General features: G+C 41.7%; 44 protein-coding genes and 1 pseudogene (1 of these 45 running past the window's edge). 39 read left to right on the top strand and 6 right to left on the bottom strand.

The annotated features are described in order from the left end of the window. The 18 genes from rpoC to G631_RS0106630 all read left to right on the top strand — a co-directional run. A protein-coding gene (gene rpoC, locus G631_RS0106720) for a DNA-directed RNA polymerase subunit beta' (protein ID WP_051196996.1) crosses the window boundary here: on the top strand, positions 1-3,105 show its 3' portion. The gene continues 618 nt to the left of window position 1, outside the view; only the last 3,105 of its 3,723 coding nucleotides appear in the window; its start codon lies beyond the left edge, outside the window; its stop codon occupies positions 3,103-3,105. A gap of 127 nt (positions 3,106-3,232) precedes the next feature. Then, the gene (gene rpsL, locus G631_RS0106715; protein WP_013281753.1) at positions 3,233-3,652 is read left to right on the top strand and encodes a 30S ribosomal protein S12; all 420 of its coding nucleotides are present in this window, start codon (positions 3,233-3,235) and stop codon (positions 3,650-3,652) included. Positions 3,653-3,847: 195 nt separating this feature from the next. Then, positions 3,848-4,318, top strand: coding sequence for a 30S ribosomal protein S7 (gene rpsG, locus G631_RS0106710; RefSeq protein WP_013281752.1), 471 nt, complete (start codon positions 3,848-3,850; stop codon positions 4,316-4,318). A 48-nt stretch (positions 4,319-4,366) separates the two neighbouring features. Further along, a complete protein-coding gene (fusA, locus tag G631_RS0106705; RefSeq protein WP_026488798.1) occupies positions 4,367-6,481 on the top strand; it encodes an elongation factor G in 2,115 nt (704 codons plus the stop codon). 141 nt (positions 6,482-6,622) lie between these two features. Beyond that, positions 6,623-7,813, top strand: a complete 1,191-nt coding sequence (tuf, locus tag G631_RS0106700) for an elongation factor Tu (RefSeq protein WP_026488797.1) — start codon at positions 6,623-6,625, stop codon at positions 7,811-7,813. Positions 7,814-7,927: 114 nt separating this feature from the next. Beyond that, positions 7,928-8,137 (top strand): AAA family ATPase, encoded by a 210-nt coding sequence (locus tag G631_RS0106695; protein WP_026488796.1) that lies wholly within the window; start codon positions 7,928-7,930, stop codon positions 8,135-8,137. A 25-nt stretch (positions 8,138-8,162) separates the two neighbouring features. Further along, positions 8,163-9,170, top strand: coding sequence for a non-canonical purine NTP pyrophosphatase (locus G631_RS20100; protein ID WP_081671269.1), 1,008 nt, complete (start codon positions 8,163-8,165; stop codon positions 9,168-9,170). Between the two features lie 76 nt (positions 9,171-9,246). Next, on the top strand, positions 9,247-9,744 hold the full coding sequence (locus G631_RS20095) for an HAD domain-containing protein (RefSeq protein ID WP_026488795.1): 498 nt from the start codon (positions 9,247-9,249) through the stop codon (positions 9,742-9,744). Positions 9,745-9,762: 18 nt separating this feature from the next. Further along, entirely contained in the window at positions 9,763-10,245 is a 483-nt protein-coding gene (locus tag G631_RS0106675; RefSeq protein ID WP_026488794.1) for a GNAT family N-acetyltransferase, read from the top strand. A gap of 81 nt (positions 10,246-10,326) precedes the next feature. Next, positions 10,327-10,749, top strand: a complete 423-nt coding sequence (locus G631_RS0106670) for a GNAT family N-acetyltransferase (RefSeq protein WP_051196954.1) — start codon at positions 10,327-10,329, stop codon at positions 10,747-10,749. Positions 10,750-10,817: 68 nt separating this feature from the next. Then, the gene (locus G631_RS0106665) at positions 10,818-11,360 is read left to right on the top strand and encodes a phosphoglycerate mutase family protein (RefSeq protein ID WP_026488792.1); all 543 of its coding nucleotides are present in this window, start codon (positions 10,818-10,820) and stop codon (positions 11,358-11,360) included. An 11-nt stretch (positions 11,361-11,371) separates the two neighbouring features. After that, entirely contained in the window at positions 11,372-11,698 is a 327-nt protein-coding gene (locus G631_RS0106660) for a MazG nucleotide pyrophosphohydrolase domain-containing protein (RefSeq protein WP_026488791.1), read from the top strand. 92 nt (positions 11,699-11,790) lie between these two features. After that, complete coding sequence (locus G631_RS0106655) at positions 11,791-12,195, top strand: FtsW/RodA/SpoVE family cell cycle protein (RefSeq protein ID WP_081671268.1); 405 nt, start codon at positions 11,791-11,793, stop codon at positions 12,193-12,195. A gap of 130 nt (positions 12,196-12,325) precedes the next feature. Beyond that, the gene (locus G631_RS0106650; protein WP_026488789.1) at positions 12,326-13,672 is read left to right on the top strand and encodes an MATE family efflux transporter; all 1,347 of its coding nucleotides are present in this window, start codon (positions 12,326-12,328) and stop codon (positions 13,670-13,672) included. A 61-nt stretch (positions 13,673-13,733) separates the two neighbouring features. Continuing rightward, positions 13,734-14,237: an RNA polymerase sigma factor gene (locus G631_RS0106645; protein ID WP_026488788.1), complete on the top strand. Its 504-nt coding sequence runs from the start codon at positions 13,734-13,736 to the stop codon at positions 14,235-14,237. Continuing rightward, entirely contained in the window at positions 14,234-15,010 is a 777-nt protein-coding gene (locus tag G631_RS0106640; protein ID WP_026488787.1) for a DUF4179 domain-containing protein, read from the top strand. The genes G631_RS0106645 and G631_RS0106640 overlap by 4 nt, the downstream gene beginning before the upstream one ends. 132 nt (positions 15,011-15,142) lie before the next feature. Next, the gene (locus tag G631_RS20090; RefSeq protein ID WP_026488786.1) at positions 15,143-16,240 is read left to right on the top strand and encodes a hypothetical protein; all 1,098 of its coding nucleotides are present in this window, start codon (positions 15,143-15,145) and stop codon (positions 16,238-16,240) included. A gap of 98 nt (positions 16,241-16,338) precedes the next feature. Beyond that, positions 16,339-17,283 (top strand): phosphatase PAP2 family protein, encoded by a 945-nt coding sequence (locus G631_RS0106630; protein ID WP_035789457.1) that lies wholly within the window; start codon positions 16,339-16,341, stop codon positions 17,281-17,283. A gap of 144 nt (positions 17,284-17,427) precedes the next feature. On the opposite strand, the gene G631_RS0106625 is transcribed toward G631_RS0106630, so the two are convergent. After that, on the bottom strand, positions 17,428-18,138 hold the full coding sequence (locus tag G631_RS0106625) for a Bax inhibitor-1 family protein (RefSeq protein ID WP_026488784.1): 711 nt from the start codon (positions 18,136-18,138) through the stop codon (positions 17,428-17,430). Between the two features lie 351 nt (positions 18,139-18,489). Here G631_RS0106625 and G631_RS20645 point away from each other — a divergent pair, with 351 nt between their 5' ends. The 7 genes from G631_RS20645 to G631_RS0106590 all read left to right on the top strand — a co-directional run bounded on the left by G631_RS20645 (position 18,490) and on the right by G631_RS0106590 (position 29,112). Beyond that, positions 18,490-20,637, top strand: coding sequence for an endo-1,4-beta-xylanase (locus tag G631_RS20645; RefSeq protein WP_196803831.1), 2,148 nt, complete (start codon positions 18,490-18,492; stop codon positions 20,635-20,637). A 208-nt stretch (positions 20,638-20,845) separates the two neighbouring features. Then, positions 20,846-22,264 carry an ABC transporter substrate-binding protein gene (locus G631_RS0106615; RefSeq protein WP_026488782.1) on the top strand — a complete coding sequence of 473 codons (1,419 nt, stop codon included), beginning with the start codon at positions 20,846-20,848 and terminating at the stop codon, positions 22,262-22,264. 129 nt (positions 22,265-22,393) lie between these two features. After that, positions 22,394-23,302 carry a carbohydrate ABC transporter permease gene (locus G631_RS0106610; protein WP_026488781.1) on the top strand — a complete coding sequence of 303 codons (909 nt, stop codon included), beginning with the start codon at positions 22,394-22,396 and terminating at the stop codon, positions 23,300-23,302. Positions 23,303-23,307: 5 nt separating this feature from the next. After that, on the top strand, positions 23,308-24,135 hold the full coding sequence (locus tag G631_RS0106605) for a carbohydrate ABC transporter permease (protein WP_026488780.1): 828 nt from the start codon (positions 23,308-23,310) through the stop codon (positions 24,133-24,135). Positions 24,136-24,271: 136 nt separating this feature from the next. Further along, a complete protein-coding gene (locus tag G631_RS0106600; protein WP_026488779.1) occupies positions 24,272-25,882 on the top strand; it encodes an extracellular solute-binding protein in 1,611 nt (536 codons plus the stop codon). After that, complete coding sequence (locus G631_RS0106595; protein WP_026488778.1) at positions 25,845-27,680, top strand: sensor histidine kinase; 1,836 nt, start codon at positions 25,845-25,847, stop codon at positions 27,678-27,680. The genes G631_RS0106600 and G631_RS0106595 overlap by 38 nt, the downstream gene beginning before the upstream one ends. Beyond that, positions 27,658-29,112 (top strand): response regulator transcription factor, encoded by a 1,455-nt coding sequence (locus tag G631_RS0106590; protein WP_026488777.1) that lies wholly within the window; start codon positions 27,658-27,660, stop codon positions 29,110-29,112. Before G631_RS0106595 ends, G631_RS0106590 begins: the two co-directional genes overlap by 23 nt. Here G631_RS0106590 and G631_RS0106585 read toward each other — a convergent pair. After that, positions 29,109-29,657 (bottom strand): ANTAR domain-containing response regulator, encoded by a 549-nt coding sequence (locus tag G631_RS0106585; RefSeq protein WP_035789455.1) that lies wholly within the window; start codon positions 29,655-29,657, stop codon positions 29,109-29,111. The genes G631_RS0106590 and G631_RS0106585 overlap by 4 nt on opposite strands. Positions 29,658-29,704: 47 nt before the next feature. Further along, the gene (gene glnA, locus G631_RS0106580) at positions 29,705-31,039 is read right to left on the bottom strand and encodes a type I glutamate--ammonia ligase (protein WP_026488775.1); all 1,335 of its coding nucleotides are present in this window, start codon (positions 31,037-31,039) and stop codon (positions 29,705-29,707) included. Between the two features lie 297 nt (positions 31,040-31,336). Here glnA and G631_RS0106570 point away from each other — a divergent pair, with 297 nt between their 5' ends. The 4 genes from G631_RS0106570 to G631_RS0106555 all read left to right on the top strand — a co-directional run bounded on the left by G631_RS0106570 (position 31,337) and on the right by G631_RS0106555 (position 36,400). Further along, positions 31,337-32,431 (top strand): ribose-phosphate pyrophosphokinase, encoded by a 1,095-nt coding sequence (locus tag G631_RS0106570; protein ID WP_026488774.1) that lies wholly within the window; start codon positions 31,337-31,339, stop codon positions 32,429-32,431. Positions 32,432-32,961: 530 nt separating this feature from the next. Next, entirely contained in the window at positions 32,962-34,428 is a 1,467-nt protein-coding gene (gene trpE / locus G631_RS0106565; RefSeq protein ID WP_026488773.1) for an anthranilate synthase component I, read from the top strand. Between the two features lie 23 nt (positions 34,429-34,451). Continuing rightward, a complete protein-coding gene (locus G631_RS0106560; protein WP_026488772.1) occupies positions 34,452-35,033 on the top strand; it encodes an anthranilate synthase component II in 582 nt (193 codons plus the stop codon). Between the two features lie 143 nt (positions 35,034-35,176). Then, entirely contained in the window at positions 35,177-36,400 is a 1,224-nt protein-coding gene (locus tag G631_RS0106555) for an LL-diaminopimelate aminotransferase (RefSeq protein ID WP_026488771.1), read from the top strand. 57 nt (positions 36,401-36,457) lie between these two features. Here the strand turns inward: G631_RS0106555 and G631_RS0106550 are convergent, their stop codons facing one another. Then, a complete protein-coding gene (locus tag G631_RS0106550) occupies positions 36,458-38,935 on the bottom strand; it encodes a helix-turn-helix transcriptional regulator (RefSeq protein ID WP_026488770.1) in 2,478 nt (825 codons plus the stop codon). 253 nt (positions 38,936-39,188) lie between these two features. Here G631_RS0106550 and nudC point away from each other — a divergent pair, with 253 nt between their 5' ends. The 3 genes from nudC (at position 39,189) to G631_RS0106535 (ending at position 42,351) form a co-directional block, all read left to right on the top strand. Continuing rightward, the gene (nudC, locus tag G631_RS0106545; protein WP_026488769.1) at positions 39,189-40,082 is read left to right on the top strand and encodes an NAD(+) diphosphatase; all 894 of its coding nucleotides are present in this window, start codon (positions 39,189-39,191) and stop codon (positions 40,080-40,082) included. Then, complete coding sequence (locus tag G631_RS20085) at positions 40,079-41,128, top strand: glycosyltransferase (protein WP_026488768.1); 1,050 nt, start codon at positions 40,079-40,081, stop codon at positions 41,126-41,128. Before nudC ends, G631_RS20085 begins: the two co-directional genes overlap by 4 nt. Positions 41,129-41,706: 578 nt before the next feature. Then, positions 41,707-42,351 (top strand): DUF4867 family protein, encoded by a 645-nt coding sequence (locus G631_RS0106535; RefSeq protein WP_026488767.1) that lies wholly within the window; start codon positions 41,707-41,709, stop codon positions 42,349-42,351. A 155-nt stretch (positions 42,352-42,506) separates the two neighbouring features. Here the strand turns inward: G631_RS0106535 and G631_RS0106530 are convergent, their stop codons facing one another. Continuing rightward, positions 42,507-43,013 carry an acyl-CoA thioesterase gene (locus G631_RS0106530; RefSeq protein ID WP_035789453.1) on the bottom strand — a complete coding sequence of 169 codons (507 nt, stop codon included), beginning with the start codon at positions 43,011-43,013 and terminating at the stop codon, positions 42,507-42,509. A 207-nt stretch (positions 43,014-43,220) separates the two neighbouring features. On the opposite strand from G631_RS0106530, the gene G631_RS20080 reads away from it, so the two are divergent. The 7 genes from G631_RS20080 to G631_RS0106495 all read left to right on the top strand — a co-directional run bounded on the left by G631_RS20080 (position 43,221) and on the right by G631_RS0106495 (position 57,067). After that, positions 43,221-46,127: an EAL domain-containing protein gene (locus tag G631_RS20080; RefSeq protein WP_051196952.1), complete on the top strand. Its 2,907-nt coding sequence runs from the start codon at positions 43,221-43,223 to the stop codon at positions 46,125-46,127. A gap of 91 nt (positions 46,128-46,218) precedes the next feature. Then, positions 46,219-47,145 (top strand): phosphate butyryltransferase, encoded by a 927-nt coding sequence (gene ptb, locus G631_RS0106520; RefSeq protein WP_026488765.1) that lies wholly within the window; start codon positions 46,219-46,221, stop codon positions 47,143-47,145. 54 nt (positions 47,146-47,199) lie between these two features. Then, positions 47,200-48,264 (top strand): butyrate kinase, encoded by a 1,065-nt coding sequence (gene buk, locus G631_RS0106515; protein WP_035789451.1) that lies wholly within the window; start codon positions 47,200-47,202, stop codon positions 48,262-48,264. A 204-nt stretch (positions 48,265-48,468) separates the two neighbouring features. Then, a complete protein-coding gene (locus G631_RS20075; RefSeq protein WP_051196950.1) occupies positions 48,469-51,717 on the top strand; it encodes an aminotransferase class I/II-fold pyridoxal phosphate-dependent enzyme in 3,249 nt (1,082 codons plus the stop codon). Between the two features lie 91 nt (positions 51,718-51,808). After that, entirely contained in the window at positions 51,809-54,373 is a 2,565-nt protein-coding gene (gene secA / locus G631_RS0106505; protein WP_026488762.1) for a preprotein translocase subunit SecA, read from the top strand. Positions 54,374-54,394: 21 nt separating this feature from the next. Next, positions 54,395-55,537, top strand: a complete 1,143-nt coding sequence (gene prfB, locus G631_RS0106500; RefSeq protein WP_026488761.1) for a peptide chain release factor 2 — start codon at positions 54,395-54,397, stop codon at positions 55,535-55,537. 315 nt (positions 55,538-55,852) lie between these two features. Next, positions 55,853-57,067: a zinc ribbon domain-containing protein gene (locus G631_RS0106495; RefSeq protein WP_026488760.1), complete on the top strand. Its 1,215-nt coding sequence runs from the start codon at positions 55,853-55,855 to the stop codon at positions 57,065-57,067. 110 nt (positions 57,068-57,177) lie between these two features. Here the strand turns inward: G631_RS0106495 and G631_RS21115 are convergent. Further along, positions 57,178-57,671, bottom strand: a pseudogene (locus G631_RS21115) (IS200/IS605 family accessory protein TnpB-related protein); the annotation flags it as partial.

Here is a 57,671-nt window from a genome sequence, read left to right as displayed (position 1 = left end):
GCTATCGACCTTGAGAAAGAATATACAGAACTCAAGGAAGGTCTTGATACATCAAGCGGACAGAAGAGAGCAAGAATCATCAAGAGACTTGAAGTTGTAGAAGCATTCAGAGAGTCTGGAAATGATCCTTCATGGATGATCATGGATTGCATTCCTGTAATTCCACCAGATCTTCGTCCTATGGTACAGCTTGATGGTGGACGTTTTGCTACATCAGATCTTAATGATCTTTATAGAAGAATTATCAACAGAAATAACAGACTTAAGAGACTTCTTGATCTCGGTGCGCCTGATATTATCGTCCGCAACGAGAAGAGAATGCTCCAGGAGGCTGTAGATGCCCTTATCGATAACGGCAGAAGAGGAAGACCTGTAACTGGCCCTGGTAACAGAGCACTCAAGTCTCTCTCTGATATGCTTAAGGGTAAGTCAGGACGTTTCCGTCAGAACCTTCTTGGTAAGCGTGTAGACTACTCAGGACGTTCAGTTATCGTAGTAGGACCAGAACTTAAGATTTACCAGTGTGGTCTTCCTAAGGAAATGGCTATCGAATTATTCAAGCCATTCGTTATGAAGGAACTGGTTTCAAGAGGAATTTCTCAGAATATTAAGAATGCCAAGAAGCTTGTTGAGCGTCTTGATGAGCAGGTTTGGGATGTACTTGAGGATGTTATCAAAGAGCATCCTGTTATGCTGAACCGTGCCCCCACACTTCACAGACTTGGTATCCAGGCATTTGAGCCTATTCTTGTAGAAGGTAAGGCTATTAAGCTTCATCCACTTGTATGTACACCTTTCAACGCCGACTTCGATGGTGACCAGATGGCTGTACATCTTCCATTGTCAGTAGAAGCTCAGGCAGAGTGCAGATTCCTTATGCTCTCACCTAACAATATCCTTAAGCCTTCAGACGGTGGCCCAGTAAACGTTCCTACACAGGATATGGTACTTGGTATTTACTATCTTACACAGGAAAGACCTGGTGCTCTTGGAGAGGGTAAAGCATTTAAGAATGTAGATGAAGCTATACTTGCTTATGAGAATGACTACATTACACTTCAGTCAAGAGTTAAGATCAGAATTCACAAGAAGGACGCTGAGGGTGTTGATCGTACAGGTATTGTAGAGTCAACTCTTGGTAGATTCCTCTTTAACGAACTTATTCCTCAGGACCTTGGTTTTGTTGACAGATCAGATCCAGAGAACTTCTTCAAACTTGAAGTAGACTTCATGGTTGGTAAGAAGCAGCTCAAGCAGATCATTACAGCTATTATCAATACTCACGGTACATTTGCTACTGCTGAAGTACTTGATAAGATCAAGGATACAGGTTATCACTATTCAACACGTGCTGCCATGACTGTTTCAATTGCAGATATGACAGTGCCTAAGCAGAAGCAGGCAATGCTTGATGAAGCACAGGCTACAGTTGACAGAATTGCTGTTAACTATCGTCGTGGTCTTATTACAGATGAAGAGCGTTATCGTGCTGTTGTTGATACTTGGATGGAGACAGATAAAAAGCTTACTGAAGAGCTTCTTGCTGGTCTTGATAAGTACAATAACATTTACATGATGGCTGACTCTGGTGCTCGTGGATCTAACCAGCAGATCAAGCAGCTGGCTGGTATGCGTGGACTTATGGCTGATACAACAGGTCGTACAATCGAACTTCCTATCAAGTCAAACTTCCGTGAAGGTCTTGACGTTCTGGAGTACTTCATGTCAGCTCATGGAGCTCGTAAGGGTCTGTCAGATACAGCTCTTAGAACAGCCGATTCAGGATACCTGACACGTCGAATGGTTGACGTATCACAGGAACTTATCATTCGTGATGTAGATTGCTGCGCAGATAAGGAAGTTATTCCTGGAATGACAGTTAAGGCATTCATGGATGGTAAGGAAACAATTGAGCCATTAAAGGATAGAATCACAGGAAGATATTCTTGCGAAACTATTAAAGATAAAGATGGTAACGTGATCGTTAAGAAGAATCACATGATCACACCATCTCGTGCAGCTAAGATCCTTTCAGTAGGTGTTAACTCAAAGGGACAGCCAGTAGAGGCAGTTAAGATCCGTACAATCCTTACTTGCCGTTCACATAACGGTATCTGTGCTAAGTGTTACGGTGCTAACATGGCAACTGGTGAGGCTGTTCAGGTAGGTGAGGCAGTTGGTATCATCGCTGCTCAGTCTATCGGTGAGCCTGGTACACAGCTTACTATGAGAACATTCCATACTGGTGGTGTTGCCGGTGGCGATATTACACAGGGTCTTCCTAGAGTAGAAGAGCTTTTCGAAGCTAGAAAACCTAAGGGACTTGCAATCATCTCAGAGCTTGACGGTAAGGTTGAGATCAGAGATACCAAGAAGAAGCGTGAAGTTATCGTTACTAACGATGAAACAGGCGAGTCAAAAGCTTATCTGATTCCTTATGGATCAAGAATCAAGGTTCAGGATGGAATCACAATTGAAGCTGGTGATGAGCTTACAGAGGGTTCAGTTAACCCACACGATCTTCTTAAGATTAAGGGAATCCGTGCAGTTCAGGATTATCTCTTAAGAGAAGTACAGAGAGTTTACCGACTTCAGGGTGTTGATATTTGCGATAAGCATATCGAGGTTATCGTTCGTCAGATGCTCAAGAAGGTAAGAATAGATGAGAGTGGTGATACAGAATTCCTTCCAGGAACTCTTGTAGATGTCCTTGATTTTGAGGATAGCAACGAAGCACTTATTTCAGAGGGCAAGAAGCCAGCTGAAGGTAAGCAGGTAATCCTTGGTATTACCAAGGCAGCTCTTGCAACTAACTCATTCCTCTCAGCTGCTTCCTTCCAGGAGACAACAAAGGTTCTTACAGATGCAGCTATTAAGGGTAAGGTTGATCCACTTATCGGACTTAAAGAGAACGTTATCATTGGTAAGCTGATTCCTGCAGGAACAGGTATGAAGAGATACAGAAATACAACTCTTAATACTGATGCGAACTTTAAGGATCCTGAGAAACTCATTCTCAAGAAAAAGAGAAGAGACTTCGATGATGAGATAGTCGACGCTTCTGCAGATCTTGATGAAGAGCTCATTGTTGATGATGAAGAGTGATTGTTAAGAAATATTTTAGTTGACAATCAAAAACATAGTATTTATAATTCATAATTGCGTGTATTGACAAAGGGGTGAATTTCTGCCCCTTTGTCTTATGCATATATTAAAATAGGAGGTAAAAGGAATGCCAACATTTAACCAGTTAGTTAGAAAGGGTCGTCAGACATCTGTTAAGAAGTCTACAGCTCCTGCACTTCAGAAGGGATTCAACTCTCTTCACAAGAAGGCTACTGCAACAGCTTCTCCACAGAAGCGTGGTGTATGTACAGCTGTTAAGACAGCTACCCCTAAGAAGCCTAACTCAGCTCTGAGAAAGATCGCCAGAGTACGTCTTTCTAACGGTATTGAGGTAACAAGCTACATTCCTGGAGAGGGACACAACCTTCAGGAGCACAGCGTTGTTCTTATCCGTGGCGGAAGAGTTAAGGATTTACCTGGTACAAGATATCACATTATCCGTGGTACTCTTGATACAGCAGGTGTAGCCGACAGAAAACAGGCTCGTTCCAAGTATGGCGCTAAGAGACCAAAGGCGTCTAAGTAATCTATTAACTAAACATCTAATTTTATAAGTGTTGGATTCTTTTAACATAGTTATAAGTAAGACCCCATTTTTATGGGTAGTATTTCTTTATCTAAGTTAGAAAACAGCACGAACACTAAGATTAGTGAGTACCGATGATTTATAGTAAGCAGTGACTTTATTATAATCATTGCAATTCTAAAGGAGGGAAGAACCGTGCCGCGTAAAGGACATATTGTAAAACGTGACGTATTAGCGGATCCTTTATACGATAACAAGGTTGTTACTAAGCTTGTTAACACAGTTATGCTTGATGGTAAGAAGGGCGTAGCTCAGAAGATCGTATACGGAGCATTCGCGCAGGTAGAGGAGAAGGCTGGTAAGCCTGCTCTTGAAGTATTCGAGGGAGCCATGAACAACATCATGCCTGCTCTCGAGGTAAAGGCTAGACGTATCGGTGGTGCTACATACCAGGTTCCTATCGAGGTTAGACCAGACAGACGTCAGGCTCTTGCACTTCGCTGGCTTGTTAATTTCTCACGCGCTAGAGGCGAGAAGACTATGGTAGATAGACTTGCTTCAGAGATTATGGATGCATACAACAATACTGGTGCAGCTGTAAAGCGTAAGGAAGATATGCACAAGATGGCAGAAGCAAACAAGGCGTTCTCACACTACAGATTCTAATCTGCAGCGTAGAGATGTGTGTTTAGATTTAATTAGGAGGAAGAACCTTTGGCTGATAGACAATACCCATTGGAGAGAACCAGAAACATCGGTATCATGGCACATATTGATGCTGGTAAGACTACACTTACAGAGCGTATTCTTTTCTATACCGGTGTAAACTATAAGATTGGTGAGACTTACGAAGGTACTGCTACCATGGACTGGATGGAACAGGAGCAGGAAAGAGGTATCACAATCACATCTGCAGCTACAACTTGCCACTGGACACTTCAGCAGAACGGTAAGGCTAAGCCAGGCGCTCTTGAGCACCGTATCAATATCATTGATACACCTGGTCACGTTGACTTCACTGTTGAGGTTGAGAGATCACTTAGAGTACTTGATGGTGCTGTAGGTGTATTCAGTGCTAAGGAAGGCGTTGAGCCACAGTCTGAGAACGTATGGCGTCAGGCTGATGGATTTAATGTTCCTCGTATGGCATTCATCAACAAGATGGATATCATCGGAGCAAACTATTATGGAGCTGTTGAGCAGATCCGTAACAGACTTAAGAAGAATGCTATCATGATCTATATTCCTATCGGAGCTGAGGATCAGTTCGCAGGAATCATCGATCTTTTTGAGATGCAGGCTTATATTTACAATGATGATAAGGGCGAGGATGTTACAATCGGTGAGATCCCAGCTGAGTACAAGGACGATGCTGAGCTCTATCATCAGGAGCTCGTAGAGAAGATCTGCGACCTCGATGAAGACCTTATGATGAAGTACCTTGAGGGTGAAGAGCCTTCAATCGACGAACTTAAGGCAGCACTTCGTAAGGCTACTTGCGAGTGTAAGGCATTCCCTGTTTGCTGTGGTTCAGCTCACAAAAACAGAGGTATCCAGAAGCTTATCGATGCTATCATCGAGTTTATGCCTTCACCAATTGATATCCCAGCTTGTAAGGGTACAGACCTTGATGGTAACGAAGTTGAAGTTGCTTCAACTGACGATGGCCCATTTGCAGCTCTTGCATTCAAGATTGTCAGCGATCCATTCGTAGGAAAGCTTGCATTCTTCCGTGTATACAGAGGTACTGCAAATTCAGGTTCTTATGTACTTAACAGTACAAAGGACAACAAGGAACGTCTTGGACGTATCCTTCAGATGCACGCTAATAAGCGTACAGACCTTGATAAGGTATATTCAGGTGATATCGCAGCAGCTGTTGGTCTTAAGAACACAACTACTGGTGATACACTCTGTGATGAGAAGAACCCTGTAATCCTTGAGTCTATGGAGTTCCCTGATCCTGTTATCGAGCTTGCTATTGAGCCTAAGACTAAGGCTGGTCAGCAGAAGCTTGATGAGGCTCTTATGAAGCTTGCTGAAGAAGATCCTACATTCAGAGCTCATACAAACCCTGAGACAGGTCAGACAATCATCGCTGGTATGGGTGAGCTTCACCTTGATATCATCGTTGACAGACTTCTTAGAGAGTACAAGGTTGAGGCTAACGTAGGTGCTCCTCAGGTTGCTTATAGAGAAGCTCTTACAAAGGCTGTAGACATCGAGTCTAAGTATGCTAAGCAGTCAGGTGGACGTGGTCAGTACGGACACTGTAAGGTTCGTTTCGAGCCTATGGATGCAAACGGCGACAATCTTTACCAGTTCGATAGCGAAGTTGTTGGTGGTGCTATTCCTAAGGAATTCATCCAGCCAATCAGCGAAGGTATCGAAGAGGCTATGAAGGCTGGTACACTTGGTGGATATCCTGTTGTTGGTGTTCATGCAACAGTTTACGACGGATCTTACCATGAAGTTGACTCTTCAGAAATGGCATTCCATATCGCTGGATCTATGGCGTTCAAGGATGCTATGCAGAAGGGTGCTCCTGTTCTTCTTGAGCCTATTATGAAGGTTGAGGTTACTATGCCTGAAGAGTACATGGGAGATGTTATCGGTGACATTAACTCTCGTCGTGGACAGGTTGAAGGTATGGATGACCTTGGCGGCGGCAAGATTGTTAGAGCACATGTGCCTCTTGCTGAGATGTTCGGATATGCTACAGACCTTCGTTCTAGAACACAGGGACGTGGTAACTACTCAATGTTCTTTGAGAAGTACGCTCCAGTTCCTAAGAACGTACAGGATAAGGTCCTTTCAAACAAGGGCTGATAATAAAATAAGTAAATGTTTCGCCGTTTAAATCTAGCAAAATGCTTGATTTAGCGGCAAACATTTAATATAATCGATATAGTCGGTTAAATTATGTATGAAAATGTTGGATAACATTTCACTTAAGGAGGATATTTAGAAATGGCAAAAGCTAAGTTCGACAGAACCAAACCACACGTAAACATTGGTACTATCGGTCACGTTGACCATGGTAAAACAACTCTTACAGCTGCTATCACAGCAGTACTTGCTGATAGAGGATTCAGCCCTGCAGTAGCATTCGATCAGATCGATAAGGCTCCTGAAGAGAAGGAAAGAGGAATCACAATTAACTCAGCTCACATCGAGTATGAGACAGCTAACAGACACTATGCTCACGTTGACTGCCCAGGTCACGCTGACTACGTTAAGAACATGATCACTGGTGCAGCTCAGATGGATGGTTCTATCCTTGTTGTTGCTGCTACAGACGGTGTTATGGCACAGACTAAGGAGCACGTTCTTCTTGCTCGTCAGGTTGGTGTTCCTTACATCATCGTATTCATGAACAAGTGCGATATGGTTGATGATCCTGAGCTTCTTGACCTCGTTGAGATGGAGATCAGAGACCTTCTTACAGAGTATGAGTTCCCTGGAGATGACACACCTATCATTCGTGGTTCAGCTCTTAAGGCTCTTGAGGATCCTAAGTCTGAGTGGGGTGACAAGATCATCGAGCTCATGGACACAGTTGATTCTTACATCCCTGAACCTACTCGTGAGACAGATAAGCCTTTCCTTATGCCTGTTGAGGACGTATTCACAATCACAGGACGTGGAACAGTTGCTACTGGTAGAGTAGAGAGAGGTCACCTTAACCTCAACGACGAAATCGAAATCGTTGGTATCAAGGAAGAGACAGCTAAGTCTGTATGTACTGGTATCGAGATGTTCAGAAAGACTATGGATTACTGCGAAGCTGGTGACAACGTTGGTCTTCTTCTTCGTGGTGTTGACCGTGATGGCATCCAGAGAGGTCAGGTTGTAACAAAGCCTGGCACAGTTACATGCCACACAAAGTTCACAGCAGAGGTTTACGTACTTACAAAGGATGAGGGTGGCCGTCATACACCTTTCTTCACAAACTATAGACCTCAGTTCTATTTCAGAACAACTGACGTTACAGGTGTCTGCAACCTTCCAGATGGTGTTGAGATGTGCATGCCTGGTGACCACGTAACAATGTCTATCGAGCTTATTCACCCAATCGCTATGGAGCAGGGTCTTAAGTTCGCTATCCGTGAGGGTGGACGTACAGTTGGATCAGGTAAGGTTGCTACAATCGTTGAGTAATTCTTATCGGATTGCATAAACACTGAACTTATAAGAGCTTCAAGCCTTGTGCTTGGGGCTCTTTTTTCGTACAATAAAGAAACGTATTGAGTATATTTGGGGAGTAAAAAGACTATGCGTATCATTATTTGTGGTTTAAATGGAGCTGGTAAAAGTACTTTGGGGAGAGCATTGGCAGGGCAGCTTCATTATGAATTCAGAGATATCGAAGATTATTATTTCCCGAAGACAGATGATAAATATGAATACAGTGTTCAGAGGACAGAGGAAGAAGTAGCTACTAATGTTGAAACACTTTTAAATGTTATTTCGAAATATAATTAGAGCTTGTGAGAAAGGTATTTGAAATATGCAATTGTTATATGCTACAGGGAATGAATCCAAAATATGTAATATGAGATACAGGCTCACGGGATATGATGTAGAGATTATTACTCCTAAAGACCTGGGAATTCATATAGATGTCGATGAATCAGGCAGTACTCCTATAGAGAATGCCAGATTAAAGGCAATGGCGTATTATGAAAAAACAGGACTTCCGACATTAGCAGCAGATTCAGGGCTCTATGTAGATGATATTCCTGCAGATGCGCAGCCAGGATTATTTGTACGCAGGGTACAAGGTAAGACATTATCGGAAGATGAAATGATTGAGCATTACTGTAATCTGGCTGCGAGATATGGCGGGAAGCTGAATGCACGCTATATTACCGGTTTGGTTCTGATGGTGGATGGGCAAGAATATACAGCAGAAATTCCGGATGATGATCTCACAATCACATGTGAACCCAATCCTAATAGGCAGCATAGAGGTAATCCGCTTGATGTTGTAACGATTTGTCCTGCCAACGGCAAGTACTTTAATGACTGCTCATTAGATGAGCTTTCAGTTCTTGCAGGTTCTTTTGATGAAAAGTGCATTAGATTTTTGCAAGAATCCAAAATAATTCCGGAAAAATCATGTGGTGCTGTAGTTTATTCGATAATAGATGGTCACACAGAATACTTTTTAGTTGAGGAAACGTCTGGATTTTATAGTTTTCCGAAAGGCCATATTGAAATTGGTGAATCTGAGGAACAAACAGCAATTCGAGAGATTTTGGAAGAAACGGGACTTGATCTCAAATTGATATCAGGTTTTAGAAAAGTTAGTGAATATGTACCTGCCGAGAGACCAACCATAAAGAGGCAGATTGTGTACTTTCTTGCAGAAAATAAAAATCAGGAGCCTAGGATTGTAAGACCACAAGAAGTGAAAACTATCAAAAGATTGAAACTTGAAGATGCATTACATCTGTTGGAATATGAGGATCCAAGAAGAATACTGTTAGAAGCAGATGAATTTATAAACGACTGAAAATGCCTATTTATGGGCATGCACAATAATGGTGACAGGAATTTTTTTCATAAAAACGTTAGTAAGGGATTGTATTATGAGCAATGTAATATTCCTTGATGTGGATGGAGTCCTTAATTCGAAGTTTTGGGACAACGAACATCAACATGAGATTAGTAATGGCAAATATATTGATTCTGAGGCTGTAAAGTTACTTGGAAGCCTTGTGAAAAGAACTAATGCTAAGATAATTCTTCATTCTGGCTGGAGATTTTGGTTTGATGAAACGATGAAACCATTAAGGACAGAAGCAGATTTTTTGGCTAACACAATGAAGGAAGCAGGCATTACGATTGCAGGAGTAACACCAGACTTAACTACGGAAGAGATAAGAAAGACCAAGAAGTTTAGCCTGGTTAAAGCTGATGAAATACTTTTGTGGTTAAAAGATAATCCCTCTGCGAATTGGGTAGTACTTGATGATCTTGAACTTCATAATAGTGAGATTGAAAAACATCAGGTAAAGACAGATGCTGAGGTTGGTCTTACTACAAAAGATGTTGAAAAAGCTATAACTATACTACTGGGAAATTAGTAAGAAGGAAGAGACTATATGTTAAGACTTGAGAAGATAAATGGTAAAAATGTCTGGGATATTTTAAAACTATCAGTTAATGACGACCAGAGAGAATTTGTTGCTTCTAATGACGTTAGTATCATTGAGGCTTATACAACCATCACAAATAATGGTTATGCTTTCCCTTTTGGCATCTATGATGAGGATATTCTGGTTGGATTTGTCATGATCGGATATGACAAAGATGATTACTGGGATGATGCGCCACAAATAGCAGACAACAACTATAATCTTTGGCGGCTGATGATAGATAAGAGATATCAGCAAAAGGGCTATGGCAGAAAAGCTATAGAACTTGTGCTCGAATTTATTAGGACATTTCCATGTGGAAAGGCTGAATACTGTTGGCTTTCATATGAACCGGAGAACAAAGTGGCAAAAGATCTTTATGAATCTTTCGGGTTTGAAGAAACTGGGGAAATGGACGGAGAAGAAATAATAGCAGTTTTAAAATTATAAATTGTACAGGGAGTTGTGGGAAATTGGCATTATCAAAGGTAAAAACAAAATAATGAACTAATACTTGATGGGAGAAAAAAGATGGAAATAGTTTATTACGAAACAATACCGGATTTAGATACTTATTTTGAACTTCGTAAATCTGTTGATTGGAAGAATAATTTCTGTCCAGAACAGGCACAGAAAGCCATAAATAAAAGTGCGTTTTTTATATTGGTAAAGGATGAAGATAAGCCTATAGCAATGGGAAGAGCAGTTGGAGATGGCATGTACTACACTATTGTGGACGTTGTAGTAAGACCTGAATTTCAAGGAAAAAAGATTGGCTCAACTATAATTAGTAAATTACTTGAGCTTATTCAAAAAGATGCGCCTGAAGGAGCGAGAATAAGTGTACAACTGCTGGCAGAAAAAGGAAAAGAAGAATTCTATGTAAAACAAGGCTTTAAGCTTTGCCCACACGAATTCTGTGGACCTGCGCTTAGAAAGGTAATATACACATAAGGCAGATAAGTAGAACTATTTTTGTTAAGACTAGTTGTTGAGGGTGATAACTGCACGGTAGCGATTAAATGAGAGTATATGTAATAAGGCATGGAAAAGTGCTTCATGATTGGAAAAAGTGGTGCACATCTGCTGAGTTTGATGAGCAGTGTGCGTTATATGACAAAGCTCCAATTGATAAGGCATCTGTAGATACAGTGAACGATGATATTCAAAAAGTTTATATTAGCGATTTGGACAGGACTCGGCAGACTGCTGAAAAGATATTTGGAGAAGCGGATTTCGATAGGACATCACTGCTAAATGAGGTTCCGCTTCATTCAGGATTTGATATAGCAATACGTTTGCCGTTGGGCGTTTGGAATTTTCTAGGAAGGCTGCAGTGGCTAATCGGAAATAAAAGACAGCCTGAAGTCCGGAAACAGACTTCTAAGAGAGCAGAGCAGTTTGTGAACATGATAATAGAGCGTAATGAGGATTGTGCTATAGTCACACATGGCTTCTTTATGCACACTTTGATTAGAATGATGAAGAATGCTGGCTTCAAAGCAGATAAAGAGCGAGTGAACTATAGTAATGGAGAAGTGATTTTACTTACAAGAAACTATTAAGGGGAAAAGCAATGTCGGATTTTGGAATTAATGAAATGCTAGATATGCAAAGAGCTTTACAGGAGAGATACAAAGACAAGTGGGAAGGGATATCTCCTGAGGTTGGAAAGAACAAGCTATTGTGGATGATTGGTGAAGTTGGGGAAGTAATTGATATAGTTAAAAAGCATGGCCCAGAGGCTTCAAATGCAGACCACCCTGAGCGTGAGCATCTGATAGAAGAGCTTGCAGATGTCTTAATGTACTATAACGATGTGCTTCTTTGCTATGGAATAACTGCAGAGGAGTTAAAAGAGATATACACCAACAAGTTTCAAAAGAACATGAAACGTTGGTGACGGAAAATACGATAATAATAATCAAGTGTCAAAAGCTTCTGTTGTTAAGCACAGGAGCTTTTTGCATATAATATAGGGGCAAAGGGGTTGGAGTGTTGCCCAATCCTGACAGCTATTATATTTTGACTTACATATTGGCAACCTGGGGAGATGCCGTGTTAATAGCTGTGATCACAGTAGTAGCTGCAGTTATAGTAGCAGGGTTTGTAATCTCTTCAAAAGCCAAGAACCAACTGGGAATTGTTATGGGAAGCGGATGCATGATGGCGCTGGCTGTAAATGCTATTGCCAATATGTGCGCTGGATTTGGTGTAACACCATATTTTTCATCCTTCTTTCCATTTATTTCCTCTGGTGGCAGTAATCTCCTAATTTCATACGCTTTTCTTGGGATAGTAATGAGTATATATAAATATAAAGCTGCTTATTCCCAGCATGTGGATATAGATATTCGTGGAAGAATCAGATTAGGGAAAATAGAGATTACGAAGAGCTAAGCAATCAACAAATGGATATTAATAGAATCTTCGATATCGCTGTGATAAGATTAAGGCATGTGTTCTTGGGGAAGGGCACATGCCTTAATCGATTAAAAGAGACTATTTGTGGGGTAAATGGAGAAGGTGTATGAATGAAGATAGGGATCTGACTAAGGGGAAACCATTATCATTGATCTTGAGTTTTGCTCTTTCATTGATAGTTGGGAATGTTTTTCAGCAGCTCTACATTATTGTAGACAGTATCATAATAGGCCAGAAAGTTGGCGCCAAGGGACTATCAGCTATTGGCGGAACAGATTGGTATATATTTTTGGTAAATGGATTTGTAATAGGCTTGATCCAGGGATTTTCAGTTTTATTGGGGAATAAGTATGGGGAAAAAGACGAAGCTGCTTTTTCGCAGTACTACAAAAAGGCTAAGGCTATCTGTCTTATTTTAGCCATATCTCTAGTGGCGATTCTACTGAGCACTTCCGGCTTTGTACTTAGAATACTTGATACCAAGGAAGAGGTGTTCTCTTTTGCTAAAACCTATGTAGACATCATCTTTGCAGGGCTTCCCTTTCTGATTTTTTATCAGCTTTTTGCCACAGTTTTAAGGAGCAGAGGAAATAGCAAAATTCATCTTATGGCTATGACTGTTTCTTCACTGTGTAACATTGTTTTGGATATACTGTTTGTAAGCGCTCTGAATATTGGTATTGGAGGAGCCGCTCTTGGCACAATCCTTTCAGAATGCCTTGTTATGCTCATCTGCGGCTATAACGTTTATAAAAACAGGCAGAGTATTACCAATGCGACTTCCGAAAAGAGTTTCAAATTAAAAAGTGAGTTTATTGTGGTAAAAGAGCTGATGACAATAGGCCTTCCAATGGCTCTTCAGAGTGTGATCACTGCAATAGGTGGCCTTATCGTCATCAATAGGATCAATCAGTATGAGCTCTCTTTTCTCACCGGATATACCATAGCAGGAAAAATATATGTACTTCTTGAGATTGCAGCATCTTCTTACGGTTTAGCTGTAGTTGCCTATGTTTCACAAAATATGGGGGCAAAAGATTACCAGCGTGTTCGCAGCGGAGTAAGAGTAAGTGTACCCCTTGGCATCATAACGGCTCTTCTTTGCTCTGCTGTGATGATTATTTTTGGACAGCCTTTGATGAAACTGTTCATAGATAAAGGAACTGCAAACGACACGGTATTTTCATATGGATACCAGTATCTGCAAGTGCTGGCTGTATTTTTTCCGCTTCTCTATATTTTGTATATTGTAAGATCAGCATTGCAGGGAATGGGAAACAGCATAATTCCAATGCTTTCAAGCTTTGCGCAGCTGATAATGAGGGTTGCCTGTGCGATTCTTTTAACACGCTTCATTGGATACTATGGCATTTATTTTGGAGAAGTCTGTGCCTGGGCACTTGCTGATTGCATTTTGATAATTAAATATTTTCTTAGTGTCCATTTTCTTTAAGCTGAATCGTATTATTATTAGAAGGCCTTCTAAAAGAAACAGAAAGTGAGAATATTCACACATGGATGAACAGAAAGTTAGGCGTGTTGTAGATGAATACTCAGATATGATAAAACGAATCAGCTACAACTATCTCCAGCAGACCTATGACAGCGAAGATATATGCCAGACAGTTTTCTTAAAGTATATGACAAGTAGTATTTCTTTTGATAGTAGAGAACATGAAAAGGCTTGGATGATACGAACAACGATCAATGCCTGTCATGACCTCAGGAAGAATGCATTTTTCAGGAAAACTGTACCACTGGACGAAGCTTCTGAAAAGGAAGCACAGCAGGTGCAGAACTCTGAAATACTTGAGGAAATTGCCAGATTGCCGGTTAATTATAGGACTGCTATATATCTGTATTACTATGAGGAATACAGCACAGAAGAAATTGCAGATATCATGGGTAAAAGAAAAACGGCAGTTTCCAAGTATCTATCAAGAGGCAGGAAGATTCTAAAGGATACACTGTCAGATGAATATGCCAGAATTTATAAGGTAGGTGAGCAGGCGTTATGAAGAGTGGAAATATAGAAAACTACAAAAAGTCCATGGAGAATATCAAATTTTCTGATTATGAAAAAGAGCATATGATCCGCCAGTTAATGAATGGTGGAAGTGCAAATGGAGGTCGTATGAAGGGAAAAATTGATATTAGAAAGTTAGGAATAGCAGTTGCAGCATGTCTGACACTATTTAGTGTTACTGCATTTGCTGCAGGAGAAGCGGCAGGAATAGTCAGCTGGAATAGGATAGACACCAGGACCAGTAGTTTTGAAGATTTAGCTAAAATTGAGAAAAAAGCTGAGCTTGATATCACAGCTGTTGAAGCCTTTAGTAATGGTTATACATTTGATTGTATGGAGGTTGAGGAAGCAAAGACTCAGGATGAAGATGGCAATGATCTTAGACATTTTAAAGGTATTGACATAACCTATGTAAAAGAGGGATGTCCTTGGATAAGCCTCAGTGCTGATCCGGCAGAAATGTATGATGATCCCCATGAAGGAGATACAACAGTCAGGGATATTGATGGAATTACCGTGTACTATAACTATACAGAGTGTCTAAATCTCCCTGTGGATGAGGAACCTAGTAAGGAAGAGCTTGAAAGAGAAGCAAACGAAAGAAACTTCTCCATTAGCGTTGGAAGCGACGAACGATACACAGATTATTGCAGTTCCGTGAATTTTGAAATAAATGGAATATCGTATTGTCTGCTAGGGTTTGATCTGGATATGACAGAGGATGAGCTCTTTGATATGGCTGAGGAGATAATTATAGCTCCATAACTAGCAGCACTCTTGTCGTGAAGGGTAATATGATAGAATATTATAAATGAAAGAATAAAACTATTTGAAGTATAAAGACTGTAATGTGCATGGTATGTGGCTTTACAGTCTTTTCTATGGAGTGAGTTGATTATGAAAACAAAGGTTTTACTGGGGGTTTTACTAGGCACGCTGGCTTTGTCAGCATGTTCTTTTTCTGAAGTAAATGAATCCAATAAGCTTACAGCGGATCAAGCTGCAGAAGAGGCGAGCCAGGAAGCGGAAGATACTGAAACTGCAAGACAGAAGCTCTATGAATACAAACTCCTTTATGCGTTTAAGGATGTGGCGGAAGAAACCTTTCCAGATAAGATACAAAGGGGACTTTACTGGGAAGAAAATGACTGTGCTGATAACACAATTGGCATAGTATCAGTTCCGATACTGGATGAAAACGGTATGCAGGATATGACCAAGTTTTGTGGTGATATCTGCGACTGGATAGAAAGCTCATTAAAAGAGGTTTCATATGAGGAAGCACCCTGGCTATATCAGGAAATCCTTATTTATATGTATCCTGATACAGTTACCTTTAATCTTGCACAGTATATCAGTAATGGCTATGACAGAGAAATCCTCTACGGTGGACTCTATGATTTTGTGGATAAAGAGCTTACCAGACCCAAGAATGTGGAAAACTCTCAGGCAGAAGAGAATTCTGAAGGCCAGGCAGAGGACTTTTCATCCTACAGCCAAGGCTGCACCTATAAAACTCAAGATGGCATTACTTATGAACTGGTTGCAACTGACAGGGCAGCAGGTAGTAGTTACTATGTCCTGATCTCTTATAAAGAAGGTAGAAACAGTGTAGCCCTGGTAAATAGGGATCCTTTTAATGGAAGTGGTGGAGAAGCTAAGTGGATTACCTTTATTGACGATACAGAGCTAGGATTTGCCTGTCTTTCATATAATGGTGGAGATGACGCCTTTTTGTACAGGACAGATGATGGAGGCAGGTCTTTTACCCAGATTAACTTCCCTTCTGCCAGGGTTACCCTTGCTGATGGTTCAATTTACAATCCCTTTGTGATTCCTAAAAAAGTGTGGGCAGAAGATGGTGATCTCTTTATGTTAGTAGGGCAGAGTGCCTGGTCTGGGGATTATTACAGTGAAGAACTGGGCAAACACCCTTCAGGACTATATGTATCTCATGATAATGGGATCAGCTTCGAATATGTAGGAGAGCAATAAACTACTGAATAATTTATAAAAAATTCCCATTTCGGTATTTTTAATTGAGTTATAATCTATATGTTGATTAAAAGTATACGATGAGAGGGGAATTAAAAATGTTTGATATTCAGTATTTGTTGTGGCTGCAGGAGATCAGAAATGCAACAGGGGGCATATTTGATGAGTTCTTCAATGGCATTTCCAAGATTGCAGTAGATATTATGCCATTTTTGCCATTTATCATCTTCTGGTGTGTGGACAAGAAATGGGGCTATCGTTTTCTTACAACTCTAGGCGTTGGAGAATTGGTAAATGGAGTTATCAAGCTGACAGTTTGTGCATATCGCCCATGGATAAGGTCTGAACTTATTGAACCTGCGGGAGATTCCAAGGTGGCGGCGACAGGGTATTCTTTTCCCAGTGGACACACTATGAGCGCCACATGCACTTATGGCACAACCTTTGCCTGGCAGAGGAAAAAGCGCACGTATCTTGCGGTAATCTGTGCAGTAATGATAGCTTTGACAGGCTTTTCCAGGAATTTCTTGGGTGTGCATACTCCACAGGACGTGATTGTAGGCTTTACAGAAGCTGTGATCATAATCTGCATAGTTGGAGCTGTTCAGAAGAAAATAGATGGCAATGATAAAATACTTGATATTCTTTCAATAGTTGGAGTCATCGCAGTCATAGGAGTTCTGATATACATCACCCAGAAGCCATATCCTATGGATTACGTGGATGGTGAGCTTTTAGTAAATCCTCAAAAGATGATGAATGACAGCTTTAAGGCCTGTGGTGCTTTCACTGGCTTCCTGGCAGGTAGCTTTATTGAGCGCCATTATATAAAATACGAGATTCCAACTGGTTCAAAAAATCTGCCAGTTCTTGCCTTCGTTGGCTTTTTGATCACTTTTTCATGGAAAGAGTACATTGCACCAGCTACAATTGGTGCAGCCCTTGGCGGACACTGGGGCAACTTCGTGGCCAGATGTATTCTATGGTTTTTTGTTGTTGCTATATGGCCAGTTGTAATAAAGAAAGAGTGCCAAAGAGGTTGAGCATTCAATAAGTCTAAAAGATAAGATAATAAAAGAAATGCCCTTATGATCGGATTCTTGCCGACCACAAGGGCTTTTCCTTTGCATTGCAGATTTATTATTGAAATATGTCAACTATACTGACCAGCGGCTCATTGGTTCACATCAGAAATGATTCTTCTTGGATGATGAAGAAGATGATCTGCTTCCAAGGATACGAAGGATTCTGAGGAAGAGATTTATGATATCAAGGTAAATGTCAAGGGCGCTGTCTACAGCATTGTCCACAGTCTTGGGATACTGCTGAGCCTTGTAGTAGTCATACCCGATATACAGGGAAAAGAGTACAGCGCCTGCAAGAGCTGTAAGTGACTGAGAAACCCCAAGGATAAGAAATACTACTTCTACAATAATAAGTCCGATAAGGCTTCCAAATAATACTCCACCCAGCTTTGAGAAAAACTCAGGCTTTAGGATGCTGCAGCAGATCATGATACAAGTAATACCTGCTGTATAAACTATAGCCTGAAGAACAACATAGGAGCTAAGGCCTCCATACCAATATACAGCGGATGTAACTACAAGTCCTACAGGAATAACTACCAGGTTATAGCCCAGGAAACTGATAAGAGGACTGTTACTCTTTGATGAAATCATAGTTCCTGCAAATACGCTGACAAAATATCCAATGTAGAATAATATTGGATTTGTACTAAGAACAAATTCAGTACAGGTAGAACAAAGTATTATATTGACTAAAAGTCCATAGACAACAACACCGCCCAGATACAGGTTATACATCTGTGGGGAAACTATCTCATTCTCCATAACCTGTTTATATAGTCTTTCTTGTTTTCTTTCACTTAAGCTAAACATAATGAAATCTCCTTGCTATGCACATTTCTATTTCATTGTGCATTTTAATTATCATAAGGCATCTTGTAAGCGATTTTCTCGACGCCTCATTATAGTATTATATTACGAATTGCAAGAGAGTAAATAAACCTCCAAATAGGCAAATTACACACGCACAATAAGTCATGTCGAAAATACATAGCAAAAATTGGTGAACTGTAAAGATCAATAAAGCCGCATTTGAGTAATTTCGGGCAATAAATGCGTAGTGAATCAGAAATTGATTTTGTATCATTATAATTGCAAAAAATATATTGTACTAAGAGTATTTTTGCTCATATTGACATTACACCGGATAACGAGAGGATGATCATGAACTTAAAAACCGTCTATGAACCATATTTCAAGATTGGAGCAGCTATTTCCAGATGGAACCTCCATACAGCCGCTCACATGAAGCTTCTGACAGAGCAGTTTAACAGCTTTACCTGCGAAAACGACATGAAGCCTATGTACTTTCTTGATGTGGAAAAAAATAAAGAGCAGCCGGAAAAATATAACCTGTCACCGGCACTTACCTTCGAAAACGCAATTCCATATCTTGAATTTGCCAGGGAAAACGGCATTGCTATGCGCGGTCACACCCTTGTGTGGCACAATCAGACCCCTAAGTGGTTCTTCTGTGAGAACTACAATGAGCTCTTTCCCTATGCAGACAGAGAAACTATTCTAAAAAGGCTTGAAAGCTACATCCACGGCGTTCTTGACTTTGTACAGACTAATTACCCCGGAATCATCTATGCCTGGGATGTGGTCAACGAGATCGTGGATGAGGGAGCCTTCAGGAAATCTATCTGGACCAAGACCGTTGGAGAAGACTTCTTCATAAAGGCCTTTGAATATGCCAGAAAATATGTGGCTCCTGGAGTAGATCTTTTCTACAACGACTATGAAGCAGCAGAGCCTTGGAAAAGAGATTACATAATAGAGCATGTTTTAAAGCCCCTTATGGAGAAAAAACTTGTAGATGGCATGGGAATGCAGTCTCACCTTCTAATGGACCATCCTGACCTTGGAAACTACAAGACAGCAGTAGAAATGTACGGAGCCCTTGGACTCAAACTCAATATAACAGAGCTTGATATGCACAACGCTGATCCAATTGATGAGTCAATGCACGCACTGGCTCTTAGATATAAGGAGTTTTTCAAGATCTACCTTGATGCTAAAAAGTCAGGTAAGGCCAACATCACAAGCGTAACCTTCTGGAATCTTAGAGATGAAGACAGCTGGCTTACAGGCTTTAGAAGAGAGACAAGTTACCCGCTCCTGTTCCAGGGAAAATGCCAGGCCAAAGAGGCTTATTATGCGGTACTTGAAGCAGCCCTTAAATTTGAAGATACTAGCGATGCGGATAACCAAAAAACAAATAACGATTCAGATTTTGCAGATATTAAGGAACAATACAAGTGGGAGCCAGACTATTCTGATGAAGACTATCTTCTTAAGGGCATGCCCCAGAATGGCCCTCAGATAAAGAGATTTCGCGAGGATATCTATCAGGATGGAGAATACAACTACGCTGCAGCCTATGGTTTTACACCAAACGTATTTGCCTACCTTCATGAAGATAATGAGAAACGCCCTTGCATGCTGGTTATTCCAGGAGGCGGCTACTGCATGTGCTGCTCCCACGAGGGAGAGTTGCCTGCTATGGAGTTCTTTGGCCGCGGAATGAACGTTTTTGTTCTTAGCTACACAACAGACATCACCATGTCTGTGCCTCTTAAGAAGCAGCCGCTTGAAGACATTTCAAGAGCTGTCAGATTCATAAGGAAAAATGCAGATAAGTACAACATAGATCCAGAAAAGCTCTTTATCATGGGCTTTTCAGCAGGTGCTCACGTCTGCGGATCTCTAGCAGTGCACTTTGATGATATAAAAGATACAAACCCTGAATATGCCGAAATTTTCAACAGGCCAGATGGCGTGATCCTCTCATATCCTGTTATCACAACAGGAGAGTTTACTCACAAGGACTCAGTAAGGACCCTCCTTGGAGATAACCCTGATGCGGAGGAACTTGAGTACTTCTCACTGGAGAAGCAGGTAAAAGAAAATACTCCTCCATGCTTCTTATGGCAGACCCAGGAGGACAGTGCGGTTCCAGTAGAGAACAGCTACCTTTTTGCCATGGCACTTAGGAAAAAGAATATACCATTTGCCCACTACGTATTCCCTGCGGGACACCACGGCCTTACAATTGCCAATAAGACCTTCTTCCAAGGCTGGTCTGGTGGCGATTACACTATGGAACAGGTTATGCGCGCAGCCTTTGCAGTAAAGGAAGGAAAGGGCGTAAATGTATCAGATAAACGAAGAGACGAACTGATAGAGCAGTTCTTTTCCGGCAATGAAATGCCAGCATCTGGAATAGACATGAGTCTTAAAGAGGATGTAGGCTACTGGTCAGACCTTGCCTGGGCCTGGATAAAGAGATTATGCGCATCCTGCAAATAATCCAAGATAACTACTGATTCCGGGAAACACATATTAAAAATAAAAAATATGCACTCAAAAAATGACACCTAAATAAAAAAGGTGTCATTTTTTTACTTTTTTCTCAAATCTATAATTACCTCATAACAAAGAACGTCGGACCTGTGCCTTGGTGGCACTGGAAGCATCCGATATGAAGTAACCAATGTAATTGGAGGGAGGATTCATTATGGAATTCAAAAGAGTAATGGCTAGCGCGCTTGCTGGTGTAATGGCACTTTCCATGGTGGCATGCGGAAGCAATGGCAGCGAGCAGACAGTAGCAGAAACAACTACAGAAACTGCAGAACCTGCAGCAAACACTAATACAGAGTCAGTTGGAACAAGTGGTGAGAAGCTTGTTATCTGGACTTTGGCAAAAGACCTTCAGACCTTCGCAGAGAAGTATGTAGAAGATCATGATGTACAGATTGAGACAGTTGTTATTGAGCCAGCTGACTACGTAACAAAGGTACAGACAGCACTTAATGGCGGACAGACAACACCAGATATCATCGTAGGTGAGCCTCAGATGCTTGAGGACTTCTATGAGGCAGGATATTTTGAAGACCTTAACCAGGCACCATACAACGCTCAGGACTATAAAGACCAGATCGTTGATTACGTATGGGAAGTAGGACAGGATTCAGAGGGAATCCAGAGAGCAATCTCTTATCAGATAACACCTGCAGGAATCTACTACAGAAGAGATATTGCAGAAACAGTATTCGGCACAGATGATCCAGATGAAATCGGAAAACTCTTTAAGGATTACACAACAATTCTTGATACAGCTAAAAAGCTTAAGGACAGTGGCTATCGTATTTTCGCTTCTGACGCAGAGATCGGTTATTTCTCTGGCGACACAGCTTGGGTTGTAGATGGCAAGCTCAACCTTGACCAGGCACGTCTTGATTACATGGATCTTGTAGTAAATCTTTATCAGAATGACCTTACAGCTTATGCAAACCAGTGGTCAACACCATGGTATCAGGCTATGGCTGGCGAGGTACCTATCCTTACAGCAGAAGTACAGAGCTATGCAGATGATTCAGTAAATGTTTGGGATGCAGAGGCTTTCGCAGAGGCAACCAAGGACCTTGATACAACTGAAGTTTTTGCGTTTGGACTTCCAAGCTGGGGCGTACTCACACTCCGCGACAATGTTGGTGAAACATCAGGCAAATGGGGAGTATGTTCAGGACCAGCTTACGGTTTTGGAGGGGGCACTTTCATCGGCATTTCAGCAATGTCTGAGCACAAAGACCTGGCTTGGGATTTCCTTAAGTGGGTAACACTTGATGAGAACACAGCTGAGTGGTGGATTGAGAAGTCAGAAGGTGACACAGTATCACTTGTATCTGTTCTTGATAAGCACAAAGACGATGAGAACGCAGTATATGGCGGACAGCACCTCTATTCCTTCTGGCAGGATCAGGCAGCAGGCATCGACTACTCAAAGGTAACACGTTACGACAAGATCATTAACGATGCTTGGGGAGCAGCTTGCACAGCAGTTAAGACTGGAGAGACTGACAAGGAAACAGCAATCAATGATTTCTACGATGTCATTGAGTCAACATATCCAGAAATTCAGATCGAGAGATAATTCTAAATCTCTATAAATTAAGTCAATAACGGGGCGCTGTACTTTCCTGTGGAGTTAACATTGCCGTGTGATCCACAAGATGGTGACGGCGCCCCAAATATCCTTAGAAAAAGCTTTTCGGGAGGAAATATGAGAGCAGCAAGTAAAAAGAAGAAAAACAGGAATAACGCGGCGTATCTGTTCGTACTCCCGTTTGTTATTGTTTTTCTTATCTTTAGTGTTTATCCGGTTTTCAGAACCTTATTCCTTAGTTTTACTACCTATAAGGGCTACGGAGACCCGGAATTTACAGGCCTTGCCAACTACATCAGAGTGGTAAAAGATAAATTCTTCTGGCGGGCACTTTATAACACAGTCAAGATGTGGTCCTTAAATATCGTACTGCAGCTTGGACTGGCTTTTCTTTTGACAATTGTATTTAGTGATATCAAGTACAAGATTCGCGGTCTTGCAATCTTCCGTGCAGTTTATTACCTGCCAAACCTGATCGCAGCTACATCAGTAGCATTCCTGTTTAAGACACTTCTTGACTGGAAATATGGAACCTTCAACCAGCTCCTTCTGGCAACTGGAATTGTTGACCAGCAGATCAACTGGATGGGCCAAAGATCAACAGCATGGGCTGTAATATCAGTAATTCAGGCATGGATGTGGTTTGGTAACTCCTTTATCATCCTGATGGCGGGAGTTCAGGGTATTCCCAATGATTACTTCGAGGCAGCAGCTATCGACGGCGCTGGCAGATGGAAAGTATTTGGCAGCATTACGCTTCCTCTTTTGCGCCCAATCCTCTTATATGTTGCTGTAACATCACTTATTGGCGGACTTCAGCTCTTTGATCTGCCATTCCTTATGACAGGCCCATCAACTGCAGGTGAACCAGGTGGAACACTTCAGACAGTTGTAATGTACCTTTATAAGTTTGGATTTGAAACTCGTCAGGTGGGCTTTGCATCAGCAATAGCATACACACTGTTCTTTATAATTTTGTTTATTTCCATAATGGAATTTAAGTTTATCGGTGGAAAGGAGGATTAAGACCTATGGCTAATAAGATCAAAAAAACTATATTGTACATATTACTGATAGGCCTTGCCCTTACATGCCTCCTTCCTTTTTACCTCATGATCGTCAACGCCACCAGATCTGGTGTTGAAATAACACATTCATTTTCATTCATGCCGGGAAAGAGCCTACACGACAACTGGGTAGTACTTTTTGACTATGTGAATCTTTTCCTTGGATTCTTTAACAGCTTAAAGGTTGCAGTCCCGGCTACTCTCCTTACAGCGTACTTCTCAGCTATTACAGCCTTTGGAATGGCAATGTACGAGTGGAAGGGCAACAACTTTCTCTTTAAGATAATCGTGGTATTCATGATGATCCCAGGTCAGCTCTCACTTATTGGTTTCTACAACCTGTGCCAGAAGCTCCACCTCATCGACTCCTATATACCACTTATCATACCAGCCATGGCTTCACCCGGAATAGTATTCTTCCTGCGTCAGTACGTAAAGGCTACTCTTTCCAAGTCCCTTATGGAAGCAGCCAGAATTGACGGAGCTTCAGAAATACACATATTCCATAGGATTGTACTTCCTATCATGGCTCCTGGTATTGCAACAATGTCAATTGGAACATTCATTGGAAACTGGAACTCATACCTGGTTCCACTCATTCTTTTGAATTCACCCAAGAAGATGACGCTTCCAGTTATGATCTCGACTCTTAATGCAGCCACAGATCTTCAGAAGAACCAGGGTGCTATCTATCTTGGCGTAGCAATATCAGTAGTTCCTATCATCATAGTATTTTGTTTCTGCTCCAAGTACATTATCAGCAGTATCTCAGCTGGTAGCGTCAAGGAATAAATACGCAATAATACAGAGTTTCACACACTTTTTCTGGCGACCTTTTTTTAGGTCGCCTTTAAGTGTTTTGTGTGCTATTATATTGCAATAAATAAAACGAAGATTCATGAATTTTTATGGGAGCAATAGTTTTTTGATGAAAAAGATATTTAAAAAGAGCATTGCTATTGCAGCGGCACTTTCTCTTGCCATGACTGGATGTGGCAGCAGTCAAAATGCGGCTTTCGATGATAAGGCTCTTTCCCCTTCGGCACAGGTGGCAGACTCAGATAAGGTAACCTTTGACTGGTATATAAACTATTCCTGGTTTAATACCAAGTGGGGCGATAACGCTGTATCTAAGGCTATCACTGACAGAACAGGGGTAGATATTAACTTCATAACACCACAGGGCAATGAAGAGGAAAAGCTCAATTCTCTTATAGCAGCAGGTACACTTCCAGACCTTATTACTCTTGGCTGGTGGGAACCCCAGGTCAACGAAATGATCCAGGGTGATATGGTCTACGCCCTGAATGAACTGGCAGATCAGTATGATGCTTATTTTTACGAGGTTTCTGACCCTCAGGCCAGGTCCTGGTACACCCAGGCAGATGGAAATATTTACGGATACCCCTGCTCAAGCGTAACTCCCGGAGACGTGGCCAATAACGATAACATAGGCTCAAACCAGACCTTTCTTGTAAGGAAGGACATCTACGAAGCAATCGGAAGCCCTGATATGACAACAATTTCTGGTTTTGAAGCTGCTGTTAAAAAAGCTGCTGAAATGTTTCCGGAGGTAGATGGCAAGCCTCTTTTACCTATAGGTGCTCATATCTTTGACGATACAGGCAATGTTTCTTTTGACCTATATCTTCAGAATTTTCTGGCTATTCCTTATGAAAAGGATGGTCAGCTCTATGACAGGGACACAGACCCAGAATACATTGAATGGCTTAAGATGTTCAGGCGCCTTGGAGAACAGGGATATCTTTCTACAGATCTTTTCATAGACCAAAGGGTTCAGATGGAGGAAAAGATTGAGGAGGGCAGGTATTTTTGCATGATGTACCAGTATACGGATATGTCCGCTCAGCAGAAGGCCCTCTATGCCAAGAATCCAGACAGTATCTATATCGCTGTGGATGGTCCAAAGAACAAAAATGGCGACGACCACGTGCTTCCAACCAACACAGTAAGCGGCTGGACAATAACCATGGTCAGCAAGAACTGCAAGAATCCTGATAGAGCCATAAAGTTTATAGATTACATGCTCTCAGAGGAAGGCCAGAAGATGGTATACCTTGGGGTGGAAGGCGTAACCTACGATGTGATAGATGGAAAAGAGGTAGTAAAGCCCGAGGTTCAAAAACTCCTAAATACGGACCGAACAGCCTATGACGCCCTCTACGGAGCAGACGATGCCTACTGGATGTTCCAGGACAATGTAATGCAGCTTAAGTGGAAACAAAAGAGCGATAGCCCCACACAGCAGCTTGAAAACTGGACCTATCCTTATGCCACCTACACCGGCGTCTATGACATAATCCTTCCGGCAGATACAGAGGATGCTTATACAAACGCCAGGATTGAAAAGCTGTGGAGCGATACTCTTCAGAGCCTTCTCCTTGCAAAAAGTGATGAAGAGTTTGACCAGATTCTTGAGAAATTCAAGGCAGACAGGAATGCCTTAGGTTACAAGCAGCTTCAGGAAAAGAGATACCAATATGTCGAAAAAGCAAAAGAAAAGCTGGGTCTTAAGTAAGATAAATGACCTAAAACTGAATATCAGGCTTACCGGTATCGTGCTTATCTTTGTCATGTTGCCAATAGCAGTCCTTGGAGGAATCGTCTTTTACAATATGGAACAGTCCTCTGTAAAAGAAAACGTGAACTTCATGCAGGCAACAATGGAAAGGCGCCAGGACTCCATAGCTAACAACATTGATTCAATCAACATGACTACACAGTTCTTTTTATCAAACGATACCATGAACAACGTACTGATCTGTGCTGCAGGAGGCGGCCAGTTCAGCACAAGGCAGTGGATAGATATTTACAGAAATGACGTGGCAGCCTTAGAGAGACTTATAAATAACAACCCTGTTTTAAAGGGAGTAAGATACTATGCAGTCAATGACAACATTCAGGAGATGATGCCGGTTCTCTTTAACCACAGCAGAATGAACAAGCAGAGCTGGTCGCACATGGCTTCAACTGGTGGATGGATATTTGATTATCGGGATAATCTTTTTGCAAACTCTGAGGGAGAGCCTCTGATAGCTCTTATAACACCTATGTCAGATAAGCTTCATGGCAGAATTGGTGTTATTGAGGCAAATATGGCCATGAGAACGATGTTCCCGTCAATGTATGAGGATATAAGCGGCGAGAGTAGCTGCTTTGTTACTGATGAAGGCAGGATCATCTACGGAAGTAATGAGGATGATGGCATAGCTGAGATTGCAATAGAGCTTGCTTCTGCCATGAAGGAGCCTGATCAGTCAGGGGAACTTTCAAGGATCACAACCAGCTATAAAAAAGAGCAAAAAAGTGTTATTTCCGGCATGTATATTCCGGAACTGAAGGGAACACTGGTTTCTGTCAACGACATATCAGACAGCCTCAGCGAAGTCTATAAGCTCAGGACCAATTACATCATAGGTATGCTGATAATACTTGCAGGTATGGCCTTTGTTATAGATGTTGTTGTCAATCATGTCCTCAAAAAATTCTATGAGGTTCTCGCAACCATCAGAAAGGTTCGCGGCGGCGACATGGAAGTCAGGACCAGAGAAGACGGCAGAACTGATGAAATGGGCGAACTTGCCCACCAGGTCAACAGGATGCTTGATAATATCCATGATCTCATGAAGGAGAACATAAACAGAGAAGTTCTTGTAAAGGACTCCCAGATAAAGGCCCTTCAGAATCAGATAAATGCACACTTTATCTATAATGTCCTTGAGTCCATCAAGATGATGGCTGAGATAAAAGAGGACTATGACATCTCCGATGCTATCACAAGCCTTGGAAAGCTCCTTAGATACAGCATGAAATGGACATCTGAGACAGTGCTTGTGTCTGAGGAAATAGAATATATCAAAAACTACATGGCCCTTATCAATCTAAGATTTGATTATGAGATATATCTTTCTCTGAACATGCCAGAGGAGATACTAAGCCAGAGAATCCCCAAGATGTCTCTGCAGCCCATAATCGAAAACGCCATAGTTCACGGAATAGAAGAACTGGCGGACGATACCACAATTTACATGAAGGGCATTCCTGAAGGAAATCTTTGTACTATCGAGATCACAGATAATGGCCGTGGAATGAACGACGAGGAACTTGAGATTCTCAGGAAAAAGATATCCGGAGAGCTGCCAACTGCAGGCGGATCAGGAAACGGAATTGGACTTAAGAACGTTCAGGACAGGATACGAATGGAATATGGCGATGAATATGGAATTGAGGTTGCAGCCATGGAGGGGTGCTACACCAAGGTCTACGTCAAGATTCCTATGAAAAGAGGTTTGAATGCGGACAGTACTTGTAGTTGAAGATGAAAAGTTAATAAGACAGGGAATATCCACCATGATAAAGAGGTGCGGCGTTCCCGTCGAGGAAGTAATAGAGTGCGCCAATGGCTTAAAAGCTATGGAAGTTCTGAGGGAAAAGGATGTGGACGTGATGTTCACTGATATCAGAATGCCCAAGATGAACGGAATTGAGCTTGTAAATGCCATGCAGGAGCTTGAGAAAAAGCCCATCACTATTGCAGTGAGCGGGTATGATGATTTTTCCTATGCAGTAGAGATGATGAGAGGCGGAGTCAGAGAGTACATCCTAAAGCCTGTTGAGAGAGACAAGCTAAAAAGTGTTATGGAAAAGCTGGAAGAAGAAATCTCCAAAATAAAGGATACCCAGAAAAACAATAGAGAGCTTGGCAAAAAGTTCCTCACATATGTGCTTGAAGATAAAGATGAGAGCCCAGAAACCCTTGAAGCCCTTGGCAAAAACATAAGAGAAGAGGTTGGAGATAGCTACTATATAGTGGTTTCCAGCAGCACAGATGAGATACAAAAAGAGCTCTCTGACAGTTTTATGCTATCAGAGACCTGCGGAACTAACGTTTATATTGTGGGAAAAGAAAAATACGATCTGCTTATAGAAAAGCTATCCGATGAAGAAAATGGAATTGTATCTACAGCTGGGATCAGTGATTGCTACGTTGATGCTATAGACCTAAAAAAGGCTTACCTACAGGCACTGAACAGGAGGAGCAGAGCTTTTTTTTCAGAGACAATTGTTTATGAAACAAAGGGAAAAAATAGTGTTCCTGAAAAGCTTATAGAAAATGGCGTAAGACTTTGCGATAAAGCTCAAGTCAGTACAAGAGTCCATCTCATAGGCACAGATAAGACAGAGCAGCTTGAAAAAGAGTGGAACGGCTTTTTTATCGCTGCAGGCAGAGAGCAGATTCCTGCAAAAGAATTTGAGGCTGCTTTAGCATTTTTTACAAAGGAGTTTGAAAACGTATACAAGAAAAGCTTCCCTATGGACGCTTCGAAGCCTTATCTATATGGCTCACTTTCCGAGTTTCGGGATGCCTTTTTGGATGCAGTATACAAGGAAAATAGCAGATTTATGGAAAATACAGGTGACACCCAGACAGAGAAAATGATACAGGCTGTAGATTACATAAAGAAAAACTTCCGGACGGATATAAATATGGCAGTTGTGTCTAATTATGTATCTATGAATTATTCGCTCTTTTCCACAGCTTTCAAGAACTATACGGGGCAGAATTTTGTATCCTTCGTAAGAGACCTTAGGATTTCTGAGGCCAAAAAGCTCCTTCTTGAGAGCCAGCTAAGAGTTAATGATATAGGTGCAAAAGTTGGTTATGACAACAGCAAGCACTTTATGAAGAATTTCAAGGCAGTTGTAGGAGTATCTCCAACAGAGTTTAGGAGAAACTCGGCACGCTAGTAATTCTCCAGAGAGATGATCATCTCAGCAGCTTCCACCAGGTTACAGCCTGATTCCATGGAGCGCTTTTGAAGATACCTGTGGGCCTGTGGCTCTGTCATATGGTGCTTGTCCATCAGGATTTCTTTTGCCTTACCTATAGTTTGTTTATCAGCATCGCTTCTTTCGAGGCGATGCTGTTTTGCTTTTTTGCGGAGCCTGTGTACATCCTCCATCATCATGTTTATGGTGGAGTACAGGCTATCTTTTGTTACAGGAGTGGGCAGATAAATAAGGCGGGAATTATCGTTTCCTACAGGTGCCTTGTCCGGGGAGGCAATCATGAGCATTTGAAAGTACCCGGGAAGGTCAGAGGAAAGGTCAGAATAGAGCATGTCACTTAAGCGGTAGCCACACACGATGACTCCGCTTCCTAGATCCTCCATGGCAGACAAAGCCTGCATTCCGGAAGTGACAGCAGTAACGCTCTCAAATCCGCCACGGAGCAATATGCTTTTGAATTTACTGGCATCTTCTGCCTTGGCAAAAGCTACGATAATGTTCACTGATCTGACCTCAAACTCTAAGTGTATTTATGTCTGTTTTAGGATAATCAAAAGTTGTTGAGGTACTTATCTATTTCCCATTTGGTAACGCAGGTCCTGAACTCTTTCCACTCAGCCTTTTTGACTTCCAGGATCTTGTGGTAAACAGATTCACTAAGGATATCTTTTCCAAAGGAGTCAGCTTTAAAAGCGGATATAGCTTCACCCAAGGTCATTGGAAGAATCTCTACACCGCTTTCCTTGGTCTGGTCAAAAGAAATACTTCTTATATTCTCAGAAAGCTCAGCAGGAGGAGTGAGTTTTTTTTCAATTCCCTCAAGGCCGGCGGCAAGGATCAGTGCAATTGCAAGATATGGATTGCAGGTTGCATCAGGGTTTCTGACCTCTACTCTTGTGGCTGCACCCTTTCTTGAAGGAATGCGGATAAGTGCGCTTCTGCCGTTGGATTTTTTGGACCAGGAAATATTTACGGGTGCATCATATCCTGGAACTAGTCTCTTATAGGAATTGACGATAGGATTTGTTATAAGTGTCATGCCCTTGGCGTGGGAGAGGACACCTGCGATAAAGCTTCCTGCTACGTTAGACAGATCACCATTTTTATCAACAAATACATTTTCTCCCTGACTGTCCTGGGCAAGGAAACTAAGATGCATACCAGATCCGCTGATGCCTTCTACAGGCTTGGGCATAAAGGTTGCATAAAGACCGTGCTTTTTAGCAATAGTCTTGACTGCCATTCGGAAAGTCATGATCATGTCTGCAGCCCTAAGAGCATCTTCCTCGTCAAACTGAATCTCATGCTGTGCTGGTGCAATCTCGTGGTGTGATGAGGAAATTGTAAAGCCCATTTCCTCAAGGTTTAATATGATCTCACGGCGAACATTTTCACCCTGATCAAGAGGTGCTACATCAAAATAGCCTGCTCTTTCCTTGGTGGTTGCTGTTGGATTGCCGTTGTCGTCATAGTCAAATAAAAAGAACTCAAGCCTTGGATTAACCTTGAAATTAAGGCCAAGTGCTTTAGCTTTATTAAGAACCTTTTCTAGAATTGTCCTAGGGTCCCCAGTAAAGGGCTCCTTGTCTGAGGTATAAACGTTACAGAACATTCTTGCAACCTTACCTGCCTGTGGACGCCAGGGGTAGATCTCAAAGCTGTCAAGATCCGGGTATAGATACATGTCGCTTTCATCATCTCTTGTAAAGCCATCAATTGAAATCCCATCAAACATGCACTCATTGTCGAGGGCCTTCTCAAGCTGACTTGATGGAATTGCAATGTTCTTGGGAACGCCGAAGAGATCGCAGAACTGAAGCCTTATAAAGGCAACATCCTCCTCCTCTACAATCCTGAAAATGTCTTCTCTAGTGTACTTGCTCATGATTTCCTCCTAAAGAATTAGTGAAATACTATTGTTGACATTCATATCATATAAAATAAGAGCGCACAAAGCAGAAGGACATAGTATGTCTCTGCTTTGGCGCCCTTGCCATGCTTAAATATATGTTAGGGGTTTTGCCTCAACATGTCAATGAAAATGTATGGAGGAAATGGTACTTGATGTTGATGATATATTTGCTGATATTGTAATATTATGGTGTGTATGCAAATTCAGAAATTGCATGCATGGTACAGAGAAAAGCTAGTTATAACTAAATCTACAAGAGAGGATTAGCCTATGAAAGATGATCTAGCGTTAATTGCACTGGAATCCTTTAGTGATCAGGGAGATAAGATAAACAGCATACTGTGTAAGTGGCGCGGTGCCGAGAATTACATGATTCCATGCAATTGTCCCAGGTTTAACAGTGGAGAAGCCAAGGGAATAATTTCAGAATCCATAAGGGATAAAGACCTGTATATTATGGTGGATGTGTGTAACAATTCAATCCGATACAAGATGGATGGGGAAATGAACCGCATGTCTCCCGATGACCACTACCAGGACCTTAAGAGAATAATTGCAGCTTGTAATGGCAAGGCCAAGAGACTTACTGTGATCATGCCTTTTCTCTATGAGTCACGTCAGCACAGGAGAACTACAAGAGAATCTCTTGATTGTGCAATCATGTTAAAAGAGATGGAGTTTCTAGGCGTAGATACAATTGTAACCTTTGATGCTCATGACCCAAGGATGGCTAACGTTCTTCCTCTAAAGGGAATTGAGAATGTATCTCCAGCGCTTCAGTTTACTCAAGGTTTTCTTACTGAATATGAGGATATCATTATAGACAAGGATCATCTTATGTTCATTGCGCCTGATGAGGGAGCCACAGAAAGAGTGGTTTTTCTTGCTTCTGTCTACGGTGTCAATATTGGAATGTTCTACAAGAGGCGAGACTACTCCAACATAGTTGATGGTACTAACCCTATTATTGCTCATGACTTCTGCGGTGGAGACCTCCATGGCGTAGATGCAGTGGTTGTAGATGATATGATCGCATCAGGTGGCAGCATTATAGATGTATGCAAGCAGATCAAGGAAAGAGGCGCTAGAAGAGTCTTTATATTCTCTACCTTTGGACTATTTTCAAGTGGCTTTGATAAGCTTGATAAAGCCTACGAAGAGGGACTTTTTGACAGAATCTTTACAACGAATCTGGTTCACCAAAAACCTGAACTTCTGGAAAAAGAATATTACTATAGCATAAACATGAACCGCTATGTAGCAGCAATCATTGACACTCTCAACAAGAACGAGCCAATGCATGGACTTGTTAAGCCAGAAAAAAGAATCAAAGAGGTCATTGAGAGCTACAAAGCAGGAAACTAAGTTGGTGCACTGACTTGTTCATAATTAACCAGATTACCAGCCATATATTGTCCACAATAAAATAGTTGACAGTATAATAGCAGATAGTGTAAATTTGTATTTAATTAAATACCACGTTAAACCGATGAAGGAGAGGAGTACCTTTTCATGAGGCCTAAGAGAGAGCCGTGTTGCTGGGAAGCGGTAGGATAGTGATCTGGGAATGGACTCCTGAGGGCGCAGACAAATGGACGATTTATTAAAAGAGCCAGAGTATCGTGCGACGTAAGGCACACGTCAGTTGCCAGGGATATGATGTATTACTAGCCGGCATATAAATGAAATAGTTGGCATTTAGCAAGTGATCCGTATCCTGATAAGAGCATAGGTAAGCCCTATGAATTCAAGGTGGCACCGCGGATTTTATATTTCGTAAATTTCGTCCTTGATGGAAACAATATAGTTTCTATCAAGGACTTCTAAACGTCTTCTACTCGATTCCGATTACTTTACCACCCTCCTTGATAGAACAGCAAAAGGAGGAGGCACACATGCATTACTACCCAGATTTTGACACTATCAAAGAGTTTGCAGCAAGCGGAGATTACGACATTGCTCCCGTAAGCTGCGAGCTTCTCTCTGACTTCACAACTCCAATTGAAGTCATCCGCAAGCTAAAAAGAGTATCAACCCATTGCTACATGCTCGAGTCAGCCAAGGCCAACGAGAGATGGGGAAGATATTCGTTTCTTGGCTTTGATCCCAAGCTAGAGATCACCTGCATAGATGGACAGATGAAGATTGGAAATAAATCTTTTTCCACAACCAATCCTTCCAGCCACATAAGAGAGATAATGGCAAGTCACAGAAGCCCCAAGCTTGATAGGCTTCCAACATTTACAGGAGGTCTTGTGGGTTATTTTTCCTACGACTACCTCACCTACTCAGAGCCTACAGCCAAGGTCAGGGTCCACGACAACGAAGAGTTCAAGGACGTAGACCTCATGCTCTTTGACAAGGTTATTGCCTTTGATAATGTCAGACAAAAGATAATCCTGATAACCAACGTAGATCTTGGCTACGATCTGGAAACAAACTACCAGAAGGCCAAGGCAGAGCTTGATTATCTAAGAGACCTTATTACCTACGGGGAAAAAGAGATAGAAAAAAAGGGAGAGCTCCTAAGCCCCATCACACCACTCTTTAGCAAGGCCCAGTACGCCAGCATGGTCACAAGCGCCAAAAGACATATCTATGAAGGCGACATCTTCCAGATAGTTTTGTCCAACTACCTTACCGCTGACTTCGAAGGAAGCCTTCTTGACACCTATAGGATGCTAAGGACCATCAACCCATCCCCCTATATGTTTTACTTTGCTGGAACTGATGTGGAGATTGCAGGAGCATCCCCGGAAACCCTTGTAAAGCTTGAAAATGGAGTACTTCACACCTTCCCACTTGCCGGAACCAGGAAAAGAGGCGCAACTGAGGAGGAAGACCTGGCTCTGGAAAAAGAACTTCTGGCCGACGAAAAAGAACTGGCTGAGCACAATATGCTGGTAGATCTTGGAAGAAATGACCTGGGAAAGATAAGTGAATTTGGCACAGTAGAGGTGGAAAAACTCCATAGTGTTGAACGATACTCACATGTTATGCATATAGGATCAACTGTAAGAGGTATCATCAGAAAAGACAAGGATGCCCTTGACGCCATAGAAGCAGTGCTACCTGCAGGAACTCTTTCTGGTGCCCCTAAGATACGTGCCTGTCAGCTTATTGGCGAACTAGAAAACAACAAGCGTGGCGTTTACGGCGGAGCCATAGGCTACATTGATTTTTCAGGAAACATGGATGCCTGCATTGCCATAAGACTTGTCTATAAGAAAAACGGCAAAGTCTTTGTGAGAAGCGGAGCCGGAATTGTTGCAGACTCTGACCCTGAAAAAGAGTATGAAGAAACCATTAACAAAGCCAAGGCTGCCCTAAGGGCTTTGGAGAGCAGCATCGAAGAAATCTAAAAGGCCTGCAGGAGGAGAACAATATGGTACTACTAATTGATAACTACGATAGCTTTTCATATAACCTGTATCAGATTGTGGGGGAGCTGTGCAATAGCAGCGATCAACTTAAGGTTATCCGTAACGACGAACTGACAATAGAAGAAATAAGAACTCTTAAGCCAGATAAGATCATAATCTCCCCAGGACCTGGCCGCCCGGAAGATGCCGGGATCATCATAGAAGCTGCAAGAGAACTGGGAAAAGAGATACCTATCCTTGGGGTATGCCTTGGTCATCAGGCAATCTGTGCAGCATTTGGCGGCACAATTACCTACGCAAGGCATCTAATGCATGGCAAACAGTCGACTGTAACCTTTGAAGGTGAAAGTCCGATATTCAGTGGACTTGGCGAGAAAGCAGATGTGGCAAGATACCACTCACTTGCCCTTGATCCTGACACGCTTCCAGACTGCCTTACAGTGACTGCAAGAACTGAGGATGGTGAGATAATGGCAGTTCAGCATAAGGACTATCAGATTTACGGCCTTCAGTTCCACCCGGAGTCTATACTTACTCCGGAAGGAAAGACTATGCTGCAAAACTTCATAAATTTAGAAACATAAATAAAATTATTACATGCCCCTTTTTCTTGACATCATAAAAAGAGTGGCATAAAATCTTTTTAGTTTAAAGACAAAGGCGTCTTAGAGAACATCTCTAAGGCGCCTTTATGCGTATTAAAGGCTTTTGAATTTAGGAGGATCGTATGGCAGCTTCAATAAATAAGAACTATTTAAAACTCCCGGGAAGTTATCTCTTTTCCAGAATAGGAGAGAAGGTAAGAACTTTTCAGGAGGCTAATCCGGATAAAAAAGTTATTAGACTTGGAATCGGAGACGTTACAAGACCAATCGCTCCAGCCATTATAGAGGCGCTTCACAGTGCTGTTGATGAAATGGGCCAGGAGGCTACCTTTAAGGGCTATGCACCAGACCTTGGCTACGAGTTTCTTAGAAGCGCTGTTGCTGATTTTGATTATAAGGCAAGAGGCTGCGATATCTCAGCCGATGAGATTTTTGTATCTGACGGAGCAAAGGGAGATTGCAGTAATATTCAGGAGATTTTCGGAGCGGATAATAAGATTGCAGTCTGTGACCCCGTTTATCCGGTTTACGTTGATTCCAATGTTATGGCTGGCAGAACTGGCGAATACGACGATATAACTGATGGCTTTAAAGGCGTCATCTACATGCCCTGCACCAAGGAAAATGGCTTTGCTCCTGACTTTCCTTCTGAGGTGCCAGACCTTATTTACCTGTGTTTCCCCAATAACCCGACAGGCGCAGTTATAACTAAAGATAGACTTCAGCAGTGGGTGGATTATGCAAACAAAAATGGCTCAATAATCCTCTATGATGCCGCCTATGAGTCTTTTATCACTGAAGATAACGTTCCTCATAGCATTTATGAATGCGACGGGGCAAAAGAGTGTGCGATTGAATTTAGATCTTTTTCAAAGACTGCAGGATTTACCGGCCTTAGACTAGGCTTTACAGTTATACCAAAAGAACTTAAGGCAGGCGGAGAAAGACTGTGGCCACTGTGGGCCAGAAGACACGGCACCAAGTACAATGGAGCTCCTTACATTATCCAGAAGGCAGGAGAAGCCTGCTACAGCCCTGAGGGAAGAGCACAGATAAAAGAGCAGGTGGCTTACTACCTTGAAAATGCCAGATATATCTATGATGGCCTTAAGGAAGCTGGATTTGAAGTATACGGCGGTGTAAATGCACCATATATCTGGCTTAGAACCCCAGGAAATATGACCAGCTGGGAGTTTTTTGACTATCTTCTTGAAAATGTAAATGTTGTGGGAACTCCAGGCTCAGGTTTTGGCCCTCACGGTGAGCATTACTTCAGACTCACAGCTTTTGGAAGCAGAGAGAATACTATAGAGGCAGTTGATAGAATAAAATCTGCCAGACTTTAATATGATTATAAAATGAGACTTCATCGACAATGTGGACTGATGAAGTCTCTTATTTTTTTACTTACCTGCCAGCATCTCTAAAAGGCGTTTTCTCTTGGTTCTGGTATCGCCCTCTATGTGGAGCTTGTAGTAGATCTGATTACTGTACTGCTTGACACTTCCTTCTGACAAGAAGAGCCTTTCTGCAATTTCGCGATTTGAGAGACGCTTTGCCATAAGGGCTGCAATTTCATTTTCCCTTGAAGTCAGTTCATGAAGGCTCATTACAATAGTAGAAGAATCGCGATTCTTTCCTAGCTTATTTATCTTTGCAACAAGAGATCCATATTCTTGTGAAAAAGTATCATCTGGCAGAATATCTTTTATGTATGAGTAGCATTCTACAAAAGGAATAATAAGGCTATCAGGAGCTGCTATCTCAAAAGCCTCTTTAAGAAGCTGTATGCCCTGGTCGTGCTTATCAAGCATGTGATAGGCAGCAGCCGACTGAATTATTACATGCAGCTTTACAAGCTGGTAATGAAGCGCATCACACATTCCAAGGATTATCGGACTCTTGCCAAGTACCTTGGCGTAATCCTTCTGAGCTAGGTAAACCTGATTCTCAATCATATCTACCATAGGCTTACCAGGAGCTAAAACATTCATAGTTTCTGTTTTATGTGCTGCGAAAATAGGGGGAATTTTTTCTACTTCCCCTGAAAGCGCGTAGAAGTATGCACTAATGGAACTCCAGATATTTATAAAACCACTGTTGTGGTGGTCTACAAGCTCTTTATACCTCTCTTCCAGAGAAACCTTTATCACAGTATCAGTGATTAGTGACAGCCTCTGGCTTAGGAAGTCACAGCAGAGCAGGATATTTTCCTGCGGAAATACTTTAAGCTGTGCGTAGGCCTGCTCAAGTTCTATTCTGGTGTCAGAGAGCTTTCCCTGGGCAAAAGAAGCCTCTGCCCTCATTATTGCTTCGGCACCCCAGCCATGGTTGTCTGTGACCTTGTAATAATGAGGCATGCACTCATCCATTTCCTTAAGCTCTTTTTCCAGATCGCCTGACTGTCTGTAGAACATCATAAGGACAGATGGCGAGCCGAAAGTCCAGCCGGCGGTATTGCTGATACTTATTGCTGGCCTTGTCATCTGATGACTTGCGCTTTGATGGAGTTTGCTCATGGCAGAAATGTCATTATACATGAGAAAACTTGTGACAAGATCGCTTTCTCCCAGAAGATTTCCTTTTTCCTCTTCACTTATTTCAGTATGCTCTTTTATAGATTCAAGAAGGAGCTCTTTTAACTCCAGCATTTTAGGTATATTGTGCCAGTTGAACATGCACCTCATAAGCACCAAAAGAGCTGCAGGGTGCGCCTTTAATACTTTTTCAGGACAATTCTCAAGGGAATTAAGGACATTTTGGGGCTTTATGTAGGACAAAAGTACTCCGGCGTCTTTTTCTATGACCTGTAGAATCTTGGAATAGTTATCGTCGTATCTGTAGGCTATCATGGCATGGATATACTGATCATGTGCTTCGTACCAGGCCCCATAGCGATTTATATATTTAGCTCTTTTTTCTCTGTCTAATGTAGAGAAGGTCTTTTCGGCACATTCTTTCATCATGTGGTGGAAACGGTAGGTATGGCCGTCAGATAACTTCTTTACAAAGGCGTTATGCTTGGTGAAATGATTAAGGATATTCCTGACATCGGAATTTTCTGTGATAAATGAAGCCATAGGGAGGTTGAATTCATCAGCAAGTCCCATAACTGCAAGGAATTCCCTCTGATCATCAGGAAGAGAATCAATCATGGCTTCTGTAAACATGGTATAGATATCTGAATCCGAGCTGGGGAGATGCCCCTGTCTTGAAAAGGTATTAAGATTCAGATAAACAGCAGAATACCATCCTTCACTTACGTAAAAGAGCTGCTGCAACTCTTCAGGAGTCATTTCTATGCCACATTTGTGTGTGTATTGAACAATCTCATCAAAAGTTAATCTGAGCTGTTCAGTATCAATCTGATACAGCTTATTGCCTAGACTTATAACATCAGATGAATGCATGAAACTGTCACGTCCGGCAATGACCAGATGCATATTGTCAGGAATTCTTCTTGCGAATGCGCACAGGAATGTAGATGCGGTCTCATCTGTAAGAAGATGGAAATCATCAATGAAAATATAGACAGGTCTTTTGCCTGATAGTGTGTTGCAAATGGCGTCAGTTACAAGTCCTCCGCTTATAGCATCAGTGGGGCAGGCATATTCTGATAAAAATGTAAGTCCGGCAAAAGAAAATGCGTCTTGAGCGCTTTTCCAGAAAATAGCCAGGTTTTCTGAATAAATATTTATTCTTATAACAAGAGAATTATCTTTTTTAGAGCATTCCCCAAGATACCAGTTTACAAGCGTTGTCTTGCCATATCCCATGGGTGCAACAACAGTGGTTAGTGGACAGTTTGATATATTGCAGATTTCTTCTTTTAGCCTTTCTGGAACATAGACGGTATTTAGATTTGGCTTATTTTTAGACATAGAGTTTTCTCCAAAAGTAGGACGAAATAAGTTGATGTCAAATTAGATTTTATCATATTTTCGTTTACTGGTGGACAAGTATCTGAAAATTTATTTCAGATAGTAAAATATTCATAGAAAGGGTATTATAAACTAAGTATCAGGATTAATGATATGAGAACTACAGACCTATGATGCAGTTGTTACGGGCATCGTGTACATTGTAATGAATAGAACGTTATGAGTCACAAATGACTTAGAATATGAGAAGAATATGATACAGGATATTTCACCATACAAAATTGATAATCATTATTATCCCCAGGAAAGACCAGATGAAGGCAGCAGGTTCGTATGCTTTAGAGGCCCTTCTTCTGACAGGGAAATACTGGTAAAGGAGCTAGATAAGGCTGAGGAAATTCAGCTTCCAGGCTTTTTTGACATTTCCAAGAAGGAAAGAGAAAAGGCTATATATCTTTTTAAGATTGATGAGGAGAAGCTCTTTTTGCTTCCTGGAGATGTGGAAAACTGCGAAAGAGAATCTAATGAAACAGAGCTTGAGTCAGGTCTTACATATACAAAGCTGACAGCTCTTCGCAGAAGCGGCATGGGACCAAGGCATCTTATTTTTGCCCTGTACACAGCGTACCATTTAAATGAATGGTATGAAGGAACAAGATTTTGCGGAAAATGCGGTCATAAAACGCAGCACGATACTCTTGAAAGGGCTATTATGTGTCCGGAGTGCGGCCACAAGGTTTATCCCAGAATAAACCCGGCTGTTATAATAGGCGTGATAGACAGGGAAGATAATAAGATACTCTTGACCAAGTACAGGACTGGATTTGCCCAGAATGCTCTGGTTGCAGGATTTACAGAAATCGGAGAAACCCTGGAAGAGACAGTAAAAAGGGAAGTCCAGGAGGAAGTGGGCCTTAGTGTTAAAAATATCCGTTACTACAAGTCACAGCCCTGGGGCGTTGCCCTTGACATCCTGGCTGGATTTTTCTGTGAGGTTGATGGGGATAAAGAAATTAAGATGGATAAGTCTGAGCTGAAATACGCCGAGTGGGTCTCTCCGGAAGACGTCATTCTCCAGGTTCCGGACTATAGCCTTACTAACGAGATGATGAGATTATTTAAAGAAAAAGGAGCAAGCGGAGTATGAGCAAGGTCAGTGTAATACTCACAGTTTACAATACAGCTAAATACCTTGATCAGTGCATGGAGTCAGTCCTTGCACAGACAGAGAAGGACATAGAGATTATTCTTGTTGACGATGGATCAACAGATGGCATAAGTCCTCAGATGTGCGATGAATATGCAAAAAAGGATGACAGAGTCAGAGTTATCCACAAGGAAAACGGAGGCCTTACCTCCGCCTGGATAAGAGGTACTAAAGAGGCAACATCCCCCTACGTCTGCTACATCGATAGTGATGACTGGGTAGAAAAAGATTTGGTCAAGTCCCTCTACCCTTATACCAGCCTTGGAAAAGGTGGAGACAAGTCGGATGACTCCTTTGTTCAGAGCGAGATCATCTCCAGCAACTATATTGTGGAAAAGGCTGGCGAACGCCGCAAGGAAACCCAGAGCCTTGCTCCGGGTGAATATACAGGAGATAAACTTGATGAGGTTAGAACAAGACTCCTAGGCGAGGAAGTCCGCCCCGTCACCATGTCCAGATGCATGAAACTCATCTCCAGACAGCTCGTGCTTGATAATATCAAGTACTGTGATGAAACAATTAAGATGAGCGAAGATGTAAACATCATGCTTCCTTGCCTCTGTGACTGCATGAGACTTGTTGTTGTCAAGGACAGCTATTTTTATCATTACAGACTAGTATTTGATTCAATGTCCCATGGCTATGATTCAAGACTTCTTAAGAATTTGGATCTTACAGACAGAGTGTTTAGAGACATTCTCCACAAAAAGGGAATTTCAACTGCTGATAAGCAGATGGATAGAGAATACCTGAGAATGCTTTTTGTTGTCTTGAAGAGCGAACTTAGATGCACAGAAGGAAACACAACAAAGCGCGTTAGAGATGTTATGTGGCGGACTGATATCAAAAAACTCATCCAGAGCACCGAAGTTGATGTCACATCCAAAGCTAACAAGCTCCTATACTATTGCATGAAACATCCAAACCCACTTATCGTAACTATTACAAAAGCAATTTTAATGGCGTATGACAAGAAGACCAACTAATATCTAATGAAATGTTAGTAACCATTAGATATATTGACTTCAACAGAGAAAAGCTTTCAGAGTAACAAGTAACGATATTAGCATAATAAGACAATGGCCAATGCAAGTATCTGACAATTAGGTAAAGCAGCGGAAACATCAAGAAAACTGACAATTATAAAAGTGCCGTCTGGAACAGAAACTTCCGGTATAAGAGGCTGGCTCAATCGTCAGAAAGGCGAAAGTGCGCAATATTTTGCGACTTTTTAAACCACGGAGGAAAGACCAATCAGTCTCAAGTGCCCATGCACGCAGAGACTGATGTTCTGGGCTTTACGAAGTGCTTGGTTTAACAGGAGCAAAAATTGCACATTTCGCCGTCCTGGCGATGAGCCAGCCCCTTTGCGTAGCCATTTTCACTTACGCAGCCAGTCTCTTCCGCGTAGCCAATAAACGGGCCAATGAACTTTCGGCTGCCACCATAGCAAATTTTGCGCAGAATAAGTTGTAATGTGATAGGAAAATTATTGTTGTGGGGAATATCATAGGGGATAGGTAAAAAGATTTTAATTGGGCGCTTTAGCCCGAAAGGAGAAGGTATGAAAATATATAATGTCACAGATCCAGAGTTCACAAACTATGGAAGAATAATTGAAGGCTACGAAGAAGAAAAAAAGGCAATTGTCGACGTACTCAAGGCACACACTCCAGTTCCTGAGGGAACAGACTACGTTGCAGAAGAGCCTGCACTTCAGAGCCTTGCAGCAGCTGATTCTATCACAAACAGCCTATTTGGTGGATCACCTATGCAGTTTGGATGGTGCAATGGACATAACACCAAGCTCAACTGCCTTGAGTATCATCGCTCATCAGAGATTAACCTTGGCTCAACAGACTTTATCCTCCTTCTTGCCAAGAGAGAAGAAATCGTAGACTACAAGCTTGATTCCAGCAAGGTTAAGGCTTTCTTCTGCCCAGCAGGAACAATGATCGAAGTTTATGCAACAGCACTTCACTATGCTCCTTGTCAGGCTCACAAAGACTCAGGATTCCAGGTACTTGTAGGACTTCCAAAGGGAACAAATGTAGGTAAGCCTGAGTTTGACGCTAGAAACCAGGAAGATAGAATGCTCACAGCTACTAACAAGTGGCTCCTTGCACACGCTGAGGCAAGTGAAGCAAAAGACGGCGCCTGGGTAGGAATTACAGGCGAGAACATCGATATCGCAGCAGACATCGACTGATCAGCCACTCTGAAAAAAGAAAACGCCCGGAATATAAATATCCGGCAAAAAATTAGTCTGGCTCAGCAGTCAGCTAGGCGAAAACGTGCATTATCTTGCGCATTTTGCTGTAGATGACGCTGAGCCAGACCTTATTTATTGTTTAAATTATTAATTTAGAATCCTTCCATTCTGCGCTGCTTGCGAAGTTCCCTTCTCTTTATAGCTCCTTCCCACTCAGCTTTTTCACTCTCTGTCTTTACGTTGAGACCATAAGGAACTGTACAAGGAGTACCGTCATTGTCGATACAAACCTCTGTGAGATATGCTCTGTTCAGAACATGCCTCATACCAGTCTTAACATCTTCAACGTAAGTATCTACACGGACTTCCATTGAAGTCTTTCCAACATATGTAATTTTTCCAATAATAACAAGAACATCGCCTAAAAGAGCTCCCTGCTTGAACTGCATATTGTCGATAGCTGCAGTAGCAATAGGATTTCCTGAATGCCTGATAGCAACAGTTCCTGCCACTTCGTCTATCCAGCTCATGAGTTTGCCACCAAAGAGCCTGTTCTCAGCATTGATATCGCCATACTGAACAACCTTGGTCCATTCAGTTACTGAATCTTCAACATTCTTGTTGGCAATCTGCTTGTCTACATGAAAAACCTTACCCATAAAAATACCTCCAAAAGAGATTGTTATATAGGTATTTTATCATATTCTTTTAAGGTTTTTTTATGCCAGTTTAATAAATTTGATACACATAAAGTGTTATCATTTAAACGTAATAATATATTCATACTGATGTATATTTTCTCACATCGTTAATTTTGTATAAATGTCGGTATAACAATGGCGAAAGCACGTTTCAGATACAATTGCATGAGGAAAAATTTTAGGCAGGCTTCAAGGCTTATTGCATTAGTGGCTTGCCTAGCGATTTTGTGCGCTCTTTTACCTTCGCTTGTATCTTATGCGGGAGTACCTGAAAAAAAGAAAGTAAGAGTTGGCTGGTATGAGTCGGCATATTGCTACTACGATGCTAATGGCAAACGCGGTGGCCTCGCCTATGAATATCAGCAGAGAATAGCAGCGTATTCCAATTGGGAATATGAGTATGTAGAGGGAAACTGGGATGAACTCTATCATATGCTTGAAAATGGTGAAATAGACCTTTTGAGCGATGTTTCATATAAAAGAGAAAGGGCCGGCCAGGTGCTGTTTCCTTCTATGCCCATGGGATCTGAAACCTATTATATGTATATTGTGGCTGGGAATACAAAGCTTGACCCAAGTGACATTAGTACATTTGAAAATGCAACAATCGGTGCTGTACCAGATTCTTTGTCCAAGGAGCTTCTCGAAAGATGGGCGCAAGATAATGGACTTACTATAGAAATCCCTGATTTGTCGGGCTATTCCATTAAGGAAAGTTTCGACAAACTTAAAAATGGGGAACTTGATGCATATATATATTATGATGCTATGGGCAATGATGAAGTCTGCCTTCCTGTTTTTAATATTGGGGAATCAGACTACTATTTTGCTGTTAACAAAGAAAGACCAGATCTCTTAAATGACCTTAACCAGGCCATTCTCCGTATAAGGAATGAGGATCCTCTCTATAATCAGAGACTATACGAAAGATATATATTTCCTGTAAGTACTAGCACTTTTTTGACAGAATCTGAACTAAGGTGGCTACAGGATAATGGTCCTATAAGGATAGGCTACAGGGACGATTATCTGCCATTCTGTACCCAGAAGGATGGCGAATTATATGGAGCTTTTGCTGATTATATTAAGTATGCAGGCACTTGTATGAAAAATGGGCATATTGCTTTTGAGCCTGTAGCCTATGATACGACAGAAGACGCTTTAAATGGACTTAAAAACGGAGAGATTGACGCTGTATTTCCGCTTTTCCTTTCTCCTTCAGATTGTGATGAAACGGATATTCTTTTGACTAATCCTATCATGAGGACAGAGGTATACGCCACTGTGGGTGATAGGGCCAAGGATATATTCAGTTCAGACGATACAAGAGTTGCTCTCTTAAAGGGAAATATAAATTTTGATAGTTTTATAAAAGAAAAATTCCCTAATTGGAAGATTACCTATTATGATACCTTAGAAGAATGCTATAAGAGTACAGTAGATGGAAATACAGACTGCGCCATGGTTGCAAGCTATCGGTTAAACAGAACGGAAGCTTTGAGACGAAGATATAACTTATCTCTTAGAACTACTGCTCAGGACATACCTTTTTCAATAGCAGTAAACAGGAGCGATATAGATCTTTTTTCAATATTGAATAAAACAGCAAACGTAGGCACAGAGCATAAGGTAGAGGGATATTTTTATAAGTATTATGCAGGGGAAGATAAAATCACTTTCCGGGATTTTCTAAAAGATAATTATAAAAGTGTTCTTTTGGTTCTTGCTGTAGTTCTTTTAGTAATCCTGATCTTGCTGCTTTTAGCGCTGCGTTCTGATAAGCGTGCCAATGAACGACAGGAACTTATCTCTGAAACTGAGCATGATCCGGTTACTGGCCTTTATACCAGAAACTATTTCTTTGCTTATGCAGATAGAATGTTTAAAGAGCATCCAGCTGAGAAACGCGATGCCATAGTTCTTAATGTTGAGCAGTTTCACATGATAAATGCTTTGTATGGCTGGGAATTTGGCGACAGGGTACTTAAAACAATTGGTGATGAGATCACAGCTTTTCTCAGAGAAAATGATGGAATAGCCTGTAGAGCCATGGCTGACAGATTCAATATTTATTGCCGTCATACAGATGATTACCAGGTTCTGTTTGATAGGACCCAGAAGAAGCTTGACAATATAGCTGAGAACGTAGTTATCCTGCTTAGAATGGGCGTAATGCCCTGGCAAAAAGATATAGGACCAGTACAGCTTCTAGACAGGGCAAGGACTGCCTGTGCTATGACTAAGGGCGGACATCACTCAAGGCTTATGGTCTTTAGTGAAGAGATGAGGAAAAAAGAGCTCGAGGAGCAAAGACTTCTTAACGATATCAGGAGAGGACTTGAAAACCACGAGTTTAAGGTATATTACCAGCCCAAGTACGACATCCAGGTGGATCCTCCGGTGTTAAAGAGTGCAGAGGCGCTTATCCGCTGGGAACATTCAGAGCTTGGAATGATATCTCCTGGTGTATTCATAAATCTTTTTGAAAAGAATAATCTGATCGGCCTTTTGGATAAATATGTATGGAGCGAAGTAGCCAGGCAGATTGCAGCCTGGAAGGAAAAATATGGTGTGTCATATCCTATTTCTGTGAATCTTTCAAGGATTGATGTCTTTGATCCGGAGCTTGAAGTTGTTCTTGATAAGATTACTCAGGACAATGGCCTTTCCAGAGATTTACTTCATCTGGAACTTACAGAGTCTGCCTATACTGGCAATGAGGACCAGATCATAAAGGTAATAGGTGGCCTTAGAAACAAAGGCTTTATTATCGAAATGGATGACTTTGGCACGGGCTATTCGTCACTTAACTTGCTGACTTCTATGCCTATAGACATCTTGAAGCTTGACATGGGCTTTATTCGCAATATAGGAAAAGAGGAAAAGGACAGCCGCATGGTTGAACTTATCCTTGATATAGCCAAGAATCTGAAGCTTACAGTCGTGGCAGAAGGCGTTGAAACAAAGGTTCAGCTTGACTTCCTCAAGGAAAGAGGCTGCGATCTGGTTCAGGGTTATTATTTCTCCAAAGCACTTCCAGCAGATGAATTTGAAAAGAAAGCCTTTATTTAATAGTGTCTTGAAAAATATATAGTGGAGTGTTAAAATTTTGTCATATGGCGATTGATATTGAATAACCAATAATATATGGAGGTTTTGTAAGATGAGTAAGAACTTTGATGATATCCTTGCTAAGCTTAAGACAGCAGAGACCAAGAAAATGTCTGTAGCAGTAGCTCAGGACTCACACGTACTTGAGGCAGTTAAGGTTGCCAAGGAGAGAGGAATCGTTGATTCAATCCTTGTTGGTGACAAGGAACAGATTGAGAAGATCATGGGCGAGCTTTCCATGAACCCAGCTGATTATGAGATCATTGATGTTAAGGACACAATCGAGGCAGCACGTACAGCAGTTTCTCTTGTTCACGATGGTAAGGCTGATATATATATGAAGGGCTCACTTGAATCCAAGGATTTCCTTAAGAGCGTTCTTGACAAGGAAGTTGGACTTCGTACAGGCCGTCCACTTTCACACGTTTGTGTATTTGAAATTCCTGGCATTGACCGTCTTTTATTCCTTACAGACGTTGCATTCATGCCATACCCAACTCTTGAGGACAAGAAAGTCATAATTGAGTATACAGTAGATGTTGCAAGAGCTTGCGGCGTTGAGTGCCCTAAGGTAGCTCCACTTGCAGCTGTAGAAGTTGTTAACCCTAAGATGCCTGTAACAGTAGAGGCAGCAGAGCTTACAAGAATGAACGAAGAAGGCGAGATCAAGAACTGTATCGTTGACGGACCTCTTTCTATGGACCTTGCTATCGATCCTGAAGCTGCCAAGCACAAGGCAGGCGCTCTTGATCGTAAGATCGTAGGTGATGCAGATATCCTTCTTTTCCCTGATATCCACGCAGGAAACCTTACATACAAGACTATTGTAAGACTTGCAACAGTCAAGAACGGTAACATCCTTACAGGAACCAAGGCACCAGTTATCCTTACATCAAGATCAGATTCAGTTGAGGTTAAGGTTAACTCAATCGCACTTGCAGCCGTAGTTGCAGAAGATAAGAAAAAGGGAATCCTTTGATCTAAGGGACTTAAATATACATGGTCAGAGGAATCTGACAGAAGGGGAATAATCATGATAAAGAGCTTAATTATTAATCCAGGTTCTACATCTACAAAGGTTGGTATCTTTGAGGACGAGACTCTTGTTAAAGAGGAGACTTTAAGACACAGCACAGAAGAGATTGAAAGCTATGCTTCAATCATCGACCAGAAGGATTTCCGTAAGAATATCATTCTTGATTTCCTTAAAAAAGAAAACATCGACATCAAGTCATTTAACGTAATCGTTGGACGTGGAGGACTTCTTCGTCCTATCCCAGGCGGCACCTATGAGTGTACAGATGCCCTCCTTGAGGATCTTAGAAAGGGCGTTCAGGGTCAGCATGCATCTAACCTTGGCGGTATCCTTGCAAGAGAGATTGGCGATGAAATCGGCGTTCCATCATACATTGTTGACCCTGTAGTAGTTGACGAGATGGAGCCAGTTGCTCGTATTTCAGGTGTTCCTGAGATTGAGCGTGTTTCAATTGATCACCCTCTTAACCAGAAGGCAGTTGCCCGTAGATATGCCAAGGAAATTGGTAAAAAATATGACGAGATCAGCGTAATTGTTGTTCACATGGGTGGTGGTACATCTACAGGTGTTCATAAGAACGGCAAGATGGTTGACGTTTATGCTGCACTTAACGGTGATGGTGCATTCTCTCCAGAGAGAGCCAACGGCATTCCTGCTAAGGCTCTTGTAGATATGTGCTTCTCAGGCAAGTACACATACGATGAGATGAAAAAGAAGATTGTTGGCTACGGCGGACTGAACGCATACCTTGGAACTAACGATATGAGAGAAGTTAACAAGATGTGCGAGGAAGGCAACGAGAAGGCTATCCTTGTTCGTGAAGCTTTCATTTACCAGATCTGCAAGAACATCGGTGCCTGCGCTACAGTACTTAAGGGTAAGGTTGATCAGATCATTCTTACTGGTGGTATTGCTTATGGTCAGGTTATCACTGATGCTATCAAAGAGCGTGTTGACTGGATCTGCCCAGTTACAGTATATCCTGGTGAGGATGAACTTCTTGCACTTGCTCAGGGCGCTATCCGCGTAATGACTGGTGAAGAACAGGCTCAGAAATATTAATTATCTTGCCCTATAAAATCAGGCAAAAGTGGATTAGTATACATATTGAAAAGGAAAAAAGACCTTCGGGTCTTTTTTTCGTATAACAATACGAGAACTGTAATTTTATTTCGACAAAATTATGGTTTTATTTTGTTTGCGCATCTGTTATTATTCTCTTTGCTTTTTTGAATGTAAGAGATATGAAAATGAAAGGAGCCAAAAATGAAAGTACTAAGAGATTACCTGATAGAGAGGGCAAAAGAAACATCGCAGAAGACTCTTTTTCTGGTTGAAAACAAGATTACTATGACTTATAAAGAGCTGTATATGCAGGCAGCTAAAATGGCAAGAAGCTACAAAAATGAAGGTGTTAAAAAAGGAGACCTTATCCTGATCCAGTCAGCAACACCTCTTTACACATATATGGGATACTGGGGAGCCCTCCTTTTAGGGGCAACACCAGCTCTTTACCCAATTAATCCAGATGTTAAGAAACACATTCCTGCAATTGCGGCACTTTGTAAGGAATTTGGAATTGACTATATTTTTGCTGACAAGACCATGGCACCTGCTTTCCAGGGCACTATGGAGCAGAAGGTATTTGTTCCAGAGGATTATGAAAAGGCTGATGAAAGCGTAAGTATTGACTATTTGGAATTTACTGGTGATGGTTTAGACGAAGAAGATACTGCTATGCTGCAGTTTTCTTCTGGCTCAACAGGAAATCCAAAGGGCGTTTTATTAACCCATAAAAACATTGCAGCTAACGCTCTTTCAACTGCTGAGAGAATAGAGCTTGAGCATGGAGATTATGCTTTTAACTGGCTTCCTCTTTCACATGATTTTGCTATGCTTGCAATGCATATGATACCTATAGTATTTGGCTGCAACCAGTTGTGCATGATGCCTAATACCTTCCTTAGAAAACCTATGATCTGGGCCAAGACCGTATCAGAGTGCAGAGCTAACTTTTCGCCAATGCCTACCTTTGCAATGAATCTTATTGCCAAGAGCTTTAATGAGGATGATTACGAAGGCCTTGATCTTAGCTCTATGAAGGCAGTTATCTGTGCTGGAGAAGGAGTCTCTGTGGCAAGCTGTGATATGTTCTACAAGACACTTGCTCCTTATGGCTTTAAGGAGAACGCAGTGGTTCCAGCTTACGGACTTGCTGAGGCTACAGTTACAGTAACTCTTTGTGACCCTCATGGAGGCAAGATTTCATGCCATGTTGCATCAGATGCAGCAGTAGGAGATAAGGTTTTTGGCGAGGAAAAGAGTGACGGTGCAAGACTTATCATTGGTTGCGGAAAGCCTATATCATGTAATGAAGTACTTATCTGTGATGACGAAGGCAAGGAACTTTCTGAAGGTTTTGTTGGAAATATTATGGTCCGCGGTGAAAACGTAACCAAGGGCTATTACAAAAATCCTGAGGCAACTGCAGATATCCTTGGAACAAACAATATCCTTAATACTGGAGATATTGGATTTATCTATAAGGGACAGCTTTTCATCAGCGGTCGCCGCAAGGAAATGATCATTATAAATGGCAGAAATTACTTCTCATCTGATATTGAGGCTACAGTAAAGAGTAAGACAGAAGGCCTCATGGGCAAGACAGTTGCTGCCTTCCAGGTTCACGACTGTATTTCTGATACAGAAAAACTCTACATAGCTGTAGAGGGCGAAGAAAATGAAAACCTTGCAAAAGAGATAAAGGGAGCCGTAGTTTCTGCACTTCACATCCCTTGTGAGAGGGTTGTGTTTGATGCAGAGCTTCCAAAGACAGCAAGTGGAAAAGTAAGATATTACATGCTCACTAAAAAGTTCGAGGCAGAACTTGAACAGAAGAAAATGGAAAAGAAGGGCGATGCATCAGAAATTATAAAGAACAGGACAGATGCAAAAGAGAAAATGGCAGGAAAAGGCAGTATTTCCAGAATCGTATATAATGCTTTATCCAAAGTTACAGCTTATCCTGTACCTTCTCTTAACAGTACTGACAAGCTTCAGTTTGACCTTGGAATTGACTCTATCATGATGGGTGAGATCGTAGCTGAGCTTACAAACATTTTCTCTTTTGACGATGACCAGGTTCAGCGCGTGGTAGAGGCAGCTTCTGCTGAGAATGCAACAATTGAAGACCTTGTAAGGGCTGTTGAAAATAGCGGAGCCAAGGCAGTAAATACAATCCCAGAGAGCCTTGTGGATGAGGCATCTTATAGACAGGCAGATGAAAGTGCAGACAGCGATGCCAATGATGGCCTTCAGTCAGAGGTTGTGACAGAGACATGCGTTACTGATTTTGATGAATATAAGGCTATCCACAACAGACTTATGAACCTTCCTGTAAATCCATACTACAAGGTAAATTATGGTGTTCCCAAGGATGTCATAAAGACTGATGAAGGCGAGAAGATAAACTATTCAACATACAACTACGTAGGCCTTAATGGTAATGAAAGAGTTAAAAAGGCAGCTCAGGAGGCTGTTGCAAGATATGGAACTTCAGTTTCTGGAAGTCGTATGATCTCCGGAGAGATAGACCTTCACAGAGAGCTTGAAAATACTATCACTGAGTACCTTGGAACAGAGGATACAATTGTTTATATCGGTGGTTACACAACAAATGTAAGTGCCATCAGTACAGTAGTGTCATCTCAGGACCTTATTTTGCATGACAGCTTATCCCATAACAGCTTGATCACAGGTTGTATCTTATCTGGCGCAAAGAGAATGAGCTTTAAGCACAATGATATGAAGTCCCTTGAGGATTCACTTAAGCGCGTTAGAAAGTATTACAGAAGAGTGCTTATTGTGGCAGAGGGTATCTACAGTATGGATGGCGATATCTGCGACCTTCCAAAACTTGTGGAACTTAAAAAGAAATATGGATGTCTTTTGATGATAGATGAGGCCCATTCTCTTGGAACCATTGGAGATTGTGGACGCGGTGTTGGAAGCTACTACAACATTGACAGGAAAGATGTTGATATGTGGATGGGAACCATGAGTAAGTCTTTGGCCAGCTGCGGTGGATATATTTCTGGATCAAAAGAGATAGTTGAACTCCTTAAGTATACTTCTGACGGCTTCATGTTTAGCGTAGGAATATCACCAGCCAATGCGGCAGCAGCTCTTGAAGCTATAAGGATATTAAAAGAGACACCAGAACTTGTTACAAAGCTCAAGCACAACAGCGATTTCTTCCTGAATGCCATGAAGGAAAAAGGACTTGATACAGGACTTGCCCAGGGAACAGCTGTAGTTCCATGTATAATTGGTGATTCTAATAAGTGCATGGTTCTTTCCCAGAAGATGTACAAAGAGGGTATCAATGTAATGCCTATTGTTTACCCTGCTGTTTCTGAGGAGGAAGCGAGACTCAGGTTCTTTATCTCAAGTGAACATACAGAGGAGGAAATGCAGAGAACAGTTGATGTTCTGGCTAGACTTCTTTCGGAATGATAAGGTTGAAAAGACGGCCCAAATCTGCTACAATGTACAACGGACTTTTGCTAAAATATTGGGTTAGTCTACCCTTTTTCAGGAGTATAAAATGAGTATTATAGACAAGATTATTGGAACACATAGTGAGAGAGAACTTAAGAGAATTCGCAGCACTGTTGATTCTATTGAGGCTATGCAGCCACAGATGCATGCGCTTTCTGATGAGGAACTTAAGGGCAAGACCGAAGAGTTCAAAAAGAGACTGGCTGATGGAGAGACTTTGGATGATATCATGCCAGAGGCTTACGCAGTAGTTCGTGAGGCTGGTAAGAGAGTACTTGGAATGGAACACTTCAGGGTTCAGCTTATTGGTGGTGTTATCCTCCATCAGGGCAGAATCGCTGAGATGAGAACTGGTGAAGGTAAGACTCTTGTGGCTACTCTTCCTTCATACCTTGATGCTCTTGCAGGTAAGGGTGTACATGTTGTAACAGTCAACGATTACCTTGCCAAGCGTGATGCTGAGTGGATGGGTAAGATCCATGAATTCCTTGGTCTTACTGTAGGTGTTGTATTAAACAGCATGTCTTCAGAAGAGAGACGCGCTGCCTACAACTGCGACATTACTTATGTTACCAATAATGAACTTGGTTTCGATTATCTTCGTGACAATATGGCTATTTACAAGGAACAGTGCGTTCTTCGTGGCCTTAACTACGCTATCATCGATGAGATTGACTCAATCCTTATTGATGAGGCGAGAACTCCTCTTATCATTTCCGGACAGAGCGACAAGTCAACTAAGCTTTATGAGGCTTGTGACATTCTTGCCAAGCAGATGACACGTGGTGAGGATATGGAAGACCTTACCAAGATGGATGCCATCATGGGCATTGAGAGAGAAGAGACTGGAGACTTTATTGTCAATGAGAAGGATAAGATAGTTAACCTTACAGCACAGGGTGTTGCCAAGGTTGAGCGTTTTTTCCGTATTGAGAACCTTGCTGATCCTGAGAACCTTGAGATCCAGCACAACATTATCCTTGCCCTTCGTGCAAATAACCTTATGCAGAAGGATCATGACTACATTGTCAAGGATGATGAAGTTCTTATTGTCGATGAGTTTACGGGCCGTGTAATGCCAGGCCGTCGTTATTCAGATGGTCTTCACCAGGCTATCGAAGCTAAAGAGCATGTTAAGGTTAAGAGAGAGTCCAAGACTCTTGCTACTATTACTTTCCAGAACTTCTTTAACAAGTTTGAGAAGAAGTGCGGTATGACTGGTACAGCTCTTACAGAGGAAAGAGAATTCCGTGATATCTACGGACTTGATGTTATTGAAATCCCTACAAACGAACCTGTTATCAGAATTGATCATCAGGATGCTGTTTATAAGACCAAGAAAGAGAAGCTTAATGCTATCTGCGATGCTGTTGTAGCTTCCCACGAGAAAGGTCAGCCTGTACTTGTAGGTACTATCACTATTGAGTCTTCTGAGGAGATCAGCAAGATGCTCAAGAAGAGAGGTATCCAGCATCAGGTACTTAATGCCAAGTTCCATGAGATGGAGGCTGAGATTGTTGCAGAGGCTGGTAGAAAGGGCGCTGTTACAATCGCTACTAATATGGCTGGTCGTGGTACCGATATCAAGCTTGATGAGGATGCAAGAGCAGCTGGTGGTCTTAAGATAATTGGTACAGAGAGACATGAGAGTAGACGTATTGACAATCAGCTCCGTGGACGTGCTGGTCGTCAGGGAGATCCAGGTGAATCCAAGTTCTATCTTTCACTGGAAGATAACCTCATGCGTCTGTTTGGTTCAGAGCGTCTTATTTCAATGTTCAACGCACTTAAGATTCCTGATGGACAGGAAATCGAGCACTCATCACTTTCAAAGGCTATTGAATCAGCCCAGAAGAAGATTGAGTCCAACAACTATGGCATACGTAAGAACCTTCTTGAGTATGACCAGGTTAACAACGAGCAGAGAGAAATCATCTATGCAGAGCGTAAGAAGGTTCTTGATGGAGAATCACTTCGCGATTCTATCTACAAGATGATCACAGATATTGTAGAAGCTGATGTTCAGACAGTAGTAGGTGAGGAGTCAGATCCAGACAACTGGAATCTTGCTGAGCTTAACGAACTCCTTCTTCCTACAATTCCTCTCAAGAAGATCAACAGAGGACGTATTGATAATCTTACCAAGAACGGTCTTACACAGCAGCTCAAGGAAGAGGCTGTCAAGCTCTACGAGGCTAAAGAGGCTGAGTTCCCAGAGCCAGAGACAATCCGTGAGATTGAGCGTGTTATCCTTCTTAAGGTTATTGATAGAAAGTGGATGGATCATATCGACGATATGGATCAGCTCCGTCAGGGTATCGGACTTCAGGCTTATGGTCAGAGAGACCCTAAGGTAGAGTACAAGCTTGCTGGTTATGAGATGTTTGATGACATGACCAAGGCAATAAGAGAGGATACAGTAAGACTCTTGTTCCACGTTCATATCGAAGAGAGAGTAGAGCGTGAGCAGGTTGCCAAGGTTACTGGAACTAACAAGGATGATTCAGTTGCAAAGGCTCCTGTCAAGAGAGTGGAAGCTAAGGTATATCCAAATGATCCATGTCCATGCGGAAGTGGCAAGAAGTTCAAGAATTGCCACGGCAGGGTCTAAGTAAGTTAATAGGAGAGATTTATGGTAGTTTTAGATCAGATGAAGGTTGAGATTCAGAACCTGAAGGGTACTCTTGATGAGGTTACAGCTTCTCTTGACCTTGGTACAAAGAAAAAGATAATTGAAGAGCTCTCAAGAGAAATGGAAGAGCCTGGTTTTTGGGATAACGCTGAGAAGGCCAACAAGAAGACCAAGGATCTCAAGAATATGCAGGACCTTGTAGCTGATATCGAGAGACTTAACAATCAGTATACAGATATCATCGACCTTATAGATATGCAGAATGCAGAGGGCGTTGATGATGACGATATGGCAGCTGAGATCAGATCTGAGCTTGATGAGTTTGAAGAGACTCTTGAGAATATCCGTATCAGCAACCTTCTTAATCAGCCTTATGATAAATATGATGTAATCCTCAGACTTAATGCCGGAGCAGGCGGTACAGAGGCTTGTGACTGGGCATCAATGCTCTATAGAATGTATACAAGATGGGCAGAGAGAAAGGGATTTACTACAGAAGTTTTAGATCTTCTTGATGGTGATGAGGCAGGAATCAAGTCAGTTACATTCCAGATTTCAGGAACAAATGCTTATGGACTTCTTAAGTCAGAGCACGGCGTACACAGACTTGTTCGTATAAGCCCATTCAATGCGCAGGCTAAGAGACAGACATCTTTCGTATCCTGTGATGTAATGCCAGATATTGAGGAAGATATTGATATCGAGATCAATCCAGATGATCTGAGAATTGATACATATCGTTCAAGTGGTGCAGGCGGACAGCATATCAACAAGACATCATCAGCTGTTCGTATCACTCATATTCCTACAGGCGTAGTTGTTGCCTGCCAGAATGAGCGTTCTCAGTTCCAGAATAAGGATAAGGCTATGCAGATGTTGAAGGCCAAGCTCTTTATCATGAAGCAGGAAGAGCAGGCAGCCAAGCTAGCAGGTATCCGTGGAGAAGTTATGGATAATGCCTGGGGCAGCCAGATTCGTTCTTATGTCCTTCAGCCATATACTATGGTCAATGATACACGTACAGGCTTTAAGGCTTCTAACGCAGATGGTGTTTTAGATGGTGAGCTTGATCCATTTATCAATGCATACCTTAAGTGGCTCGCAACAGGTGGTAAGCCGGTTGGAGATACTTCCGAGGAGTAAATGATAGGGTTCTCGCATGATTGTTGATGCGAGAACCTTTTTGTATGATATAGGCGTCATAAGTCACAATTGCGTACATGCTTGCATGTTAAGCAATTTGACTTCATGACCCGAACAAACATGAGGAAAAAGCAATTTACGAAGTAAATTAGCGATTTCCGAATGGTTGTAGAATTGCGACAATAACGAAGTTATGGAGCAATTCGTATATCATACAAATATTTATATTATGATTCATAGAAAAAATAAAAATATTGTGAAACATTGTTGGGATTTTAAGTGTATAAAAGGTAAGAACACAGGGAGGTATGAAAAATGTTTTGTACAAATTGCGGGGCTGAAATATTACCGGGACAGACCTTCTGCACAAATTGCGGAGAGGCAGTTACTGGCGGGAATGATGGAAATACAGGGTATGGAAATAACTATGGCGGATCTGTTTATGATAATTCGCAGGCTGGTGCATATTATAACAATGCGCAGCAGGCTTCTCCTGTAACACCATCTTACCAGTATACGGATTCAAACGTTTATAATACAGGAACATATGGAACTTCAACTTATGGAGCGCAGGCTTATAGCACGCCGGTTTATAATGCACCTGTATACAACAACCCAGTAGTAAAGCCCAAGAAAATGGGAACTGGGATTCTTGCAATTGCAATTTGCGTAGCAATTCTGGGTGGTATTACCTATGGATATACTCATTTGCCATCCCTCCTTGGAGGCAATAAGAGTTCAGGAGCAGAACCAGATCCAGCACCAGTGAGCGTAGCGGCTGCTTCTACTGAGGAACCGGATGAAATAAACGAGATTGATAATAACAATGGTGACCAGGACAAGGTAGAAGTTGCATCTGGTACAGACGCTACTACTGATGATCAGAATACTGTTCCTGCTTCTTCTGGCGGATATTCCACAATGAAGAAAACAGATGGCACATCCACTGAATTTGCTGAGGTTGATGCTAAGGGCTATGCAGAGACAGATTTTTCTGGCTATGGCAAAATGGAATATGAATTTGCTACAGCTTATATGGGCACTGATGAATATATCTTTGTTCCTAATGGTAAGCTCAATGGAGATACACTTATTCGTGACAAAAAGTTAAGCGAGTTCTGTGATTATGTAGATACAAAACTTCCAAGTTCAGTAGGGAAACTTGATAGAGAACTGTTTTATAAAGTCCTGGCAGCAGACATAGTAGACAGCAGTCTTGGGGCAGCCGATGATGTATATCTGGCACAGTCACTTATGTATGCATTGACATTTGCAGTTAACTTTTCTGATATGCAGGTTGATCTTAACTACGTAAGAATACTAAATGGAGCTACTACCAGATACTACTATAATGTCAGTGTATTTGGTAATGATGATATTTGGATGATCGATTATAAAAATAAATTGTGTTATATGAACAAGGGCACCACAGAATATAATGATCATGGCGATTTCGCTTTGTTTAGTGATGAATCCTATGGACTGTATATTTTATTAGGAATGTCTTACTTTGGACTTGAAATCAAATAGTGAAGCCTCACACGACTAAAGTCGCGTGCTTCCTATTGCCACAATCTACGTTGTGGTTGCCTTTTAGGGCATCGGACTGCGTTTCTGTCCATACGGCTAAAACTCAGTACTTAGGCAACTAATATGTTGTCTAAGACCGCATTTAAGCTAATAAGGTCAGCCAACGTGCAGGTGCTTCTCTTAGAGCACTGAGGGACTTTAGCCTCAATGTCCAACCTGTCCGTCACCGAACAGGATTTAAAAATTTCTCGTATATAATAGCGGGCTGCTATATTATACGAAGCGTTAAGATCACAGTTGTATGTTTTGCCATTTTGAAATTTACACAAACTATATGTTGGCATATCTGCGTCCTTACCTCGAAGAACTCTGCCACTGCCATCGAAAGCAAGTTGTGATGTTCCCCATGCGCAAATATGAGATATCCTCATACAAAGTCTGTGAGCCTTGTCTGTTACCATAGATTGCACGTACTTTGCCTTCCACATATGGAGCTTTTGTTTCTTAGAGCCACGCTTTTTACCTGCAAGGTCCAAGTGTTCAAAAACTATGGTGTCAGCATTGTACATTACGGCTGTATCTATGATAAAGTTAGCTGTTTTAA

It is taken from the genome of Butyrivibrio sp. XBB1001 (assembly GCF_000424505.1).
Taxonomy (GTDB): Bacteria; Bacillota; Clostridia; order Lachnospirales; family Lachnospiraceae; genus Butyrivibrio.
This window is presented reverse-complemented; position numbering and strand designations above follow the sequence as displayed.

Bases quoted from the DNA above. Each gene is read 5' to 3' on its own strand.
- rpsL (WP_013281753.1), top strand. From the start codon at position 3,233: ATGCCAACATTTAACCAGTTAGTTAGAAAGGGTCGTCAGACATCTGTT.
- tuf (WP_026488797.1), top strand. From the start codon at position 6,623: ATGGCAAAAGCTAAGTTCGACAGAACCAAACCACACGTAAACATTGGT.
- G631_RS0106695 (WP_026488796.1), top strand. From the start codon at position 7,928: ATGCGTATCATTATTTGTGGTTTAAATGGAGCTGGTAAAAGTACTTTG.
- G631_RS20100 (WP_081671269.1), top strand. From the start codon at position 8,163: ATGCAATTGTTATATGCTACAGGGAATGAATCCAAAATATGTAATATG.
- G631_RS20095 (WP_026488795.1), top strand. From the start codon at position 9,247: ATGAGCAATGTAATATTCCTTGATGTGGATGGAGTCCTTAATTCGAAG.
- G631_RS0106675 (WP_026488794.1), top strand. From the start codon at position 9,763: ATGTTAAGACTTGAGAAGATAAATGGTAAAAATGTCTGGGATATTTTA.
- G631_RS0106670 (WP_051196954.1), top strand. From the start codon at position 10,327: ATGGAAATAGTTTATTACGAAACAATACCGGATTTAGATACTTATTTT.
- G631_RS0106665 (WP_026488792.1), top strand. From the start codon at position 10,818: ATGAGAGTATATGTAATAAGGCATGGAAAAGTGCTTCATGATTGGAAA.
- G631_RS0106660 (WP_026488791.1), top strand. From the start codon at position 11,372: ATGTCGGATTTTGGAATTAATGAAATGCTAGATATGCAAAGAGCTTTA.
- G631_RS0106650 (WP_026488789.1), top strand. From the start codon at position 12,326: ATGAATGAAGATAGGGATCTGACTAAGGGGAAACCATTATCATTGATC.
- G631_RS0106645 (WP_026488788.1), top strand. From the start codon at position 13,734: ATGGATGAACAGAAAGTTAGGCGTGTTGTAGATGAATACTCAGATATG.
- G631_RS0106640 (WP_026488787.1), top strand. From the start codon at position 14,234: ATGAAGAGTGGAAATATAGAAAACTACAAAAAGTCCATGGAGAATATC.
- G631_RS20090 (WP_026488786.1), top strand. From the start codon at position 15,143: ATGAAAACAAAGGTTTTACTGGGGGTTTTACTAGGCACGCTGGCTTTG.
- G631_RS0106630 (WP_035789457.1), top strand. From the start codon at position 16,339: ATGTTTGATATTCAGTATTTGTTGTGGCTGCAGGAGATCAGAAATGCA.
- G631_RS0106625 (WP_026488784.1), bottom strand. From the start codon at position 18,138: ATGTTTAGCTTAAGTGAAAGAAAACAAGAAAGACTATATAAACAGGTT.
- G631_RS20645 (WP_196803831.1), top strand. From the start codon at position 18,490: ATGAACTTAAAAACCGTCTATGAACCATATTTCAAGATTGGAGCAGCT.
- G631_RS0106615 (WP_026488782.1), top strand. From the start codon at position 20,846: ATGGAATTCAAAAGAGTAATGGCTAGCGCGCTTGCTGGTGTAATGGCA.
- G631_RS0106610 (WP_026488781.1), top strand. From the start codon at position 22,394: ATGAGAGCAGCAAGTAAAAAGAAGAAAAACAGGAATAACGCGGCGTAT.
- G631_RS0106605 (WP_026488780.1), top strand. From the start codon at position 23,308: ATGGCTAATAAGATCAAAAAAACTATATTGTACATATTACTGATAGGC.
- G631_RS0106600 (WP_026488779.1), top strand. From the start codon at position 24,272: ATGAAAAAGATATTTAAAAAGAGCATTGCTATTGCAGCGGCACTTTCT.
- G631_RS0106595 (WP_026488778.1), top strand. From the start codon at position 25,845: ATGTCGAAAAAGCAAAAGAAAAGCTGGGTCTTAAGTAAGATAAATGAC.
- G631_RS0106590 (WP_026488777.1), top strand. From the start codon at position 27,658: ATGCGGACAGTACTTGTAGTTGAAGATGAAAAGTTAATAAGACAGGGA.
- glnA (WP_026488775.1), bottom strand. From the start codon at position 31,039: ATGAGCAAGTACACTAGAGAAGACATTTTCAGGATTGTAGAGGAGGAG.
- G631_RS0106570 (WP_026488774.1), top strand. From the start codon at position 31,337: ATGAAAGATGATCTAGCGTTAATTGCACTGGAATCCTTTAGTGATCAG.
- trpE (WP_026488773.1), top strand. From the start codon at position 32,962: ATGCATTACTACCCAGATTTTGACACTATCAAAGAGTTTGCAGCAAGC.
- G631_RS0106560 (WP_026488772.1), top strand. From the start codon at position 34,452: ATGGTACTACTAATTGATAACTACGATAGCTTTTCATATAACCTGTAT.
- G631_RS0106555 (WP_026488771.1), top strand. From the start codon at position 35,177: ATGGCAGCTTCAATAAATAAGAACTATTTAAAACTCCCGGGAAGTTAT.
- G631_RS0106550 (WP_026488770.1), bottom strand. From the start codon at position 38,935: ATGTCTAAAAATAAGCCAAATCTAAATACCGTCTATGTTCCAGAAAGG.
- nudC (WP_026488769.1), top strand. From the start codon at position 39,189: ATGATACAGGATATTTCACCATACAAAATTGATAATCATTATTATCCC.
- G631_RS20085 (WP_026488768.1), top strand. From the start codon at position 40,079: ATGAGCAAGGTCAGTGTAATACTCACAGTTTACAATACAGCTAAATAC.
- G631_RS0106535 (WP_026488767.1), top strand. From the start codon at position 41,707: ATGAAAATATATAATGTCACAGATCCAGAGTTCACAAACTATGGAAGA.
- G631_RS0106530 (WP_035789453.1), bottom strand. From the start codon at position 43,013: ATGGGTAAGGTTTTTCATGTAGACAAGCAGATTGCCAACAAGAATGTT.
- G631_RS20080 (WP_051196952.1), top strand. From the start codon at position 43,221: ATGAGGAAAAATTTTAGGCAGGCTTCAAGGCTTATTGCATTAGTGGCT.
- ptb (WP_026488765.1), top strand. From the start codon at position 46,219: ATGAGTAAGAACTTTGATGATATCCTTGCTAAGCTTAAGACAGCAGAG.
- buk (WP_035789451.1), top strand. From the start codon at position 47,200: ATGATAAAGAGCTTAATTATTAATCCAGGTTCTACATCTACAAAGGTT.
- G631_RS20075 (WP_051196950.1), top strand. From the start codon at position 48,469: ATGAAAGTACTAAGAGATTACCTGATAGAGAGGGCAAAAGAAACATCG.
- secA (WP_026488762.1), top strand. From the start codon at position 51,809: ATGAGTATTATAGACAAGATTATTGGAACACATAGTGAGAGAGAACTT.
- prfB (WP_026488761.1), top strand. From the start codon at position 54,395: ATGGTAGTTTTAGATCAGATGAAGGTTGAGATTCAGAACCTGAAGGGT.
- G631_RS0106495 (WP_026488760.1), top strand. From the start codon at position 55,853: ATGTTTTGTACAAATTGCGGGGCTGAAATATTACCGGGACAGACCTTC.